Here is a 57,278-nt window from a genome sequence, read left to right on the forward strand (position 1 = left end):
TTAAATTACCTAAATCGTCAGATTTATCGCGCTCACCCGTACTAATAATTTGTTCAGTAACAAAAATACCGTTTGTTAATTGATCAGCAAAATCTTGGCTTAATTGACCATTACCACCAGAGTAATGTTGCTCTACCGACATCATACGCGCCGACGCTTTTACATTTTCAGTGGTTGCACGCATTAATAAATTAGATATTAATGTTTCTTGTGAACCAAACTCTTCGTGTATTTTAAGTAAACCACGTAAAGCACCCGATTCAGCTGCTGGTACATTGCCTGGCAATCTAAAACGAGAAACACCTCGTGCGCCACCTGTTGTCGTATCTAAAAATCGAATTGGTATTAGCGGTACAATTGCGCTTGCTGTTGCACCGGCATCGCCCGTAAAGTTAATCGAAATTACTTTTTTATAAGCCGATGTAGTACCAAACGCTTTTAAATAAGGGCCGGCTTGATTTATTACTGTCAAGTTACCTGTAAAAGCCGATTGATGTACTAAACGCTCATCTGCTTCATTCCACGAAACAACTTGCGATGTAAGGGTTGCAATTACGGCTAATACAACAACAATTGATGAAACAACAATTACATTACGACGACCAAATCGACTCATAAATGAGTCACTTTTTACTGCTGGGACTGCTTTTTCGCTATCCATTTTTATTACTCTCCATGTTTAATTTCTTTTTAACAAAGTAAATAATTTCCTGTTCACTCAAATGTGCACAAAAGCTACCAGAGCGATGTAACTCAACAAATGTTGCAAGGATTTCTTCTTTACCTTTAGCTGTTTTATCTTGGTTTTCTTGTGTTTGATTTTTTTCTGTTAGTTGAGTGATTAAATCATCCACTATTGTGTCTTTATCAAATAGTACGTTGTATTCTTTGGATTTTCTTACCCGACTTTTATGTACGTTGCTGTAAATTACATAAAGTGCAACGCATAAAATAATAACAAGTAAACTTAACCCACTAATATAAAAAATCATAAGCTCTACTTAAATTAGTTTAAATACTTAATGAGCAATAACAATTGTAAGCATTGCTTAACAAATGTTAACCCAGTAATTTTACAGTAAACCCGAGTAAAAAACAGATTAAAAATAGAGTTCATCAAGTATATAGTTATAACCGTACGTAAAAGTAAGCTTTTTTAAACAAAAAAATGCCAGTCAGTTATTAACTGACTGGCACTAAGCTAAATATTTATTAAAGTGCTTTTTACATTATTCGCATGGAGCCCAATCAACACCATTTTCACCGCACTCATGCAGCATTGTTCCATCTTCTCGGCGGGTATCTCTAAACCATTGCCCTTCAATTGTCTTTGTAATACGTACGTTGTCTGTGGTTTTGTATTTACGCCAAAAGCTAGCATCAATAGATGTTTCGTCATCAAACTTATAAGGCATAGCAGCGAGTACAGTAACTAAATCTTGAGTTTCTAGATCAGCAGCTTTGTCTTTAACATTTACCCAATCAGATAATGTTTGAAAGTCGGCATTTTCCTCTCTAAAGGCAAAGTCAGTTTGGTAATACGATCCCGACTCAGTATAGCTAATGCTAAAACCTCGCTCGAACGGTGTATCTAAATTATCACTAACGCATTCATCAGCTGTTGGAAAGTTAACCGATGGGCTTGTATTATCAACGCCATAAAGCACATTGCTTTGCTCAAAACTAACGCTCTCAATGCTAGAGCATCGGTAAGTACGATCGGCGTTAATGTAAACATCGTCTCTAACTGTTAATTTTCCATTTAACGACTCTTCGCCCCAAGGCGTATCTGTTGAATCCAATCGAGACAAAATAACGTCAATTTTGTCGAGTTCGTCTGTATTTTGAAGCTTTACTTGCTCATAAATAAGCTCAGCGCCCGCAAAAATAACTTTATCGCGGTACCATGCATTTTCAAATCCATACTCTGCATCTTTTGCTGTGTCTTGGTAAATCACTGCTCTTACTTCTTCTGCATCAGGATACTGAGCATCTAGCTCTTGCTTGAATTTATAGGCAGCTTTTAGTCCCTTAACAATTGCTTGTGCTCTGTCGTAAGCATCACTGTCACTAGTGGCAATAAAATCTGAGTAAATTTGCTCTGTCGACAAATTATAATGCGCAACCAAGTTTTGCATAACATTTGTTATTTCGCTTTGAAGGTTTGCAAGTAGCTCAGTATTTTCTTTAAGTGCATCACAGCTTAAATTATTGTTACCACTTTTTTGTAATTGAAGGCTTAACTGCTCCCAAATAACGGTTGTTAAAGGTGATATATTTCGAATATCTTCATCAGTCAAAGCCTCAATTGAGGGCGGAAATGACATTTGATACGCTTGTGTTACCTCTCCTAAGTCCTCGTCAATTGCGCCAACAGGTACATCAACATACATAGTTGAATACGGCACACACAGCGCCTGCTCTTCTGTAAAATTAAAACTATAATTACCCGATTCTTCAGAGACTACAGAAGGTTCTGTTTGCTCATCAAAAGTACCATCGCCATCAATATCTAGCCATACTATTGCACCAGATACATAGCCATCAATAACCTTTCCAGTAAGAGAGATAGTGTTAACTTCTACGGGGTCTACTTTTATAGGGTCAGGCTTAGCTACAACTGGCTCTACAACGACCACTTTATCATCGCCACCGCCGCCACATCCAACAAGGCCTAGCGTAAACGCTAATGAAATAGCTAACTGACTTTTTTTAAAAAACATACAAATACTTCCTTTTTTGCACTTTAATTATTATTAAAAATCATATTGTTATAAATTGAATTGGTTACTTTAATAAATAACAAGTAAATTTAAACAACAGAAATTTATTGAATATTTATGGGGGGATGGCAACAAGTTAACATGCCCTGTACCTATATAGTTACACGCCATGTTAAATTTTGCTCTTACATTTGTTAATTAAATATAACTAAGACCAGCTATTGTTGACTAATATGGACTACAGGTACCTAAAATAAAGGGCTTGAGTGATAGGCAGTATTTTGTAAATGAATGTGTATTATACATAGGTTGGTTTAGAGCGCTTCGATAACTATAAAACAATTATATAAGCAAACCATCAGCATTTTTGATTCGCTCTTAAAATTAAAAAGCCACCTAATTAAGGTGGCTTATGTTTATTGCATTGTGTTTTTAATGTGCCTGACTATCGTTTTCTTCGCGTTTATAAATATATGTTTGTTGGGTTTTAAAGCCAAAACCAGTTGGTTCAGCGCCATTTACTAGCTTAACTTTTCCACCTTCAACATTTAAATTTGGCCCAAGTATTTCAATAGCTTTTATCGGCTTATCAGAACCTTTAACCCCAGGGCCTATTAAATAAAACTGACTAACTTGCGTTACATCCGTTGCATCATCCCAATCGCACTTACCATCCGCATCATTATCTGCACACGACGGGCCTTCCCCAAAAAATAGTTTCGGTGTATCTGGTACATCATTACTTGTTGCAAATTTCACATCGTCATAAACCTTCGTTCCATAATGCAAATGAAAGGCATAAAGCGAACCACCGCCACCCGTTAACGAACATTGGTTTTGTGTTGATGATGAAGATGCAGGCGTAAAGGAAGTAAAGTAAGCAACCCCACCAACGACCGTTGCTGCAGCAAGGGACTTTTCGCCCGTCCCTAATTCGTATCGCCACCCTTTAAATTCGGCTAACTTAACTTCAAGATTAACAAATTTATCTACGTCATCAAGTGCATTACCAAATGGGTCTTCATTCATTTTCATTAAATCATCTGGCACTATTGGGGCTGGAAATTCAGTAAATATTTTTGTTAGGGTGTTTTCATCGCGGATCATATACAGCTGATCTTGCTCATTAGTAGCAAGTGGGTTTGAACGATTTCCGCTACCTATAACTATTGCGTCATACGGGGTATCTAAACGGGTCGTAATCATTTCACCACCATAATTGGTCTTAGTAACTTTACTAAACAGCGTTCTAGCAACTAACGGTTTATAAAAAAAACGTCTGTCTTGTGACGCTAATGTACTGCCAAGTTCAGCAAGTTTAAAGTGAGTAATCTCATCTTCATCATCGGTGGGAATATCTACACGCCAAATATTACCGCCAGTATCGGTTGCATAAATTCGGTCAATATACCCATCGTAATCTGAGTCAAGCGTAGTTACATCCGCTGCAATACTGTGCTCTCCGGTAAAACCATGTTCATCTGGAGTGAGCGCCCATACCTTTTCGCCAGTTTTAGCATTAACAATGTAAATACCTAGCCCGGTTTCATCTGTTGTTCTAATCGCATTATCTTTGTTTGTATCGTAGCCTGCGCCAAATATCAGCAATGGATCCTCACCAAACGCTTTAATGTAAGCAATTTGAGGTTTAGACCATGTTTGTGCTAAATATTTAAATTCTTCAGAGCCACCAACAATTGGCTTATTCCATAATTTTTTAGGTTTTTTTGGGTCACTTATATCCAGGCCGTAGTAATTTTTACCGCCTCGGCGCATGCCTGTAAATGCCCAAACTTCATCGCCCTCACTTGCTTTAACAACACCATCATTTAAACCATCAGTGTTTAAACTTTTATTATTAAAGAACACACTTATAGGGCCATCCATGCCATACACTTTTGTATTTGCGAGATTACTCCGCAAAGCCGGAATGTTTTTTAATAAGGCAGCAGGTGTAAAAGCCCACCTTTCTTCAACAGTATCGCCTTTGTCTTCGAACATATGTAAAAAGCCGGCATTGGTACCAACAAGTATATGAATACTTCCATCGCCGTAATCTATAGATACCGGTTTTGAATGCAAAGGATCGCCAAAAATATTGATTCGCTGATCTACTGATGAGTCATCACCATCTTCATTATCAACATCAACCCCTCGTGCCCAGTTAATATCATCTTCCTCTAAAGTTAACCCAATATTAGGAATCAAATCAGGGGCAAGATCGGTAACTGTACTTGTCGCTAAATTTAAAATGGTTTGTACTTTATCAAAAGTAAAATCAATAATACTGCCCGTTTTATCTATGTAGATTTTACGGCTATCAGGGTCTAAAGTTGATAAAAGTAAATTTACGCCACCCTGAGCTACTAAATTCCCATCTGCAGGCTTATTAGTTGGCAGCCAAAATGTTCGCGCTTTCTCATCAATTAACCCATTTTCATCAAGAGCTATTTTATCAGTTGAATCGACTATATTTGCACCAGACACTTTAAGCTTTTTTAAATTCCCGCTCCAGCGTGCGCCTGTTTCTGGGTAAAACATCGCAAAGTAAATTGACTCTCGGCTACGTGTTTGGTCAACATTATTACTTGCTACCGTAGGAGATGAAAAACTATCGTTAACTTCGCGTATTTTCGATATTGTATTATTAAGCGCTTCAGAAAGTTCAGTCGATGTATCTGCATGTAAGTACTCGCCTCCTCCCAATAAAGCGGTTTTTTCTAATAACTTTTTACCATTTGTACTCATGCCACTACCAAAACCGATAGTAAAAACGCGTCCGGTATCAGCAACCTCTGGCGTGGTCTCGTACAAGTCAACTTCAACATCTCTTGTGCCATGTATTATTTGAGCTAAAGCAGCCAAATAGCTATTACTTGTAGTACTAGGATATGAACCAAAAGTAGATTTGTATAATGATTTGATATCATTGTTTCGGTTAGTATCATTTTGAGGATCACCGTCAGTCATCAAAATTAAATTGATTGAGTTATCACAACGTACGTCGGCACCAACTGCTTGGGTAAATGGTGATATGTATCGAGAGTTATTGTCGTAGTATAGAGAACCAGTTTCAGCAGAAAAATCGCGCTCATTTGAGTTTTGGCCGTAGTACACTTTCTGACCTGTTAGATACAAGTAGGCTTCCCATAGGGTTTCTGTAACTGGGGTACTACCAGCTGCTGGTAAATTGTGAATTTGGCTTAGAATTGTAGAATGGGGAGATCCAAGGCCAGCCATAATATAGCCGCCATTATCATTTTTAAAACGCATCAAACCAAAATCGATAGAGCTATTATCGGTAACTAACTGACTCATTGCACTGATACCGGCATCTACTTTTCTTATACCGTTGGGTAAAAAGTTTCTCATACTTCCAGATGTATCAAAAACAATGATTACACGTGGTTTTTCGTCGGTTTCAACATTATGGTTTACGTATAGTTCTATATCTTCGGCAAATACAGAAAGGCTTATACCTACCCCGAATAACAAGGCAGCTATTTTTTTTAGTTTGAATTGCATTTTTAAATCCCTTTATTTGCGCTTTTTATTTTTATTGCACAAGTTAATAACTACTCTATTCCCTGTTTAATTTTTAGTAATATTGAGGTGGGACTAAAAATAAAACAAAAGCCATATCTAGCTATTCATCACAAAACAGTGATTAGCATCCACGTGGCGTCAATGCTATAAAATATATATTACTTCGATTTTCAAATAAAAACAGACTAAAGTCAAAGACATTAGGTTTTATTATCAATTAAAAACAACAACTTAAATAAAACAATCCCGTTTTACTGCACAGTTTAGTCACGTCAAAAAATAATATTTTTACCTATGTTTCTATATTTATAGATCTATGTTTTAGGTAACAAGTACTTACCAATATAAATTAGTAACGTAAGGCTATAAAAATCACTCTTAAGAGTACTATTATTCAGTAAAGCTGTTTTATTAAAAGGAGTGTATTTAATAGGTAACTACGGTTATGCAAACATACAAAAAAGCCCATATTAGGTGCTACCTAATATGGGCTTTTATACTCTCGCTAAATTATAAGCGCTTTATGCAAGCATTCTTATAAAGATAACTCTTTTTTAGCGCGAGTTAAGTTATGCGTTACAAGTGAGTTTTTAGAAATTTGAACCGCTTCATATAAATCAGAAATACCCGCAGTGTCTTTTTGAGCCTTAATACGCGCTACACCACGGTTACTTAATGCAAACGATGTAAGTTCACGTACTTTTAAACGCGGACCATGGCTTTGCTTAAGTAAAGCAATTGCTTGTGTACAAATAGCTTCTGCTTCTTCGTAGTTTTTTGATTCAACAGTTAAAGCACAGCTATTAAATGATTTTTCAAATGCAGGTGCTGCAGTTACAGAGTCTTCAATAACCATTAATTTATAATCACCTTGATTAGCCATTGCAGCAGCTGAGCAAGTTAATAATGAGCCAAGAGCGATGGTTTTTAAAAGTGTAAATTTCATGATTATATTCCTAATTAGTTAAGTCGTACTTGTTGCCGACAAATAAACTTTAGAGTGTTAGCTCAATTACCACAAACGATAAAAACAAACCTAATAAGTGAATAAATCTAACCTATAGACTTTAGTCTAACATCTATAAAAATACTTAGTAATTACAATTAGTTAAAAACCATGCAAATCACTAAACAATAAATAGCAGAATACAGTTTTTTTATTTTTTAATAACACAATACAAAGTTAATAAACACGAAAAAGCCGATGTTGGGGTTTAACCCAACATCGGCTTTTTTACTCTCGCTATTTTATATCATGCTTTAGTAAGCACTTTATAAAACACGTTATAAACGTTTTTTATAACGATAACTCTTCTTTAGCGCGAGTTAAATTGTGCGATACCATTGTGCTGTTAGACAATTTTGATGCTTCGTATAAATCAGCAAGTGCAGCAGTATCGTTATGCGCTTTTAAACGTGCAACACCACGGTTGCTTAATGCGAATGACGTAAGTTGGCGTACTTTAAATTTAGGGCCATCTGCGTCTTTTAAAAGTGCGATTGCTTTAGTACAAATTTCTTCCGCTTGTGCATAATTTTTTGACTTAACATTCAGTGCGCAGCTATTAAATGATTGCTCAAGTGGCTGTGGCGCTGTTGCAGTTTCAATAACCATTAATTTGTAGTCACTTTGATCAGCCATTGCAGCAGCTGAACATGTTAATAGTGAGCTAAGAGCGATAGTTTTGATAAGTGTTTTCATGATTATATTCCTGATTAGTTAAGCCGTGCTTGTTGCCGACAACTGAACTTTAGTGAATTAACACAACCCCGACAAACGATTAAAACAAACCTAATAAGTGAGAAAAATTAACCTATAGACCTTAGTCTAATGCGTTTGAACTTTTTCTATATATTTAAATAACTTACGCACTATCTTACGTGCCTAAAATCGCTACTTTGCATTTCAAAATACATATAATTATTTATGCTTTTATTTAGTCGGTTTTATTTTAAGCACCTTGCTTTGGCATAGCTGAATAACAATCAAACAAATTTACACATTTAATTACATGCAATACTAAGTCATGTATTTATAATTACGGCTCTGGTAACTTTTCATCATTAATGGGTTCACTTTTTTGAAACACACACTCCCCCTTTTTGTTTTATTAAGCACGCTTTTAGCATTTAGCCAAAATGCTGATGCAAGGCTTTTACTTGGTAATAATACGCCTAACACCGGTATGTTTATAAAATCAGAATTTAATGGCGATAGCAGCATTACATCTGTTGGTGTCGAAATGATGGTCAAACAAAATAACAGTCACTTTGGTGTTATTTTTACAAGCGCAATTGGCGCGGCAGTAGTCGATAATAAACAAGGCGAGCAAGAAGAGTTTATTACCTGGGATAATGGAATGAAGCTTGGCTATTTTAATGACTTTTTTATATACGCCGAGCTTGGCTTAGATCTGTTCGAACTCGCCTTTAAAAACGACAGAGGCGATAACATCTATCAAATAGATAAATCGGACAACGATATAGACGGCTATGCAGGTATAGGCGCGGGTTATCACTTTAAGCCATTTAAAATAGAAGTATTTACTCGAGCACGCCAAATAGATGGCGACTACTGGGAAGCACAAGAACATATTTACAGCGGTGTTCAGTTGTCACTTACTTTTTAATGGTACTTGTAATCTTCGCTCATCTTTATTATTGATTGCTCAGAACAGTAAAAGCCCGTGAAATAGAACTATTTCACGGGCTTTTTAAATGAATTATATTTAACTCAATTTATAGTTAATCTATTTATATTTAGCGAATGCTTTTAGCAACCTTACCAATACTTAAACCTTGCACCAAAATAGAAAACACCACTACAGCATAAGTCAGTGCCAATAGAATATCGCGTTCAGTGCCATCGGGTAATTGCAGCACTAGCGCTACCGAAATACCACCGCGCAAACCGCCCCAGGTTAATACTTTCCACGCGCCTAAAGGTAGCTCAAGCTGTTTACCAAAAGTAGTTGTAGTTATACCAACAACCATAAGACGTGCTAGCAACGCAATAATAATAGTTAAACCGGCCGCTATAAATAAGTTACCTGAGTAGGCAATCATCACAACTTCAAGCCCGATTAAAACAAACAAAATAGCATTTAAAATTTCGTCAATCAGTTCCCAAAACAAATCAACATACTGACGTGTTTTGTCGCTCATGGCCCAGCTTCGGCCGTGGTTACCCACCATTAAGCCCATCATTACCATGGCAAGTGGGCCCGACAAATGCCAATGGCTTGCAAGTGCATAACCACCAATAACGCCCGCTAAAGTAAGTAGTACTTCTTCTTGGTAACTATCAATACTTTTAAGTAAGTAATATAAAATACCCCCCAGCACCAAACCAAAAACAATACCACCACCGGCTTCAACCGCCAGTGTATGCGCCACATAATACGTGGTAGGAATATCGCCACTAGATAAAATACCCAGTAAAAGCACAAAAATCACCACGCCAATACCATCGTTAAATAACGACTCACCCGCTATAACAGTTTCAATACTTTTTGGTGCACCCGCTGATTGTAAAATCCCCATTACCGCAATAGGATCGGTTGGCGAAATTAATGCGCCAAACAGTAAACACCAAATAAACGACAAGTTAAACCCAAGTAAAGGCATTACAAAATAAAGCGCGCCTGCAATAATAACCGTAGATAACAACGTACCAACACAGGCCAAAATACCTATTGGCAATTTATAGCGCCTTAAATCGCTAACATTTACATGCAGCGCCCCAGCAAAAAGCAGCATAGAGAGCATGCCATCGAGCAAAACCTCGGTAAAATCTAACTGATCGAGCAAGCTCACTTCGTAATCTATAAGATCATCAAACCCTAAAAAGCCCAAAAATATAGCGCCGATAGATAAAAGCATCGAAATAACCATAACGCCAATGGTTGTTGGCAAGCCAATAAAGCGATGGTTTACATAGGTGAGTAACGCGGTAATTGATAAAAATATCGCACTTATTTCAAGTACGCTTAGGCTGGTTCCTGGTGCCATGGTTTAAATCTCAATATTTATTTAATGATACCTTGCTCAAAACAAGCAAAGCAGAAGGGTTATTATTTTTTATACGGTTATCTCGCATTATATTCGCGTAGCCTAAACAAGCATACCCAAAATATTAATTATAAATACACACCCTACTCTATTAACATATTTAAGGTATTAACTTACGCATTAAATAAAACAAAAAAGCCCATGTTAGGAATTAACCTAACATGGGCTTTTTTACTCTCGCTATTTTATAACATGCTTTTGGTAAGCACTTTATAAAAGCATTTATAAAATACTTATAAAGAAAGCTCTTCTTTAGCGCGAGTTAAGTTATGCGATACCATTGTACTTGTAGACATTTGGTTTGCTTCGTATAAATCAGCAAGGCCAGCCGTGTCGTTATTCGCTTTTAAACGTGCAACACCACGGTTGCTTAAAGCAAATGACGTAAGTTGGCGTACTTTAAATTTAGGGCCATCTGCATCTTTTAAAAGTGCGATTGCTTGTGTACAAATTGCTTCAGCTTGTGCGTAATTTTTCGACTTAACATTCAGTGCGCAGCTATTAAATGATTGCTCAAGTGGCTGTGGCGCTGTTGCAGTTTCAATAACCATTAATTTGTAATCACTTTGCTCAGCCATTGCAGCAGCTGAACATGTAAGTAGTGAGCTAAGAGCGATAGTTTTGATAAGAGTAAGTTTCATGGTCGTAGTCCTGTTGGTTAAGCCGTGCTTGTTGCCGACAACTGAACTTTAGAGAATTAACACAAAACCGACAAACGATTAAAACAAACCTAATAAGTGAATAAATCTAACCTATAGACTTTAGTCTAATGCCAAATTACTAATTTACAGCAATTGATATTTATATAATTAGCAACCAAACCCACACCTTATTGAGTGCGGTCAAGTAACTTAATTACTTGGGCTACAACCATTTCTGGCTCATCATTTTGCGGGTAGTGATAGCTCTTATTTGTTATTACTATTTCACCTCGAGGAAAGGCATTAGCCCACTTTGAATGTAAGTCGCCCCACATTTCACGCGCTTTGTCGGTAAAAAATAATACAGATGGCTTTTTATACTTTTTAACTGAGGCGATAACAGTCACGGGTATATCAGAAATTTATGGATAATCTGGTAGCGGGCGTTTTGCCCAAAAATCTAAATACTGATTCGACATTCCATTTTTCATGTCATCAAGCTTTATGGCAGCAATTTCTTTTTCAGCACGAGGTAAATCAATCGCGCGCATAATATCTACATCGTGCTCTGATCCAGGCTCAATTAGCATTAGTGCTTTAATATGATTAGGGTATGTTGCAGCAAATACACGCGCAATATAAGCACCATAAGAATGCGCAACATACACAACAGGCTCTTCTACTTTAAGTGCTTTAAGCAATTGCAAAGCCTCTGCTGCATATTCTTCTGAGCTATAGTTTTTCTTTATTTGTGCAGAGCCGCCATTACCAATACGAGAATACCGTATAACTTTAGCGTGCTGAGTAAGTGATTCAAAAACCGGATCCCAATCACTTAAACCAGCAGAACCACCCGCTTCAAGCAAAATAGTATGTTTACCTTTACCGGCTAGCTCGTATTCAACGTCAAAGCCATTTACTTGAACTTTAGCCAGTTCAGCTAAAGCACTATGTGAGATGAAAACTGAGCAATAAATAATAACTTTTATTAATGATTTCATTGTTATAAATGAGTAGTGTTATTGAAATAATCTTACAATATTAAGCACTTTTATGTATAGTTTCTAGTAATATTAGGTACAAATGAGATTAGAGCCTTTAGAGTTTAAAGGCGTGAGCATGAAGCCGAAGTTTGATGTGGGTTTTGTAGACCTTGAAGCAAAGTACTATCTCGGTTCGTATGTACTAACCCACCTAAACGATAATTAAACCACATTTAAACAACTAATTATCGAAAACGTTCACAAGTTCCTAAAAGCCGCTAACCCCAACTGGCCTGGGCAATTAATACCGATTAATGGTAATTGTACATTGGTTGGAAAAATTATTTTTACGAGTAAGTAGCTTTAGTTTTACTAAATTATAGGCACAAAAAAGCCCGCGTTTGCAGGCTTAGTCTTTTAATGTTGGTATTTTACTATAAGCTCTGTTGATATATTTTTGAGCTTATCAACATTGCTCTTAACTTTACCCATTGCCTCTTCAAATGGCAAAGTCTCAAGTGATTTATGTTTATCTCGCAGCTCATCTATTTGCATCTTTACTTCTGAAAAATAAAGGTTTGAGAGCATTTCCATTTTATCAATAGAGTCTATAACTTTATTGTTACTTAATGATTTCGTTTGAAGTTGATTTTTACACTCAAAAACATAGTTAAAGCTATACTGTTGATACTCCATAATTACATTATAGAACTCTTCTATTTTTTTTATATATATTTCTTTTTTTGCTCGCTTTGATAAAAAGCACTGATTGAGCAAAACAACTAATATCGCGATAACTGCAGAAACAAGAATTGCGATTAATTGCGCTTGTTGAGCTTTATCTGCAAAAATTAAGAACAACCAATCCATAATTGAGTATAGCCAAGCCATATTAAGTACCTTAAATTAAAAGTAATATAAAAACACACTAGAGGCTGTTGTTCTTTGTAGTACGTATATTGAACAGTTCTCATTGCAAGCCACATCATAGCGAATGCTAAAGCGAGCATTGAATGATAATTTCATTCAAGCTTTTCATGCCTTATGCCGAACCCTCATATTGTTTGAACCGACCAAATGCACTCTCAACTAAGTGCCTATATCTTGTACATACACCAATTAATATATTCATTACCCACTAAACTGTTGTCCTTCTGTGCAATAACGGGTGTAGCGCTATTATCACGAATAAACTGTCTTAGTTTTTCAGTATCGTAGCCTTTGTCTGCAACAACCACATTACTCGTTGGGCAATTAGTTTCGAGTTACTCTGATTGCGAAGGCAAGCCATAATATCAAATTGAGTCTTCTAAAGCCTGAATACAAATAGAAATACTGCGTATATCTACATTAACCATGAAATTGAACCTTCGTACAAATTTTGTATTATAAATGAGTATATCTAATGCCTCAAAAAATATCACTGAGATCAAATATTGTGCTCATACTTAATAACTATCCAATAACGCCTCATTTATCACCCAAACCTATAAACTCCTTCGCCCATATGCCATAATCTAAATAATTCATTATTTTAGTAACTTGGCGCGTATTTAGGCGCTTTTAAGTTAACTACTCAGGGTTTTCAGCATGGCATATCAAGAGCAAAATCAAGCAACAATCTATTGGCACGACTATGAGATAGCAACATTAAGTATATGTTTTTTAAAACGTAAAAATAATATTTAAAATATTTTATACACATATATATACACAACTCTTATTCTCCGCTCTAATATGAGATTGCACGATTATGGATCTAATTCTAAAGTTCGCCTTACCCTTAATTTCAACACTTATAGCGACAATTGCGATCTACTTTACTTGGCAGCAATCAAAGTCAAATAAACGGCACAATGAGCTATCTGTAAGACCTGCAATATGCAGTAATATTAACCTTCATGTAGAAGCTTTTACATTTTCAATAACCAACAAAGGTTTAGGTCCAGCAAAAGTAGATGAATTTAAGTTTTTTTATGATGATGAACTCATCGGATACGAAAACTTCGAAAAAATAATTAATGAAAAATTTCAGGCTTATTGTGCATACAAAAAACCACCAATTACCTCTACACAAAAACAAAATAGTTATATAGCTCAAGGCGAAACTATAATTATATTGGAATTACAGTTTGATGACAGAACAAGTCAACAAAGTAAAAACGAGATTGAGAACGAAATAACATCCAAATTGACTCTAGAGTTTGAATACACATCACTCTATGATGAAACAGTTAAAGAAAAATTTAAATTCAGCACCAAAAATTAATTAGACACGATAGGCTTTAATATACTTTTCAAATCACTTGCTGTTGATTTATGCCCTGTAAATTCTGCTGATGTAATTGGTGGCCCTGCTCCCTGATCTTTATGACCGTGAGTTTCTAAGCTTTGATTTATGTCTTTTACTAGGCTTATTAAATCAAGGAGTACTTTAGCCACGTTTACTGAGCTATCACCCAACCAAACAGTTTTTCCTTCGACCTTTGCTAGTTCGGTAGCTTTAGCGTGTAGAGTTTTGAGTGTGGCTAGGTTCATGTTTCCGATTGCTTCAATGTCTACCTGTTTTTTACTGCCAAGTAACAGCCCTTCTAAAGCTACAATTAATGCTTTTTCACCTACTACTGTTTTTAGGGCGCCCATGACTTCGGTTATTTGGTTGCCGTCTATTTTTAATATGTCGTGCGTGGCTATATTGGTATTGCGTTCATGATGATTTTCTAAACAGTTACGCGATTTTCTTTTTGTGGTATCGCTGGTTTGGGTTATATCGCCGTCGGTTGTGGTGTGCCAGTTACCGTCGCGGCCTTGTATTTTACTGCGGCTGTTTTGCTGTAGCGTAACATCGGTACGTTTGTGCTCTGGCACTAAACTTTGCCATGGTAATAAACTGGTGATGACAGGATGGCTGTTTAAGCCATCGATGTATTGTATTAAGCACTGCATGCCTGGCATAGGTTCATTCAACAAACCGTGATCGGATGCTTGCCCTGTGCCGAGTGTTACTTGCTCAAATACAGGCACGAGTAATGGCTCATTTGTGAGCGGGTTTAATAGCTGTACGTCGGCCGCTTTTAGTGGCCTAAATACGGTGCTAATTGCTGCGCCTCCACTTGGTAGGTCATATATTTTTTCGATACGTGCAAGTTGCGGCAGGTGTTTACGCTCGTTTAACTCTGGAAAGTAGCGCTGTATTAGGCGTTTAATGGCTTGTTTGACCATCGTATGTGCATCCTGTTATTGATTAAAGTTACTTCGGTAATATGACGCCCGTTTAGCTTTATGCCTGGTCTTAATTTTGGAATGGCTATTAGCTCGCCGGTTGTTGAGCTTTTGGCTGTTATTGTGTGCTCTGGAAAATCGTTTATTGCTGCAAGCGGCCAGCGGGAGTCGTGCCAACTGCCGACAAATATTTTGCCATCGGGGCGTTGTTGAAATATAAAATCACTAATGCCCCATGCTTTGCCTATTTGCTTTAGCGCTTCAATACCTGTGCCGCTATGGTAAAACGCGGGTATCGTTTTATTTAAATAGCCGGCGTTATTTGGAGTGTTAAATTCAACGCCAACGTGCGCTAACTCATCGAGCACAGCTTTAATTGTTGCATGACGAACTGCAAGGGGGGCAGTGAAACTTAATGCGCCGAGTAATTCGCGACAAGTTAAATACCAACGGCCATTTGCTTGGTGTTTTGATTCGATAACGCCGAGAAAATACGGGACCATATTATCTAGCGTGTAACCTAAATGTAGCTCGACTAATCCGCTTGGCACTTGCTCTGTCACTATTTCAAACTTTGCGCGACCAGTGCTGGCTATATCAAGTTGTACACTTTTAGTAACGACGCTCGTTACTGGTTTACCCCCAATTGTTAGCGTATCGGATAAGCGGGTACTCATGGCCCCTCCACCGCTGCAAATTTACTTTGTACATCGTTATTTGAAGTGACCGCTTGCGACTGTGCATTTTGGTTTGCTGTACCATCTAGCTGTTGTTGCTCACGCTCTGATACGGACTGTACTTCAATAAGTTTAAAGGTGATTTGCCATGCGCGCTTTTCTTCAAGTTCTACAGCTTTTATCTCGCCATCAAATTTGGCTTTACGTATTTTATAAGCCTCTGCCAATGCATTATTAATTGTGTAAATAATACGGGCGCCGTTTTCATCAAGTGATTTCGCTTTGCTAATAAGCAATGCTAAAGCCCCCTCTTCATTAAGCGGTATTTTAGTGCTCACAGTTAACATGCCAGGCTTAACACCTTGATCGCTAATGAGCGCAAAACTTCCCATGCCTGACATATCGCCGCCGGCTAATTTAATACCAGCATTAACCCGCGTTTCATACCCAGGGATATTCCAGCCATCTAACGATATGCTCATAACACCTCTTTAATATGATTAAGCTCGCTTGGTTCACCTACAAACAAACACAATGCCCAATAGTGATGCTCATTGCCTTTGTTAGCAACTGAGTCGGCTAGCTGCTTTGCTGTGACGGCTGACATTAATTGCATATCAACCCCGCTACTTTGGGCAGTAAATTGCGCCTGATTTAGTCGCTCGTCGCGTGCTTTTTTTAGCTCAACGGTTTGGGTTAATGCGTCGTCAATGGTGGTGATTAACTGCTGGCCACTGCTATTTACTGTGGCGAGTTCATCAGCTATTAGCTGCTCACGTATTGGCGCTAAGTATTGCAATGTATTTATTTGCCATTCGATACTTTGGCCGTCATAGGTTACGAGCTGAGTTTGCTCTAATGCGCTTTGGCTTTGTGCGTATTGAGCACAGCTAATAAACTCAGGTATTGGGCAATATTCGTTTATTGTTTTTAATTTGCTAGCTAATGCTGCGGGGTCATTTGCGCTCACTGATAGCAGCAAACTATTAAAGCGTGTGGGTTTATCGGTTCGCGACGCGTCCTTGATCGCTAATGCAAGTAACTGCGAGCCCGCTTGCATTGAGCAAGGGGCGGCTGTTTGATGATAACAAAGGGCTATGCTATGCATTATTAAGTAATGGATAACGCGCTTTGATTTCAGTTACTTTTTGAAGTGCACTTTTCCTCGCGATCTCAGCTCCCTCTAAATCGCCGGAGGCATCCTTGCGAAAAGCTTCCATAAAGTATGGATCAGATTCGGAAAAATAAGCCTTTTTCCGTTCTTCCATTATTAAATTTAATACAATTTTAGGGTGTAAATCTTCTGGTAAGTTTTTCATTTTAAATCCTTGACTGATATTTGTGGGAACCAATGATTAGCACTTTCTATATGCCCAGTGGTTGCAAAAGGCAGCGCTAATAAGATTTCACCTGCATCAGATTTTCGTGATGGATGAGCATGAGTGTAACGGCCAAAAGCATCGCTAGGATTAATCGAACTTCTACCAAAGTGCCATATTCCTCGATCAGCCCCAGTCCCCCAATAACCTGTAATTTCTCCAGAAAGAACTTTAACGAATGCACCAATAGTAAATTTATTTTGAGTGGGTAACGAGCTTGCGTATTCACCAATAAAACTTGGAAATGCTAACCAATCCGAGCTCCCTAAACTATTCCACGATAATTTAACGATATTAAAACCTCGATGATAATACTCATTTTTTCTAATATCGATCCCCATATCACCTTCGATATCATCCAATATATTAAGTTGCTCTTGCGTTCTTAATGAAGGTGAACCGGAGATTGTTTCATAAAGTTCAACTGTTACATCAGAATGAATATATAGGCCAATAGGTAACTGTGTTTCCGAGTCAAAGTCTAAGAATGGATTATTTGTAATGCATATCCTTGGTAAATAACTCTCGAACTTGTCAGTCTTAGAATTTAATGCTGTAATTGCAGCTTCTAATGTCTGATTGATTTTTCCGGTATGACCTTCTACTGTATCTGTTAATGCTTCACAAGCATCTATGGCTCTACCGAGTAATGCTTCACTCATAACTGGTTTTCCTTATATATTTTCTTAATATGGCGCGTCATAGTATTAATTTGACTTACCGCTAAACTAACTAATGTACTTTTTATTTGGTCTATTTGTGGGCTGTAATCAAACATCCACGATTGTGCAGGGATGGTGATCCGCGCTAATGCCGCAGCCGCTGCAAACTTCAATACAAACGAGCGGTTGTGTACATTGTTTACGCCCTGGCGCTTGCGTTGTAATGGCAAGTAATCAATCGCTAGCAAAGTACCGTCTTGTGTTACTAATCCAATCCAGTTGTAGTCGAAGTCGCCAACGTCCTGCTCAAGTATGACAGCCCATGCCACGGTATTTGAATCAACATAGCCTGACGTATCAATATTGCGCCTATACACAATTTGCAGTGTGCTAGGCATGCTTTCATTGGGGTTACGCTCTGCGCTTTCATTTAAATTAGGAATGTTTGCTAACACTAATTCTTTAACATCGAGCCCTGAGTTTTGCAGCGCGCGGGTTGTGATGTAACTTTTGCCGGCGTTGGTCATAATGCCGGTGATCGCTTGGGTCATAGTGGCTCCTTGGCGATACTTACACCGCCCTCTTTACTTAAAAATCCATAGTGATGATGTGCGGCAATAACATGCTGTACATCGGTGGTGATTGCTTGGGGATGTGTATTACTTACAAGGTTGTCACACCCTAGAAATTGATATAACTGCTCGAATGGCAATACGTGTTTTACATCGTGCGTAACTGCATACAGTGGCGCTTCGCTACTTTCATTTTGCAAATCAGTAAAACCATAACTGTATTGTTGCTGCGCTTTATTTTGTGCCGCTAAATGCAGTGGGTGATCAATGTGACAGCTATCCCACTGTACGTGCGTTAATCCTAAGATCAGTGATACATCAGCTTTGTTATGCACGGTTAGTTCATAGCGCCTACACGTTCGCCCATACAGCTGAATAAGTTCGGGTAATAAATCGTTGTTGCCTGCAAGCGTTGAGTCAGACATATCAATGGCAATAATGTCCCAATCTCGCCCATCAATACGCTCACGTACATTGAGTACTTCTAACCCTAAGCGGTCGAAAATACTTCTTACGGATGCCATTTCGCCAGCGTCAATAGTATTAACTAATGCATGCTGTACGCGTTTTCTGTATAGCTCTATGGGTTCATCATCTAGTCGGGTAGTTAGCCGCTCCCATGCCAGGAACCCTAGTACGGGCTCTTCATTTTTTAACTCATCTTTTTGGTTCACAGCCCACATAACATAGTCGCGCGATTGCTCCCAATAGCCTGTGGCCGCTTTTACAAGTTTTTCGGCGTAGCCTTTGTTTAACCAAGTGGAGATTTCTTCAGCCATTTGCCACCTCGTTAACGGTTAATGATGTAAGTACCGGTAACCAGTTGGCGGCGGTTATGTCGTCAATATCAAACTTGATTGACTGCAGCTCACTAAATTGTTCATGGCACTGTGTTATTAATTGACTAATGCTAAACACAGTTTGATGCGTTACGCGTGTGGGTGCATACGCTGCATTTTGACGAAATGCGGCTTGTATAAACGTGGTTAAGTCGTCTTGAATAGCGTGGCTGTTGTCATGTAACTTATAGGTTGCGGTGATATCAAACCCGTTGGTTGCCATAGCGTAAACCATAAAGTCATCCCCTAAACCATGGTGGCCTGCGGTACGAATATGTTGGTTAATGGCACTCAATAGTGCTGTTGGTACAGGGCCAACATCTAAGTAAATATACGCATTAGCCGTGCCCGGTCCACGTGGTGCATTGGTTAGTATTTCAATGTTATCTATTGGTACAGCAAAGCTGGCAATAATTTGTTTGTAAACAGCATTGATATGCCAGCGGGAAGCAGTACCAAATACGTTACGAATGCGTAGGCGATAATGCTCAGTGTCTTCGTCATCAGAGCCTGGCTTAATTAACCAATCATCATTGTTGGTTACGGTGATCCCTTCTTGTTGCTCAGTAAAGTATCGGTAAGCCTCTGCGGGTAAGTTATAAGCTGCACCGGTTTCATGGGTTTCAGCCAATGCATACGCAGTACGTTGCCCTTGTTCAAAATACACATCCTGTAAAAGTATAAGCTTATACACTTTATCGCCTAGCACATCGGTTACCACGGCGGTTCCTGCCACAATAGCGCTTTCGCCCTCGTCGCTTTCGCGTGTAAACGTTAATAATCCTTGTGCTTTTACGCCCGCTTGAATAAACACATTACGCGCAGGGCCATGGCGTTCAATCAGTGCAGCTCGGCTTGCTGTCATAATGAATAAGTCAGGCATTAGCTGCGTTGCTAGCCAATTAAACAGCTGCACGACTGGCTTTGTTAGCAACGCTTCAACGGTTCGCCAAAATGGGCCAAAGGGTGAATTATTGGCAACTTGTATGTTTTGCTCTTTTAACTGTGCTTGCCACTGCGCTTGCGCTGTTTGCTCATCCATTGGCAAACCTGCATTTTGCATTAGGGTTTTAAAGTCCACTTTGTAGGCTCCCGTATTGGCGCGTTTGCGCGGTGATACTTAATGTGCCGTCGTCATTTCGGTACACTTTTATAGTGCCAGGCTTAATCCGATTGTCTTGCTCGGTTAGTAATTCGAGCTCGGTTAAAATGGGCGCTATGCCGTTTTTATTGCGTAGACCAATCAGCTTTATGAGTAAACCGCTTTCTAAAATTCGATGCTTTATATCTTGCGCCACCACATTCGATTTACTTAATGTACTGGGTGTCAGCGAGTCATTAAGTACAAAATCATTATCCTCAACGGCTAAATCTATGTGCAGTGCAATATCAAAGTCCATCAGCTTGCTAGCTCCATCATTTGTTCAAAGCTTTGCGCTAAGTCGTCAGATTTAATCGTTAAGTTGTCTATGTGCACACGCTTGCTGTTATCGCTCTCGCTTGAACTGCTCTGGCTGGTGCTGCTCGTTAGGCTTTGTAAAAACGCTGACTTTTGTACTTTGGCTTTATAGCTATTCGTGTGTTGTTGCTCAGTATTTAACTGCTCAACGCTATACGCGTTCGCTGTGTTAGTAATTGCCTGATCTGTTTTGACCATTGGCAATCGTTGTAATGGCGCTGCACCTTGATTAAAGCGGGCGAGTTGTTCATATTTTTGACTATAAACAGGTGAATTGGCCGCGTTAGTAAAATAATTAGCTGTGCGTGCATTGCCATTTTCTATCGCTGATTGTGTTACGAACTGTGTTGATTGTGCATTGTGACCAACATCGTTATGTGTAGATGGGCTGCTTTGTAATACTGAGTTAGTAGCGCTGTTATTAATGTTGCCCGTTGTTGAATAAGCAGCATCGCTTGCAACCATGGTTACTGCGCTGGTTTGTGCCAAAACCTTATTTGTTTGGTTTGTAGCAATACTACTTTGTAATGCTGGGTTAACTACACTATGCGTTGTTGCGCTTGCAAAATAAGCAGCATCGTTTGCTGAAGCATTGTTATTAATAGCGGTGTTTACAGGCGCGATATTGGTTAATCTATTCGCCACAGTTGAACTTACATTGCGGTTATTTAATGTGTTCGTTTGTGCCAACGCACTATTTGTTTGCTCAATGGCATTACTGCTCTGTAATGTTGAGTTAATAGCGTTATTAGTTTGACCTTTGTCTAACTGCGTTCGATTCAAATACGTAACATCATTCACGGCAGCATAGTGGGTGCTGGCTTTATTACCGGGTACTTGGGCAGCTTTGTTGATCACAGCTTGGCCGTAGTCGCGGCTGAACGCTTGATCTGCATTTTGCATGACTAAATTGCTAGGCTGAGCACGGTTAATGTTTTCGTGTGTTGAGGTCGCTTCTGTTTTTATTTTTGCCTCGGTATCGTCAATCAGACCGAGCTTTTCGAGCACCCATTTTACGCTATCAATCACCCCATTAAAGGCCGCTTTCACACTATCAAACACCGCCATTAATACTTTTCCCCATGCGGTATTTTGAAACGCAGCCACTAAGTCATCCCAGTAATAGATAAGCGCACCAACCGCCGCGATGAGCGCAATAACACCCGCTACTACCCACGTAATTGGGTTTGCCCAAAGCGCTGCATTAAACAACCATGTAGCCGCTTGGCCTGCGAGCATAACTGCTTTAAATGTACCCATGGCAATGGCCGCCGCGCCCATCGTTGCAATGAGTGATAAAAAACCCAATACACGCAACGCAATAAGTGCGCCTTGCCATAATTTAGTTATCACTGTTAAACCCATAGTGAGCGCACCACTTGTTATCAGCGCCATTTTGTAAAGGCCCATCATGAACATGACCACGCCATAAATAGAGATAAGCGCCACAATACCCACTACAAGTGTTGCAATCACACTGGATAAAATCGGAAAGCGCTCAGTTAACGAGACAATACCCGCAAAGCCTGCCGAGAGTAATTCTATAAAGGGTTCCACAACGGGTAGTAAACGACTGCCCATTGCCGTAGCGGCCGCATTAAACGAACCGCCTAATCTATCCCAAGGGCTGGCAATAATATTGGCCATTTCGATTGCTTTGGAGCTGTCTTGCACGTTTTCAAAGACGGTGATGCCGTCTTTTAGTTTATCGACTTTGGTACTCAATACATCAACGGCTTTTGCACCTTGCTTACCAAATATTTGAGTGAGTACATCGCCACGCGCTACAGAACCCAGTGAGGATAAGCGGTTATTAATACGCCCCAGCACTACGTCTATTGCTAGCATGTCGCCGTTATCTGTGGTTAATTTTATGCCTAATGCATCTTGTGCTTTACCAATGCCTTGTAATAATGAGGCCGCTTGCGTGCCAGCCACAGAGCCTGATTTAGCAACCAGTTGTAGTTCACCCACTAACGCGAATTGTTGAGCTGAACTTAAGCCAATGTTTGTCGCGGTCGCCCCAAGGTTTGAAAACGCGGCTTGCATTTCTGCACCGGTGGTTTTGTAAAGCTGTACGGCGGTGGCGGTTTGCCCTGCGATTTGATTTACCCAATTCGCTTTGCCCATTTTATTGGCGGTCTTTTCGAAGATGCCATACATGGTGCCCATATAGCTGGTAATAGTGGCTGCGTCGGCTTTGGTTGCTACCGCTAGTATGTTTGACGTTTTGGTAAATTCAGATAGCTCAAACCCATTTAAGCCGGCAATAGCTGATTGAATATCGTAAGCACTGCGGACGAACTCGGCCGAGTTACCTCCAAATTGAAAACCAAACTTATAGGCTGTTTTAGTCAGTTGTTGCAAGGCGTCGTCGGTAACGCCCAGTGATTGCACCTCGCCCAAAGCAGCAACGTGGTCAATTGCAGGCGCGAGCGATTTAGCAAGGGCGTAACCGCCACCCACGGCCGTGGTTGCGCCGCGCATCATTTGATCTTGTGCAGCGGCGGTTTGCTGACTCAGCTGATTAATTTTAGCCATCACTTTATTAACCGGACCCGTCACCTTATCGATGATCCCGATTGAATAAGTAAGCTTGTCTAATTTGCTGAGTGTTGCCATTAATTACTCGCCGCCTAATGCTGTGCAAATACCGTTATTTACGGCGGTTACAAAGTTTTCTTGCTGTGATGTTTCAAGGTAAAGCGCCTGCGCCAAGCTCTCGTCAGTTACTGGTTGGTTGCCAAAATACTTAGCGTGATATGCCAGTAACTGATCGAGCCTGCTTTTGCCTATTTGCTTGGCTCGGCTTTCGATTTTTTTACCGTAAAATTAAACTCAGGTTGGTATTCTTCAACAATTGCACCCACTAAAAATAACGCTGCACCCGGTTGCTGTACCAGCTCTTTGAGCTTTTTAGCGTCGGCTTCAACCACTGTGTTTAATAAAAAATTAGTTGCTGGCTGCACCTTATTATTTGGCTGAGTCGAGTTAATGTATTTGTTGTAGTCGGCGCCATTTACATTAAATGTGATTTCGCCAACGGGGGTTTCTAATGTGATTTTTTTCTCAAACGCCATGATCAATACTCTCTTTAATATCTGCTTGTTCTAGCAGTGTGTAGGTAAAATAAGGGCCGTACTTAGCTGCTGATTGCTCGCACAAAGCAATAAATTCATCAAAGTCATTGGGATTTGCAAACACCTGGCAACCGGCTGACCACTTATCAACTTGGGTTGATGTGGTTTTGCTGTTTGCACGGTGGCAATTAATACCAAAGTAACCTTGCTGTAGCTCTGCTTGGGGTGTGACGTCCGTGTCTAACTCGGTGTCTTTGTTGTTGTCACGTAGAACAACAACCGGTTTATGCTGTACAAGGGCGCGATACTTGCCCTGGTGATAACCCAACGTCCATAAGCTTTTATGCTGCCCTGCAACTAGCACCGCTGTGCCGTCTATGTTCATTGGGTTTTTACGCCAGTAAATACCGGCATCTGTTGTGGCTTTATACTGCTTTAACTGCCATTCGCTGTTTTGCTGATACAACACGCAAATTGCATCGTTAAACGTGTTGGCGCGGGTGTTTGTATGACGAATGCCTATAATGTTTAGGTTTAATTCACCCTCAAATACTTTATGCCCACATGCTTGCAGGGTGCTTAGTAATGTTGTGGCAGTTAGTGTGCGAATGGCTTTAGTCATTACAAATCTCTCACTTCATCGTCAGTTAGGTATGGCACACCGTTAATTTTGACAAAATCAGGGCTAGTAATTGGACACTTGATTGATGTGGTGTCTTCTTCGCCACCATCGGCTTTAATGTTTAAAATTTCGTCCAGCTGCGGCAGGCAACCAAACGCTTCAACGTTCTTTTTACCTGCAGCTACTTCTGCATTAAACGCAATATCGAACGGTTCAATACCTTTCCAACTGCCTGCTTTTTCAGCTTGCGCTTGCACGATTAACCAATTTTCATGATCAAGCTTTAGTGTTACTTCGCCTTCAACATCGCCATCAATAAAGCCCTTTGGAATACCGCGCACTTTTTTAACGGTGCGCCCATCCGTAATTTTGCAAGTCGCTTCCATAACATGAACCATCGAATCACCAATGAAGATATCGAAGTCTTTACCGCCTAGTACTTTTTGCATGTTTGCGCTCCTACTCTGCGTTATCTAACATGATCCCAACAATGATGGTGTTGGGTGAATCGATTGGTTTAACTTTAAGTACGACTTGTAAGGTGGTCGCATTCATAAACGTTAGGTTGATACTGTCGTCTTTTGGTGCGCGAATTAAACCAGGGAACTTATCGGCACCAATATTGATAGAGCGTGCCATGTCGCGCAGCGGTTTACCCATAATGCGTTTACCAAATTCAATCCCGGTGCTGCTGTTGTTTAAGCGACGATTTTTAACGTTTTGAATTCCAATAATGCGCACAGCACGTGCAGCCATATCAACAATGCGGCCAATTTCAATTTTTTGAAAATCACCGCCTTCAGCGTCCAGCATGTTTACATCGCCAAAATACGTACCATCAAAATCAGCATAAAACTGTGTACAACTAAAACGCAGCGCATCAAGTGCCGCCGTGGTTGAATTGGTTAAGGGGTTGCCGGCGGCATCTTCTGGGTGTGGCATCAATGACATTGCCCCCGTAAGCACACGCATTGGGCTATCAGCAATAGTGACTGCGCTTTTACATAAACGCCCTGTTACTGCGCCTAGTTCGTCACCGAATAAAAGCGGGATAACAGCCACACGATCGCCTACTACGCCATCGGTTAACGGTTGCAATGAAGTCACTAAATCAGGCCAACTTTGCTCAGCCGTTAAGCCAGGTGCCGCAAGTAAAAAGCGAACACGACGAGCAAGGCTCGATAAAATCTCAAGCGCTTTCCCTTGGTAGCTTTCAATGTCGGCTTTGCCTGTAACTGGCGTACAAATAACAATAATTTCAGGGCTAACATCCTGATCCATTGCTTTATCAATAAGGGCCATTACGTTATCGCCTGCGCCATGCGGGATGGCATAACCACTCACTAAGTCATCACCGTTGCGTTGCCATGCTTTTACTTGTGTTTTTAGTGGGGAGTCGGCGGCGCCGAACTCAACATCAAAATCACTTTGTGCATTAATAGATAAAATTTTGCCGTTGTTCTCACTCGCTTGACCGATAAACAACACACTGCGTTCAATCTGTTTCGTAGCGCCACTGCCTGTTTGTATGGCGGCAACGGTTACTTTACCTTGTGCCATGATCGTTCCTTTTGCTTTGCGCTACGCAACGTGCATAGCCTGGTTTAAAATAAAATTCATTTGCTGCTTTTCTTCGCCCTGCGTTTGCCCTAAAAATGAGCGGGCCGGCAAGTCAATTTGCCATGTACTCTTACTTGAGCTGCCCTTTAAATCGCGAAGTAAAAACCCTGCTTGGTTAATGCTTAAGTTCTCTGTTATCCATTTAATGCTTGGGCGTTTACTGCCCTTGCCTTTACGACGCGGTATTTTGTAACCCTCGGCTATTAATGCCCTGGCTAAATTTCGCGTGGCTGGCCCTTCTTTATTTTGAGCCGCTTTACCTTTTGGCTTGCCTGCATCTAGGCTTATTCCCTCTTGGTGGGCGCGGGCTATTTTTCCGCTGTTGCCCCCTGAAAAATAAACACTGGCGTCGTTTGCACTGTGGCGAACCTTCATAAACTTTTTAAGCTTAGTGAGCATTTTCTTTTTTTTACCACTTGCTCTGCCTTGCCATGTTTTGCCTGCTAAATCCGTTTGCTTGGTGATCCGCTCTTTACTGCTTTTATTCGTTGTTCGAATAACACGACGTAATATATTGCGCCGCTTATTAGGCTTAAGTTGTAAAAACGCTAATTGGTCTTTGCTGCGCCCTTCGTCAAATTTAACGTTAAGCACGGCTTACAGTGCCTTGCAGTAAAAATGATTCAGCAACCCATAGGCTTTGCTCGCCAAAGTCGTAACGGTTACCGTTTAATTCAAAGGGGCCATTGTCTGTTTGTATTAGCTCTATGTCTTCGCAAAGCTGGTTAATAGTCAGCTCGACTTCATTGCTGTTGTCGTCATTTACATCGGCGCTAAATTCAATATCGGTGCTGTCATAACGCCCGCCGTTGTTTTGCAACCAAAACGATGCAAAGGCACAAATTAACGCAGCCGGCGCAAAGCATGGATTAATGCTTATAACCCCTGAGTAATAAAACCGCGCTGCCAATAACCCGTTACCATTCATTGTTTTACTACTTGGCTCTATGCGCCCGCCTTCTATCCAGCTGTCAAACTGGGTATTAAGCGCCAGCTTACGGCCTTGGTATTCAACACTCACTAAATGCTGTTTAAGCTTTTCAATTTTGCTTTTGCTCATAACAGCTCTACCGATAAATTAGGGCTTAGTGCTTGCAGTAAGCGCATGGCGTTTATGCTTTCGCGTTGCCAGTGTTCAAAGTTATCAATGGCTGATTGCGACTGTGCTGTTGCGTTTTCACGGTGTGTACTGCCAAGCTTGGATACCAATAAATTAGCTTTGGCTTTGCTATACACTGCATCGTTATAAAAAATTATTTGTTGTCCGTTTAATGGTGTGCCGTTAGTAAGCACAGCGCTTACTAGTTCTTGGTTTACCTCGGTCTGTGCGCGCTTTAGCTTTTCAACAAGCAGCTCACTTTTGCTGGCGTATTCTTGGGCAACGGCGTAGTGCTCTATAAAATAAGCCGTGCTTAATGTCGGGTAATAGCCATTGCCTGGCACATCAACATTAATGCTTTGTAAATCTGCTTGTGGCATACCGCTTAAATTCATATTGCACCTGTAAAAACACACACATTAAATTGGGTGCGGACGCCACTTAGTCACACTGGCGACATAATTAATACTCGCACTGTGCTAAGTTGCCCGCTGGCGTTGGAGCTGTTACTCGTTAACCGTTGCTTTTAATTGCTTTGTTAACTTATCGACTAAACCTTTAACTCCTGCTTTGTCGTTAATGGCTTGGGCATGCTCTGCAAATATCAGAGCATTACCGTAGTTGTGCTGGGCTGCATCAACCTTGGCAGCAATGGCGTACAATTTACCGCCCACCACTTCAAGGCCGTTCCAGTCTTGGTTTTTTACGGTATTGATTAAGCCACGCAGTACATAGCTAATATCAAATAAGCCTTGCTGCTTTGATTCTGTTAGGTAGTAATTTGCATCGTCATAGAGTTGGTCGATAACGAATGCAGGCCAATGTTTGGTATTAAATACCGTTGGTAGTGGTTGTTTTTGCTCAACCATAAACGGCAGGAGTTCTAGCGCTGCATCCCAGCGTTTTAAGTCAACCAACCAAATAAACACCCATGCTAAAACCGTGTTCGGGTGGCACTGGCCGCTTAATCGATATTGATTGATATACCCTAAATAGTCTTGGCGTTCTAACGCTTCAGACTTGTAAGTCGCTTTGTCTGCAATATCAGTAAATGTTTTTAGTTGAGCTAAGTCAGATTCGATGGCTGCTGCATAAAGCTGGTACTCGGTTTGCGTAGTGATAGGGGTTGGCGCATGGGTACTCGTGGCTGTTGCCGCGACCGTTGGCGCTTTTTTGTCAGTGCTTGTTGGTACGCTGCTTGCTGCTTTGGCTAATGATTTTTTGACTAAGCTCATTTAAAAACACTCTTTAATGTGGTTAAAAAGACCGGCTCGAAAATTGGATTAAACAAGCCGGCCAAATGGGAATTTACCGAATATTTAAATCCAGGCGCTACCGTCTGAATTTGGTAACTTGATACTGGTTGATTCGAAGTACATGACTTTTTCAAGGTCTTCTACGTAGTAGCAATCGTTTCGTGATAGGTAGTCTTCAACGCGTTTTTTCTTAGCGTTGTTTTCTACACTGGTACGCGTTGATCCCGTTTGTACGTAGTGACTTAAGTTGTCAAAGCTAGTGACTAAAATGCCACGAGCGGGGAAAAACGGAATTTTGTATGTCATTAAACCGCCATAGGTATCAATCACCTGTTGCAGCTCAATCTTGGTTTTTTCACTTGGGGTATGTGCTTGCTTGGCGTACAGCTTGTTTTTGTCTTGCGCTAAAAGCTCGTCGCCAATAATAGCCACCATGTTTGCACGTTTGTGCTCTGGAATACCTTGCAATGCATCGTGCACCGCTTGGTCTAGGTTTTCGTAATCGCCGCCAGCACCAATACGAATTTCGCCAGCGGTTGCGCCTTCACTAATTGCGCGCTCGGGTGCATCGCGGCGAATTAGTTGTAGCCAGCCAATGTTTACATCGTTCATCATTGGATAGGCTGTAATATCTGTGGTATCAGCTACGTGCGTACCATTCCAACCAATTTTAATAATGTCGAGCGCAATAGCCTGGCGTACGTGATTACGATATCGATTATGAAAATCAGGGAACTTAGACCACTGATCCATTTTTACCCATGTGATATGAATGTCGCATTCTGTTGGATAACAACGGTATTCACGTTTATCGAGCTTTGATACATCACGGGTTTTACGCTCTTTGGTGTCGTCAGTTTCAACGCCTGCACGACCTGTAACGCCACCGTCTACACTCATGATCACTGACTGACCAACTAAGTCGTCTACCGGTACGGTGTTGATCATCTGTAAAAATTCAGCCGATTCATAAACAGCATCATATAAGCGCTGCTCGGTTGTAGGCTCAACGTTGAACTGCTCACTCATTGATGTAACGCCGTAATTAACGGCCATGCCTGCCATAATGGCGACAAATAATTCTCTAGTTCTGGTTTTCATATTCTTTCCTGCGTTTAGCTAAGTTAAGTTGGTGATGTAATTACAAGCAGTTGCTGTATTTACCCTCATCGCCTTCGGGTTCTTCGTCGGCGTCAGTGGTATCACCCGCAGGTGTTTTCAACGCTTTGGTAAACTTGTCGTTAAGTTCGTCCAATGCTGTTTTTGTTTTTGATAGCTCTTCTTTTACTTGAGCTAATTCAGTGTTTTCATCATCAGCTGACGGCGTTTCTTCACCTTCCACTTTTGTGGTTGAAAACGAATCAAGCTTTGTGGCTAAGCCGTCTAGTTTTTTAGCAAACTCACTAAGCGGTGTGCCCAGCGCATCTTTTAATGCAGTGGCTAATTGTGTTTCGTTCATGTCGGGTTCTTCCTTTGCGAATAGTCGTTTAAAAAATGGTTTTTTAGGTGCGGCGTCGATAGGCTCACATGATCCTAAATCAACTTTTAATAAAGAGACGTCCGTGTCATCTGGCTTACTCTTACTACTGAAATGGATACGGTCGGTATAGCAACTGGCTGGGTAGTCGGTTACTGCTAAACCGGTTAGGTAGGTTTTGCCTGTGCCCATAAAATCGCGGCTAATTTCGATACTAAAATAAACAGCTTGATCTGCTTTGTTCAGCTCTACAAACCCTTGATTGGGCGCAAGCACTGCGTATAAGCACACAACGCCCTCTTCGTTTTCATAGGCTGCAACGCTTTCTACATCTCCCAACATGCCGGGAATGTCCACGTTATGCAGGTTTTTAGCGGCCCAACCTGACCAGTTAAACTCGTGATCAACATTAATGCGTGCACCGTATTTACGCGGGTTATAGGTTTCTACAATGTCGGCTACGTCTTGCTCTGATATTTCGCGGCCATCAACGGTCATACCTACAGCGGCAATCGATAACGGTTTAGTACGTAGTTGACCTGGCATAAACAACCCTTTTTAAATATGTGCAAATTAAGCGTATTGCTTTAAAGTGATTGCAGTTTGCACCCTCTTTTTATTCCTTTCCAACGGTTTAACTTTTTGAAATTCCTATATTTAACTTTTAGGAATGGCTAGGTTTTTGACTGACAGATTAAGCGTTTTATAACGAATACACTGCCGTTATGGATTAATAAAAGCGGCGCAATAGATGGCGAACTACGGACCAGAGATACGCAAAAAAGCACAAGATTTGTATGTTGTTGAGGGCTACACGGTGGACGAAATAGCCGAGCTTGACGACATGCCCAGTGCGCGTAGCATTCGCCGTTGGTCGGAGGCTGGCAAGTGGGAGGACATGTGCCCAAGCTATAACGCCGAAATGGCTTTTAGCAAACGCATTAATGTACTGGCCGATAAAGACGATAAAACCGATGCTGACTATAAAGAGCTCGACTTTTGCACGCGCCAGTTGTGCGCACTTAATAAAAGTAAATTAGCCCCAGCCCCAAAACAGCGCGCAAGTAATGACGACCCCGCCAACAATAACAGCGGTAGTCATAACAATAATGATAAAAAATCGAAGAAGAAAAAGAAAAACGATTGCTCTGGCATTATCCTTGAAATGCTCAACGAGCTTAAAGACACATTACTTTACCCTCACCAAAAACATTGGTTTGATAACCAAGACCACCGCGCCCGCTTTATATTAAAACCACGTCAAATTGGCGCTACATTTTATTTTGCATTCGAAGCGTTTTACGATGCAGTTGTAAATGGTCGTAATAAAATATTTATATCAGCGAGCCGCGACCAAGCCGAAGTATTTAAAGCCAATATTGTGGCGTTGGTGCGTGAGCATTTTAATGTTGAGCTTAGCGGCTCACCCATGGTGCTTAATTTAGCCGGCGGTAAAACGGTTAAACTAATATTTAAATCAACCAATGCCCGTACTGCACAATCAGAATCAGGCGATTTATATATTGATGAAGTGTTTTGGATACCAAAATATAAGTCGTTGCGCGGTTTGGCGCAGGCCATGGCAACCCACAAAAATTTACGAATAACGTATTTTAGTACGCCATCGGTTACCAGCCACGAAGCCTACGACCATTGGAACGGTAAATGGTACCGTAAAACAAAGGCGTGTAACGATCCTGAATTTGCTATTGATGTAAGCCATAAAAACCTAAAGAACGGCCAGTTATGTGACGACGGTATTTGGCGTCAAATGCTCACGGTTTACGATGTAGTAACCAGTGGTTTTGACCGTATAGATATTGGCGTACTTGAAAACGAATACAGCGTAGATGAGTTTAATAACTTGTTTATGTGTAAATTTATTGATGATGCCCACAGCGCGTTTAATCTTAAACAGCTTATGAACTGCGTGGGCGACTCGACTAAGTGGAGCGACTTTGATTTAGCTTACGAGCGCCCGTTTGGCCTGCGCCCTGTTGTGATTGGTTTTGACCCTGCTCGCTTTGGTGATAAAGCAAGTGTTGCCATTTTAAGTGCGCCAATGAAGCCAGGCGAAAAGTTTTTACTGCTAGAAGCACTTGATTTAAGCGGCAACGACTTTGAAGCAATGGCAAACGAGATAAAACACCTCACCGAAAAATACAACGTTGTGCATATTGGCGTAGACACTACCGGCATTGGCTATGGTGTGTGGGAGCTTATTACTAAGTTTTACCCTAATGCTGAGCCGATTCATTACAACCCCATTATTAAAAACCGCATGGTAATTAAAGCCATTAACGTTATTCAAAACCGCCGCTTTGAGTTTGACCAGGACGCGGTAAATATTGCCAGCTCGTTCATTAATATTCGCCGTAAAGTGGTGGGTGACCAAATTACCTATGCCACAAACCGCACCGCGACAACAGGCCATGCCGATATTGCGTGGGCAATTATGCACGCCATGTTATTTGAACCACTCGACGGTAACGCCCATAGCCGTCAAACATCTGTAGGAATTGCAGCTTAATGAGTAAACCACGATTACAAGTAAGTAATGGCCAAGCGCCTAACTACAACCAACGCACAGCGGTAACTGATACGTTTAGCTTTGGCGATCCTGAGCCATGTTTAGACAACCGGCTAACCGATTACGTTGGGGTGTTTAGTGACAGTAACGGCATTTACGCCCCGCCCATTAATTTGCAAGGCTTGGTTAAACTGCTGCGTGTAAATGCCCAGCATGGGCCAATTCTCTACTTTAAACGCAACATGATTTTAAAGTGGTATAAGCCTAACCCGCTTTTAAGCCACCAAGCGCTTAGCAAATTTGCGTTTGATTTGCTGTGGAGCGGTAACGCCTATTTGCAGGTTATTAAAAATTCATTTGGGCAAGTTATTAAACTGCGCCACTTGCCTGCACTGACTATGCGTTATACCGATAAACGCGGTGTGTACGCGCAATTAAGTAATCGCAGTCATGAGCCTATTTACTTTAATGAAGGCGAAATAATACACGTAAAGGAATACGACCCCGGGCAAGGCATTTATGGCATACCGCAATATTACGGCGGTATTCAGTCGGCGTTGCTTAATGAAGATGCCACGTTATTTCGTCGCCGTTATTACAAGAACGGTGCGCACATGGGCTTTATATTCTCAATGGCTGACCCTAATTTAAGCGCTGACGATGAAACCGCTCTTAAAAATGCCATACGCGACAGCAAAGGCGTGGGTAACTTTAGAAGTTTGTTTTTTAATTTTCGCAGTAATAAAGCCGATGCTGAAAAAGCGATAAACATTACACCGGTGGGCGACATATCAACAAAAGACGAATTTGAGCGCATTAAAAAAATTACCCTTAACGACATGCTCAGCATGCACCGTGCGCAAGAAGCACTGAGCGGCCAATCATCTGGCGACAGCCCTGGCTTTGGTGATTTAGACAAAATTACCCGTGCCTATTACAACAATGAAGTTGTGCCCTTGCAGCAAGACGTATTAGGCATTAATAACTACTTACCTGCCGCGCAGCATATTGAATTTAAAGAGCCTGAGTATTCAGACTTAAACCCAACTACCAAGGAAGCCGCATGAGCTGGATAGATGTAACAGAGTTTATTAAACAATGGGGACGTTTATTTATGTTGAGCTTTTTAGCAGCCGCTATTCAAATGTATTTAAGCAAAAAGCAATTTACGTTTTTTCATTATTGTATGAACGTGCTCGTTGCTATTTTTGCAGCATACTTAGCGGCTATGTTTTGTGAATGGCGCGGCTTTGACGAAAGCCTAAAAACGGGTGTGATTGGCGTAACAGCGTATGCGGCCCCACACATTTTAGAAGGGTTCGATAAGCTAATTAAATCGTTTAGCAAAGACCCAAAAGGCTTTATTAAATTTATCAGAGGGATTAAATAATGGGATGGCTAAAAACACTGGTTTCATTCATCACAGACCCAATAGCTGATTTAACCGGCGGCTATGTTGAGCGTAAACGCATCGCGGCAGAAATGGCCGCCGATGTAGCTCGCGCTGAAAACAACTTTAAAATTGCGCAGTTTAATGCCAAAGCAAAACGCTGTATGCAGGCCGAACAAAACGACGCTGATTATGACTTACTGGTTTTAAAAAACCGCGACAAAACCATTATGGATGAAGTGATCATTCTATTCTTTTTGGGGTTGTTTGTGTGCCATTTTATCCCCGATATGCAACCTTATATGAGCAAGGGCTGGCAAGCAATGGGCTATAAAGGCGCGCCCTGGTACTTTGAATTTGTGATTGTAGGTATTGCCGTTTCAACGCTTGGACTAATGCGATTGTTTAGAGCTTTTTGGGGGAGTAAGAGCAAAGATAATAAAAGCGCTAGTTAGGAACTAGCGCTTTGGTTTTATAAATTAGCTAATCGAGATTGCCAGTCTTCAACTCTTTGAATGCTGGTTTCTATCCTATCAGTCACATGCTCATTTGGATTAAAAACTAATGGGGTTACTGCTTCATCATAAATTTCAGCCATATAACAATGCTCATTTTCAGTACTGCGTTTACTGGTACCGATATGATCAATCTCTAATTCAAGCCTGTTAATTATTCTACTCGTATGCTTTTCTAAATCATCATCTGAATATTCAAGGCTAGTTAGTAACGAGTTTAACTCAACCAATAAAGCATCAACTCTTTCTTTTATTAATTCTAATTTCATATCTTGCCTTTTTGAGTACCATTCAATTTCTAATGCGTTTTCAAATTTACCGGCAACAACTTCAAGCCGGTTAAGTGCCCTTGTGAAATTTGGCCCCTTCACACCATTAAGCGTTGCTGCATTGGTCTTGCTAATACCGCGAACTAAGTAATCACTGAGTGCTGCTTTTATATCTTCACTGGTGCTTTTACCAAACGACAATAGTGCATTTAACCGCTCTTGGCTTTGAGAGCCTTTGTATAAATAGTTCATAATTTATTTATCACTTAACTGATAATAAATTGATAATATTTCAATATTAGGTAAATCACCAGCTATTTGATCTTTTTGCTGTCACTTTATTGTCAAAGGTTGTCACTTTTTGACAATGCGATCTTTTTAAAGTTGTTTACAGATCCCTTCACTGCGCTGACTGGCGATTAATGGTGTGTCATTGGGGTTGTCAATTTGACGCGTTTTTTGCACGAAAGCGGAAGGCGAGGAGGAGTGAATTTTGGAGCCTTTGGGTTCTCAGCTAATAGTTAAATGGTTGTTTGGCATACACGCAACCACTGTATATAATAACAGTGTATTTTTATTAACGATTGGTGAATATTATGGCGCGGGTTACTTGTCCAAATTGCGAAGCTAAAGCAACAATTACGTCACGCGAAAAGCAAAGCGCCCATGTTGTTAATTTATATTGCTCGTGTACCAATACTAAAGAGTGCGGGGCTACGTTCCGTATTACCCAATCGTTTGATCACTTTTTAAATCCTCCGTGTAAAACCACTGCGCAATTAGCCGCATCGCTTATTAAAAACCTACCGCGTGAAGAACAATTAGAGTTAATTGGGCTACAAAGTATGTAAGTAAGCAATTACCTTACTTTTTCTTGAGGTAATATCATACAAGAATTTTAATTTTGATTTATATACGAAATTTCTTTTCTCTAAATGAATTGAGCTTTTAATGTATTCTTGATATATGTGATTTCTTATAGACTTTATAAATTCATATCTTACATTTATCAGCTCTCCCTCTACTTCTATAGGTTCAGAACTTAATTTTTCTAATAAGTAATTAAATGAATTTATAAAATTAGTAAAATCAGATTCCCATATAATCTTATCAATATTAGTACCTATGTTTCTTTCTAGATATTTCAATTTTATTTCATACTGATTAATTAGGTTTTTTAAATTTTCATGTCTATTTAATATTTCTTGTTCTTCATCTGCATTCAACTCAACTTTAAGGGTCTTTAATTGATATATTTTATCTTTTATAAAAATAAGATTATCTATCATTGTATTTACTATATTGGGGATTATTTCAATTTCTAATTGATTTATAGTGTCAAACTTTAGCCTTTCCTTATTTTCACTTTGCATTTTTTTAAATGTAATAATAGCTATTACCACAGCTGCGATGGTAAATAATCCACCCAAAAAACTACCAGCGTTTCCTAACTTGCTCGCTAATCCCATAGGATCAATAAAAATTACAGCCGTGCCAGCAATGCCGATAGCTATGACGATGATCAAAAAATAAACTTCCCAGTAAGGGGATTTTAAATTATCCATGTATTTATCTAACTTTTTCAGCATTCCATTGAACCCTTCTTTGAATTATTTTAGGTGTATAACATTCAGCTCTATATAAAGTCTATGGAAATTAGATATAGAAAAGGCCTGCACCGCATATCATCCTTTTTTATCTGTTTTTATTCACACCAATTTTTAGTTTTTTTATTACCGCTGTAAGGAGCCCCTAAACCACTACTTAGTAATGCCTTGGTTAGACTTTTATTATCTCCATATACATCAGCCACAATTCTAAAATACTTACCACGTTTAACGTTTCTTAACTCAATATCACTTGAAGACCTTAAAAAGTTCACTGTAAATTGTTTCGCTTCTCGTGCTAGTTTCTTCTCTTTATTGCATTTTCCTCTCATTTCAGGTGTATCTATGCCTGAGACTCTAATACCAATACGTTTAGATATTAGTGGATGAAGATCACTTAAATTTGCTCTAAATGTATCTCCATCATAAATAGAGGTAACTTCACTCACCTTTAATGTGCCAAACGTCATGTCTTTAATGCTTTCAGCACTGACATTACAATTTATGAGTAACGCAAATACACAGTATTTCATTTGATTTATCCTACTATTCATTAAGTTTGATTTGTACATAACGATGTATAACTAATAATGCTCTTTTTTCATAGTTACATCTGTTGTTTTGGTTGTGGTCTGTTGATTACTGTAAATACATCGGCGTTAAGTTCTTGCTGATAGCCGGTGCAAATTTCAGTGGCAAATACGCTGTTTTTAGTTTTATCGCACTGGCCGTATTGGGTTTTAGGCGCGGGCTTATCGAATTTAGTAATAAACGGGCTGTGCTGATCCTCTGCATACCCTTTTGGGCAAAACGCCTGGCAACTAATGCATGCCTTTGGCATGAGTACTTTTGAAATTTGAATAGTCATTTTTTTCTCCTACGCCATTAAGTCTAGTGACCACCAATCGTTATCGCTGATTGCAGATGCGCTGTTGTTGTTTACTAAAATTGCTAAGTCCCAATCGCCAATGGTGATAAGACCGTTTTTAGGCTCGCCATAATGAAATTCGCCTTGTTCATTGCGTGTTGCACTGAGGGTTTCGCGCTCGTCTAGCTGGGCATATTGGTAAGCTAGGTCTACTAATTGGCGAGCTTGCTGCCAGTGATCCTCTGTTACATGCCAGCTAGCCGATTTTTGGGCGAGTGTTTTTGCTCGGTATTCAATAGCGAGGTGCTTGTTGTGCTTTATTTGTGCGGTTTCGTCTAAAACATGAAGTTGGCCGTTTTTAATTTGGTAAATTTGGCCGTCTCTGGCGATCCTCTTACCGCTATTTAGATCCTTTTTAACCTCTGTGATCTGTTTTTCATCACACCCCACCATATTGAATATTAACTCTGCGCTAGAGCCCACGGCTATAGGCGTACAGTTATTACCACTAGACCAAGATAGGTCGGCTGCGCCGACGTTGGTGTTATCCTTAGCATTGAGTTTTTCGGCTGTGCCTTTGAGCTGCCTGGTCCATTCGATTAAACGAGTTTTTAAGCTGGTATCTGTAATTACGTTGTGCACGTCATTAAACAAGCGTGTAAGCGTTGCTTTGTAATCAGTATTAGTAATAACGCCTTTTATACGGCGTACTACTTCGGCGTAGTCGTTACCCATTGGGGTGGCTTCATACATTGATTTAAAGTTAGCGGCGCGGCCAATACACATACCACCCTGCAGTTTTACGTAGTCTTTCCAGTTGGCAGTATCTGCAGCGTAGCGAATAGGCTCTATTACTTCGTCTTTTACAGCGGTACGCATGCGGCGCAGTTCTCGATACACGGTTACACTTGGCGAACCCTGAAATTGAAACTGGCGAATGTTCCATGTGCTAGCCCAGGCTAAAACGGGGTTAGCTTGCTCTTGCAGGTTTTCGCCTGTGTCAGCGTCAACGTGGTCATTAAGCATATAGCCATCAATGTTTTTACTGATGTATTTAGCAATATAGCTGGCTGCACTGCCCTTGCTTTTATCCAGCTTTACAGCGTCAAAGCGTGGGCTGAATGTGCGGTAAAATTTGGTAGGCGCTTTGTGGTTTTTAGCCTTAAATTTTTTAGGTTCTCTTTTTTCAGCCTTGGCTTTCTCGGCCTCTTCTTTATTGCGCTGTATGGCTACTTCATTGGCTTTCTTTTTTGCAAAGCCCCATTTGGTACGCTTTTGTTTGTAAAGCTTAAATAAATGACTTTTTTCTGTACCCGCACGGTATTTAACACAGGCTTCAACCGTTTTTATGTGTGTGCCGTGGGTGTTTATATCTACAAATTTATTAAATACTTTTGCTCGAGTAAGCTCAGGGCCGTAACGATTGTAAAGCTCGGTTTTATCTTCTTGAATAAAGTACCAACGCAAAATAGCGTTGATTTCTTGAAGCTTATTTTTTGGCATGAATAACATCATGTGCCAATGCGGGCAACCGTCGGCATGTGGCTCAACTACGCGCACGCCAAAGTATTTAAGGTCGCGGCGGTTTAGCTTTGAACGTGCACGTGCCCACGTAGTAGTTAAATAATTTTGGGCATCTTTAGGGGTTGAACCATCCCACGTATTTGCATTGGCATGAAAACGCGCAGGGCAAGTAATGGTGTAAAACATGGCAACATAGCCCATTTCATCGGCCAGCTCTTCGGTTTCACGTATTCTTAGCATTAACTCATTACGGCGGTTAGCGGGGTTTGCCATGCCGCTTTTTACTGCTTCAATTAAGTCAATTACATCGCCGTCGCTGCTTTGTAGTTCCATCATTTCTAAGAACTGGCGGCCACTGGCTTGAGCAAAGCTAAATTCTCGCTGTGCTTGTTTTGATGAATACGGGCTAATACCACGGCGTTTAGGCTTCTTGCTTTTTTTGTCGTGGTATAAGTCTTTGCCTACTTGGCCTGTAGCAATTTCTAGCAATTCTAAAAACTGCTTTCGCAGCGTTTTTAACTGACGAGCCCACCATTTATCACACTGCATTTTAAGCAATGCAATTTCGTAACATTCGGTTGGCAAGTTGTCATCACACATGGCGTAAAATGGCACATTAGCGCCTACTGCTTTGGCATGCGTGGCTATTGCATCGTAGGTTAACGATATTATTTTTTCATACGGTAGGTGTTGGTTTTCTTCGCTTACATCAAGCGTTATTTGCACGCACTCCAAAGCGAGTGTGCCTGCGTGTTTTTTGGTTTTTTCAATACTGCTTAAAATATGCCATGGCAATGGCATATTTTGAGTAATACTAAACAGTACGCCAAAGCGCGGTTTTAAACGGGCAATGGTGCGGCGTAACCATGTATTAGCACGGTATTGGCTACCCGCCTTTTTTTGGTTATAGCGGTCCATGTATTTACGGGCCATACGACTTTGTAAAGGTACTGGCACATTTTGCAGGCCACGCGCTAAAAAGTTGCGGTCGTCAATATCGCTAATAGACGAAATTAAGCCCTTAGCTATACCAGATACTCTAAGGGTTTCAAGGTCGATTAGTTTAGGGTTAGCCACGGCGTTACAGCTCTATTTCCATTGGTTCGCCACCAATTTGCACAGCGTTTAATGCAATGCTCATTTGGCTATAAACTTGTTCAAAGTTAACATCGTCATCAGCAATCAGTTTTACGATTGGTAGCAAGTCGGTTAGCGTGTCTTCGCACTGCATTAACATGTGCACAGTGCTGCGCTTGTTTAAAAGACGAATAGTAAAATTTGCTTGCTCAATAGTGTGTAAAACAATATTGAGTATTAAATGTTTTTTAGATAGATCTTGGTCTTTGATTGTGTTCATTTTTAGTATTCCTTTGAGGTTAAATTACAAACAGATTTGGTGTGAGGTTTTCTTTTGCAGTTTTGCAAAATACAAAATGGGCGTATTCTATTGAGTCGGTTTTACTTGGCTTTTCAGGATTAAAGCCTGGGCGTTTGTGGTGAACAAAAACAGAATGCAGCGGCATGGTTTGCCACATTTCAAAACGCTTTTGTGTGCCTAACCAATTCACACGTTGCAGCATAATCACTAAACCGTGTGGTTTAACATACGTAAGCGCGTTATTTAAAAATTCTTCAGAGATACTAAACGGGGGATTAGTGATTACAGTATCGTATTGCTCTTTACCTTTAACACTTAAAAAGTCGTGCCCTTTTTTACTGGCGCGGCTATCCATGCGTATATCCCAACTTTCAACATTAAAATAACCATGTGTGTTTAATACCGCTGGGTAACTCATTGGGTATTTATCACACCCGCCGGCGCTTGGGTCGAGTATGTCGTTACCTAAATCAAGTGGCGTTTTAGCGTGTGGGCTTGCCGGGTTTACTGCGTCTAAAAACTCACTAACTAACCAATGAGGTGTAACGTAGTAATCGTCTTTGTTGCTAACCGTACCGCGATTTCGTGAACTCATGATCAGCCCCTAATGTGCTTGTTCTGTTTTTTGAGTGTTTTTAGCAATGCTAAAATCTCGTTTTTGTAAAAAACGGCTTGGTGTCATGGCATTAGCATCAACAAAGGCGGTTACTATTTCTTGAAGCTGTAAAATTGCTTGATGTATTTTAAGGCGCTTTTCACGGTCAAATTGGTGATAGCTCCTTTCCAAATCACTTTTAGATAGACCTGCCGAATAACACACAATTACTTGTTGCGGCTTACTCAAGTGCGTATACACATATTCAGCGGTATGACGATCGATGTTAAATAGCCCTCTAATTTCAGTAAGCCCCTTTGGTGTTGGTTTTACATCAACAACTTTTAACTGAGTTTTTTCAGGCTGTTCATTTACGCCTGTAACACCGCGCTTTTTTGCAATTTCTAATGCTGCATTTGTCATGATTATGATCCTAGCTATCTTGGCTTTGTTGGTGCTGCGTTCTAAATTTAATTAGCTCGTTTAAGCGATAATGATTAGTTTTGCCAAATTGAATCGATTTAGGAAAATCAGACAACTTTGACAAAATCCAAAACTTTTTACGGGCACAGCCTAGTACCTCACATGCTTCAACAGTGCTAACTAAGCGGTCTTTTTGCTCTTCAAGCTCAGTGCGTAATTGGTTGTTTTCTTGTAGTAGTGCAAACAACACCGCTTTTGCGTCTGGGTGAATATCTAATAAAATGATTTGTTGTTCATTACTCATGCTGCATCTTCCTTTTTGCTTTTTTGATGATCGGCTAGTAAATCGTTTACCGATACTTCACCGTTAGTTAGTTCTGAAATACGCGGAATGTATTTCGCTGGGGCTTGGCAATGACGGTTAATCCAGTACCAAATAATGTTTTGCTTTGTGCTTAACAACTTGGCGGCTTTAGTTTGCCCACCAATTATTTCTATTGCTTTTGCTACGGCACTCATATTTCCTCCAAGCAGTGTTTATCAATTAAACCGATAATAGATATCAATTAAACCGATGTCAATATCGATTTAACTGATTAGACAAAATAAAATAAAAAGGCAATAATCAGTAAATATCACTTTAAGCGATTTTAATATTAGGGATTTAAAAAATGGATTTAGGAAAAAGAGTAGAAAAAAGACGTGTTCAGTTGGGAATGACTCAAGCACAGCTAGGCTTAATTGCGGGTTTAGCACAAAACTCTATTCATAATATTGAATCAGGCGAAACTAAACGCCCTCGTAAGATTGATGCTCTCGCCCAAGCACTAAATTGCACTCCAGAGTATTTACTATTTGGAATTGGCGAAATCCAGAGTGATGCAAAAAATATAAATAACAACGTTGCACCAGGGCCAACAATCAAAGCCACCGCCCCACTTATCAGCTGGGTACAAGCTGGCGCTTGGTCAGAAATAAGTGAAATTAAAGCGTATGACGCAGAACGTTTTATGTGCCCTGTTAATTGCAGCGACCTAACTTTTGTTTTAAAGGTGCAAGGTATTAGCATGGAGCCAAAGTTTGATGAGGGTGATTTAATTTTTGTAGACCCTGAAGCCGAATGCATCCACGGTTCGTACGTAGTAGCACGCCTAGACGACGACAACCAAGCCACATTTAAACAGCTCATTATTGAAGGTGGCCACAAATTTTTAAAAGCCGCCAACCCCAACTGGCCAGAGCAACTAATACCCATCAATGGTAATTGCACATTGGTTGGAAAAGTAATATTTACAGGTAAGTCACTTTAGTTTTACTAAATTGCAGGCACAAAAAAGCCCGTAATTAGCGGGCTTAAAATAAACTTTGAAAGTTTATATCTACAGGTTACTTAGCATTTGATAATTTACTAACTTCTTTGAATGTTATATCTGGCTTATAATTACAGGCGTTTATCGATGGCTTAAGAATCATAACCTCTGTACCCTTTCTTTTTAGCTGCGCGGAGTAAGTCAAGCCAAAAGGTTTTGGTGAAAACTCACTATATATATCATTTATTTCCGGTGCGTCGTCATAAGTCACTATCCAAGGCTGCTTAATTCTTTTAACGCTTTCAAACAATCTATAATGATCATCATGTTCAAAAAAGTTTTGGTATAGCCCCTTACCCTTTACATAATATGGAGGATCTATATTAACAAGGCACTTATTCTCTACATGAGGAAGCACTTCATCCAAAAACTCAGCTGCATCAAGATTTGTTAAGCAAATGCTATTTTTATACTCTGCAATTTTTTTAATTTGCTCAATAAGTCGTAATTTATTGAAACGGCAATCTATTTTATAATTTCCATCTTGATTCAACCCACCAATAACACCTGCTTTTATTATCCCAGATCGGTTAGTTCGGTTAAGAAAAAATGTCGAAAAGCCTCGCTGCAATAATGTTGACTTTTCATCATGCTGTATTGCTTTTTGTAAATGCCATTGTTCTATATCAACCTGTGTATTGCTTATGAGTTCACATAACGCATCTGTTTCATTAAGCACGCTATGCCAGAATGCATGAATTGAAGGATTTAAATCATTAATATAAACATGTTTTACATGTTTATTAATGAGCAAATACCAAGCAATCGCTGCACCGCCAGCAAAAGGTTCAACATAAGTCCCAGACTCTAAGTTATTTAATTTTAAAGTCTCTAGTACGTAGGCTGTTAGCTTTGCTTTACCGCCAGGGTAACGTAAAGGTGAATAAGTCTTCATACCTCTTTAATATCCACTAAAAATGTAAGTAAAGGAAATAAGGCATCCCAAAATCTATTTAGAAACTTCTTGTCGACATGATGAACTTGTATGCCATGAATATAGCTATTAAGAGTATCCAAACTGAAATCATTTGAGGGATTTAGGAGTTTACCAACTAGCTTATACTCTAAAGTTTTGGCTTCCATAACTTTAGATTTCAAATACTCTAACCTATATTTTAACACAACTTCTTGAAAATCTCTTCGATATTGCTGACCTATTTTTTTATCTAAGTTCGATTTGATAATATAATCTCTTACGGCCAAATCTAGAAAAACTCTTAACGAAGACGCTAAACAGTTTTTATATCTATCCATTGGTATTATTTTTAGTTCTTTAAATAAAGCATTTAATTTATGGTTATCACTTCGCAACTGACAAGATTCAACAATAAGTTTAGGCCTATCTGGATTCTTATACAATGTAGGTATATTTGCATCAGGGTATGAAGAGGGTAAAGGTGAAACCGTATCTTCGTGATCAGTTTCATTCTCACCAACATTAGCCGTATTAGAGTTCGTATTATTGCCCAAAGGTGTCATTGGGTTGGGATCTGTAGCTTGAGGTTCATTTTTATCAAAAGAAACTGTTGGTAATGCTTCTAACAAAGAATCGAGGTTATTATCAATTGTCCGGGTATTAATTTTAACCTCAACGTCATCTTCATCTTTTCTAATTACATACTTTAGCCACTGCGCATAAGCGGCATAAAAGCTATTTTTATTTGATGTGATGACAACACCTTCAACTTCAGTCGAAAAGCCCCACGCTTCTTTTACTTTGGTGTTTAAAAACCACCTCTCAAAGATTGTCATCGGCACTCTATGAGACTGCACATATTTTTGCTCGTCTTCTGTAAGTTGGCTTAAAATTTTATTATTTGTAGCCAAATCTCTGATTTTCAAAACTCGTAGAGTGTGATCTAATTCGCCCTTCGAATATTTAGTTACAGCAATTAATTTATCAATATCCCCTTTATATTTATCATATAAATTGGCAATCCAACGTTGCTGCTGTAACCTCGACCACTTACGCTGTAGTGAGCTTCCCGCATGCCTTTGATTTACATACCACTCACAATCGTCAAATGTTGGCGCAACATTGACATTTATTTTTTCTATAGTTGTTCGATCAATTTGTCGAGATAGTTTTTCAACAAAAGAGCGTATAGATAGCGGTGCCCTTTCAGGGTTACGTAATAGCTTGAGAGCTAAAACCCTTCGATTCCCTTCTGCTACGTAATACTTTTCATTATCAGGGTTTTTCCAAACAACTATGGGGTCAGCTGGAATAAAACCATCAGTAGCAATAGCTTGAATTAGTTTATATAAATGGTCTTTTTCACTAGAATCAGCAAGTAGTTCTTGTACATAATCTGCCATATGAACATAATTTTCTTCTGGTGATAATCGAGGATTCTCAGACCATAACCTTAGTTGATCAACTGCTCGAGGTGTCCTTTTCTCTAACCAATCAAAATTACTCATCTACCATTCCTTTCACAAGTTTAAATAAATCTAATAATCAATAATATACCAGCAATTCAGGTCCAGTTCACCTAAAAGCTAGTTGGTTTTTTGATAGCCAGCCTTCAATCATTATTATAAGTGTTTGTTTATATGGATTACGCTTTTGATCAAATCTTTTAATTCATTGAGTTCTTTTTCAATACTTTTAATATCAGCCGTGATATCACCTTTATTAATGGTATCATCGCTTGGTTTGCTCAAAATTGACTCCCTCAATTCTAAATAATTCTCCTTAATTTTTTTTGCACTTGAAGCATTATCAGTAAAATAAAGCTCAAAATACGTTTCAACTTTGTTCATAATGCCTATCAATTCATTATGCTCATTATTTCCCATTTTTGACTTTCTCACATGTAAATTAGCTATATAAGCGCACATTTTAAATCTTAAATCGGGAAGTAACAGAAAAGCCTCTTCAGCTTTTTTTATATAAATTTCTTTTTGAGCCCGTCGAGAGAGATAGTACTGATTTAAAAATACTGCAAATATAGCAACAGCCACCGAGATTAAAATAGTAACTAATTGTGCTTGCTGAGCTTTTTCAGAGAAAATTGAAGAAAACCAACTTATCATTTTAATCCTTTATGTTTAAAATTATCTAACGAACCTATACATAGTAATCAAGCGTTCCGCTGGATTATCTATCAGAATATTAAACTCAGCATTTTGGTATAACGATACTAATTTATCTACTTTTTCACATTCAAGTATGATTACTCTACCACCAACAAGTTGATTTGCTTTATCTATAATTGTGTAGGCTTCTTCGAGAATTAGATCCAGATTAATTGGGTTATCTTTGATTGAGTCATTCTTACCTACTTGGCCAATTAGGTAAGCATTTACACGGTCGCTATTTTTGCAAATACCATCAAGCCTTTTGCGTAAATTTTTACTTATCGGCTTTTCATTATCTTGATTAAGGTGGATTTCTTTTAGAGATAGAGAGAAATAAGCGAGTATTTGCCCTCCATCATCGAGGATCAAAGATGTGCGTGATTTAGATGTATTTTCAAGACGGATTGATTTATTGGGATCTGTTAAAAAGGACTGAACATCTGTGTTTTTATTACTACGAAAACTAGAAAGGAGTTGATGTAATTCTTTTTCATCAAACTCCTCTATTAGATCTGAGAGTGGGACAACCGTTGTCTTAATAACGCAATTCCTTTTACTCTATCTGCCTCATGGTTACGATTATTTGTTGTAACTTTATGGGCTTTTTTGCAGTTTTCTCTGAACGCTTGAATAGCTCTTTGATCGGTTACTACAAAGTTTTTTTCAAATGACGTGGTAGCCATAATAAGCTCCTTAATGCCGTTGTATCATTAGATTATTATAAAAATAATCCTATAAAGAATTTTAAACCTATTGACGGTTATGTCAACTTTTATGTATCTACGTGTGTATTCATGTCTTGTTGCACATCATTGGCTATATAATTCAGCTTTAAGCGCATTTTCTATTAATACACAATAAAGCTCATACCCTGTGGTCTGCTCTTTTATCCAATCGTGTTTATTATATACCGCCATTACACCACGCATTGTATGGCCTAACATTTTTTCGGTTACATGCGGCGCTACACCATTTTCGCTGAGCAATGTTGATAATGAACGGCGGGAATCGTGCGGTAGAAACTTGGGCATTTTATATTTTTCAAACAAGTGATCCCACATCCGACAGCAATAGCGATTAATACTGTGGGTGGTCATTGGTTTGTGTGGATTACCACCTGGTATTAAGTAACCTTTTCGCCCATAAACCATTGCTAGTGTGTCTAGTATACTTTTCATCTTCGCTGAAATTGGCCTGCGGATAGCTTTATTTGTTTTCGAGTTTTCTGATGGTACTGTCCAAATATTGTTGTCAAAGTCAAAATGCTCCCACTTAGCTAAACGAACCTCTGATTGCCTTGCCCCTGTTATATAAATTAGCTGAAGGCATGCTTTAGTTGCTGGTGTGGCTTTTGAGCTTTCTATTTGTATCCATAGTTTTGCAATTTCATCAAAGCGCATAACTCGCTGGCCAACTGATGCTTGTTCACCGATATCATTTACATTTAATGTAAGCACAGGGTTAAATGGTTTTACTTCCCCTCGCTTTTCAGCCCAACCAATAATCGACTTAATACGTACTAGTATAGTACCGGCTGTTTTAGCACTGCCTTGTGCTTTCACTTCATCAAAGTAAGTTATCCAATCTTTAATGGTCATTAAATCAAGCGGCGTATTTTTATCATTAAGTATTGGTACAATCCATTTACTGACTTGGTTTGCGTATAAAATTTGTGTTTTTTCTTTTAGGTCGGGTACTTTTTTATCTAGCCACGTTGCAGCAACTTCTGCCATTGTGGGCAGGCCCTTGGCATTGTTACGCATAAGCTTAAGCTCTAGGCGTGGGTCTTTATCTTGGCTTAACCAATTTTGAAACAGCGGTATATAGTCTTGTGCTTCTTTGATGCTAAGCCCTGGATAACGCCCTAGCGTGATAATTACCTGCTTAGCATCAACACGGCAGCGGTATTGCCAAGTGATAGTCCCCTTAGCAGATACCCTTACACTTAAACTATCTCTATGCGATAATACGCACGGTGTTTGATTTTTACCTAGCAGCTTTCTTAATTTGGTGTCACTGATCGCCATTTAATTTTTTATACACAGTTAGCAAAAAATTTATACACGATACTATACACACCATGCGCCAATTACAAGAAACTCGAAAATACAAAAAGAAACTGAGCAGCGCTAATAACCCGTAAAAATAAAGGGCTAAGACATAGAATGAATAATGAAAGCTATCAAGAGAATCAAGCAACAATCTATTGGCACGACTACGAGACTTGGGGGGCAAGCCCACAAAAGGATAAGCCGAGCCAATTTGCAGGTGTTCGTACCGATCTTGATTTAAATATTATTGGCGAGCCGCTTATTGAATATTGTAAGCCGCAAGCGGATTACTTGCCTCACCCTGAGGCGTGTTTAATTACGGGTATTACGCCACAAGTGGCGATGAAAAAAGGCTTGGTTGAAGCGGAATTTATAGCAAAAATTCATGCCGAATTTAGTGTGCCAAATACTTGTGTTGCCGGTTATAACAGTATTCGGTTTGATGACGAAGTAAGCCGCTATAGTTTTTACCGTAATTTTTACGACCCCTACGAGCGCGAATATAAAAACAATAATAGCCGATGGGATATTATTGATTTAGTACGAGCTTGTTACGCGCTGCGTCCTGAAGGCATTGAATGGCCATTAAAAGAAGACGGCAGCCCAAGCTTTAAGCTAGAGCATTTAACCGTAGCTAATGGTATTGAACACGCCGCAGCACACGATGCGCTAAGCGATGTAACCGCCACTATTGCACTGGCTAAACTAATAAAAGAAAAACAGCCAAAGCTGTATAACTTCTTTTTTGGTTTGCGTGGTAAAAAAGCGCTTGCTGAGTTAGTTGATGTATTTAACATGACGCCGCTGGTGCATACCACGTCGCGCATACCAGCAACGCAAGGCTGTACAAGCTGGGTTGCACCAATGAGCTTTCATCCGGTTAATAAAAACGCGGTTATTTGTTTTGATTTAACTCAAAGCCCGCAAGTACTTATTGATTTAAATGTTGAAGAGTTACGTAAACGTTTATACACCAAACGCTTAGATTTAGCCGAGGGCGATTTACCTGTTGGCTTAAAACTGGTGCATTTAAACAAGTGCCCTATTTTAGCGCCTGCTAAAACGTTATTGCCTGAAAACGCCGCCCGTTTAGGAATTGACCGTGAGCAGTGCTTAGCTAACTTAGCTATTTTAAAAGCCAATACCGACCTTCGCGATAAAGTAACCGAGGTGTTTAACGAGCAAGGCGATTACAGCGCAACTACTAACGTTGACTACTTACTTTACGATGGGTTTACAAGCCATGCCGACAAAGCTAAATTTGCGATTATTCGTGATGCAAAACCAGATGATTTGGCTGGATTGAATTTAGATTTTGAAGATAAAAAGTTTAATACGTTATTGTTTAGATACCGCGCCCGTAACTGGCCAGAAACGCTAAACCAGCAAGAGCTTGACCAATGGCGCCAGTATTGCCAAAACAAGTTAATGCACGGGGAAGATCAACCATCGATTAATGCGCAAGATTTTATGATCACCCTTGAAAACCTAGCGCATGAACATGACGACAGCGAAAAAAATCTTACAATTTTAAAGGCGCTATATAACTACGCACAAAGCATGTAATTTGCTTTAAGTTTGTGTGTATAACGCATTAAAAACGCGACACTTTAGCAATAAAATGTCGCGTTTTTTTGTTTATAAATATTTGTACCACTACACGCAAAGTAAAATCTATTTCACAAAGAGAAGCGAATGAGAAGTAAATGAGAAGACATAAGCCAAGAATAGCTTTAAATTAATCACTTACTCTAAAAGCGCAGCGCCTCATAACCTCTTTGTGAATAAGTCACTTTACGGGCTTTGCCCATCACGCAAGCAAGCTTCGCGTCTCCAAAAACAATCATAAATCTACACTTTGGGGTAAACGTAGAGCTTGCTCACGTGAAAAGCACAGCTTTTAATTACTTAAATAAAATACTATTTCACAAAGAGAAGCGAATGAGAAGTAAATAAGTACACATAAAAGCAACAACCGTTTTAGACTTATTACTTCATCTAAAAGCGCAGCGCCTCATAACCTCTTTGTGAATAAATCACTTTACGGGCTTTGCCCGTCACGCAAGCAAGCTTCGCGTCTACAAGTAAAACTCATATCTACACTTTGGCGGTAGACGTCGAGCTTGCTCACGTGAAAAGCGCAGCTTTTAATTGCTTAAATAAAACTCTATTCACAAAGAGAAGCGAATGAGGAGTAAATGAGAAGACATAAAAACAATAATCTTTTGATCTATCACTGCCTCTAAAAGCGCAGCGCCTCATAACCTCATTGTGAATAAATCACTTTACGGGCTTTGCCCGTCACGCAAGCAAGCTTCGCGTCTACAAAAACAACCACAAATCTATACTTTGGGGTAAACGTTGAGCTTGCTCACGTGAAAAGCACAGCTTTTAATTACTTAAATAAAACTCTATTCATAAAGAGAAGCGAATGAGGAGTAAATGAGAAGACATAAAAACAATAATCTTTTGATCTATCACTGCCTCTAAAAGCACAGCGCCTCATAACCTCATTGTGAATAAGTCACTTTACAGGCTTTGCCCGTCACGCAAGCAAGTTTAGCGTCTACGAAGCAACCACAAATCTATAGCGTCTACATCGACATACTCAACGTAAACGTTACTTTTTATGCAGTGCTTCTATACGTGCTAGTAAACTTGAGGTATCGTATCTGCCGCCGCCAAGTGCTTGTACATCGGCGTAGTATTGATCGACCGTTGCGGTCATTGGTAAAGTAGCGCCGTTGTTTTTAGCTTCATCGAGTGCTATGCCTAAATCTTTACGCATCCAATCTACGGCAAAACCAAACTCATATTCACCCGCCCACATTGTTTTGTAGCGGTTTTCCATTTGCCACGAACCGGCTGCACCTTTAGAAATGGTTTCTATAACTTTTTCACCATCAAGCCCAGCTTGCTTGGCAAAATGTAAGCCTTCGGCTAAACCTTGCACTGCGCCAGCAATACAAATTTGATTAACCATTTTACAAAGTTGTCCCGAGCCAACGCCGCCTAACAGTTGGCTAAAACGACTAAACGCCGCCATAACTGGCTGCACTTTAGCAAATACGGCTTCACTACTACCCGCCATAACCGTTAATACGCCGTTTTCGGCGCCAGCTTGTCCGCCCGATACAGGCGCATCTATAAAGTCGATATTTTGCAGAGCCGCTTTTGCAGCCACTTCGCGTGCTACTTCAGCTGAGGTTGTGGTGTGATCAACCAAAACAGTGTGCGGCAGCATGCCCGCTAACACGCCGTCGTCGCCATACACTACTGAGCGTAAGTCGTCATCGTTACCAACACACATAAATACGATGTCGGCATTGTTGGCAGCTTCGCGCGGGGTTGATGCAAGGCTTCCTGAATGTTCTGCAGTCCACGCGTGTGCTTTAGCTTGAGTGCGGTTATAAACGCATACGCTATGCCCTGCTTTTGCTAAATGCCCCGCCATTGGGTAACCCATTACGCCTAAACCTATAAATGCGACTTTCATTGACATAAAAATGACCTATTAAACTGATAACTTAGAAACTAGACCTCGATTATGTCAACCGGTCGATAAAAAAGCGAATGAAAATCTTTATAAAATTTCCTTAAGCGGGAAAGGTAAGTAGGTAACCTATGGACAGTATTTATCAATTTAATGCACCACTTTTTAACAGCGAAAATTTTTCTCTTAGCCAGTTACAGGGCAAAACCGTACTTATTGTTAATACAGCGTGTAAGTGTAATTTTTCGGTGCAATTAAACGCGCTCGAAAAGCTCTATCAGCAATACAAAGGCCATGGTTTTACTGTACTTGCGTTTCCTTGTAACCAGTTTGGCCAAAATGAGCCGCTTGATAATTTAGCCATTAAAGACTTTTACCAAGAGCAATTTAATACCTCGTTTGAGGTATTTGGTAAGGTAATGGTAAACGGGCCAGAAACACATCCGTTGTTTAATTATTTAAAATCGCATACGCGGGGTATTTCGCAAAACCGTGCTATTAAGTGGAATTTCACTAAGTTTTTAATTAACTCACAAGGGCAACTTGTTGCACGTTATGCACCGCGCACTAAACCCGAAACACTTAAACAAGTAATCGAAAGTAACTTACTGCAAGCCGTAAAGTTAAGCGCAGCTAAAGATGGTAAAAAGGTATCTTCAAAAATACCTTTGTTTACCTCAAGTAAGGCTCCGCTTAAGGCTTAATTTAAATCAATAAAATGCGCACTACTAAAGCACAGGTTTATAAAGTAGTTTATTGTATTAGTAATAAATAATACTCCTTAAGCGTCGAGGCTATTACCATGAACATTGCTTTTTTTAGTACTCAAAAGTACGAACTGCCTTTTTTTGAACAAAGTACACGCGATCAGCGTGATATAAAAATAACGTATTTTGAGCAAGCCCTGAGCGAACAAACCGCTATTTTAGCAAGCGGGTTTGATGCCATATGCGTGTTCGTTAACGACACTGTAAACGCCACTGTTATTGAACAATTGGCAAGCCAAGGCATAAACACTATTTTGCTACGTTGTGCAGGGTTTAATAACGTTGATTTACCTGCAGCAAAAGCACATAAATTAAAGGTATTACGCGTCCCTGCTTACAGCCCAGAAGCCGTAGCTGAGCACTGTATAGCGCTTATGCTAACGCTTAGCCGTAAAACGCATAAAGCATATAACCGCGTACGCGAAGACAATTTTGATTTAAACGGATTACTCGGTTTTAACTTGCACAATAAAACCGTGGGTATTGTGGGCTGCGGTAAAATTGGCCTTGCGCTGTGTAACATTTTAAATGGCTTTGGCGCTAATGTATTAGTGTGCGACCCCTACGCGCAACCTGGCAATTATACAATTACCGATATAAACACCTTACTTAGCCAAAGCGATGTGATTTCTTTGCATTGCCCACTTACCGAGCAAACTCATCATTTAATAAATGACGAGGCGTTTAGTAAAATGAAAACCGGCGTTATGCTTATTAACACCTCACGAGGTGCATTGCTTGATAGTAACGCGTGTATTAGCGCGCTTAAAACTAAAAAGCTAGGTTACCTGGGGCTTGACGTTTACGAGCAAGAGTCGGAGCTATTTTTTAAAAACCACAGCGACGAAATAAATCAAGACGATATATTCTCGCGCTTAGTGAGCTTTAAAAATGTTTTAGTAACAGGCCATCAGGGCTTTTTTACACAAGAAGCACTTACCGAAATAGCAAACACAACCGTACTTAATGCCCTTGAAGTAAGTGAAGGTAAATCTTTAACTAATGAGGTTTTATAAAGACCTAGGCTTTAGCTAAATAACCGGTACAAAAAAAGCGAATAAGGTGAGCCCTATTCGCTTTTTTGTTTAAAAATTTACTTTAAATAGAGCTTAGCCAAACGCGACGTTTGCAAATACCAAGGTCATTAATATTGGGCATACAAAACGAATGTACTGAGCAAACCAGTAATGCAAACCGGTTGTTGCTTGGTGTAATTTGTTACCACGTTTCCACATCCAGCCTACAGTAATAAAGTAAAACAAGCCCATAAGCGGTAATTGGTATTGGGTAAATAGCATAATGACTAAGCCAAATAACCAATCAAAATTTAGTATAATTGCGCTTGCACATACAAGTACAACGGCGCTCACTGCCCATGTTGCTTTGGTACGGCTAACGTTATGGTTTTCGACTAAAAACGCTACCGGAATTTCGGTGGTCGATATAGTTGACGTAACCGATGCGATAGACATTAATACAAAAAACAATAAGCCGACTAATAAACCAATTTCGCCCATAGTGCTAAATAGCGCAGGTAAAATAGCAAAAATAAGTTGCCCTTCGCCAATAAGCTTTCCGCCACTAAATACTTCAACGCCGTTGTGCTGCGCCACATAAATAGCAGGAATAATAAGTAATCCTGCTAAAAACGCCACACTGGTATCAAGTAAAGCAACACCTGCGGTGAGCTTTGGTAAATTAGCATCTGGCTGTAAATATGAGCCGTAAATCATCATGCAACCCACACCTAACGAGAGCGAAAAGAACGCTTGCCCCATTGCAGCAATAATTAAGTTAGGGTCGAGTATTTGGCTAAAATCAGGAATTAAATACGCGGCAAAGCCTTCGCTTGCGCCATCAAGTGTAGCAATGTAGGCAATTAAACCAACAAGCAATATGAGTAACAGTGGCATTAAACGGCGCGACCAAGTTTCGATTCCCGATTTAACCCCTTTTAAAATAATACTGGCGGTTAAAATAAGCATAAGCGGTGTAAACACAAAATTACGCAGCACTGAGTCGCTATGTAAAAACTCGCTTGCGCCTGTAAATCCAAAAAAGGTTGTTATAGGTTCAATAGCGTACGAGAGCATCCACCCTGCTACTATTGAGTAAAAACTTAGCATAACAACTGCGCCCGCAAGGCCTATGTAACCTGCTGCTGCACCAACTTTACGATTAGTGTTTTGCCATGCATCGCCCAATGCTTTTACAGGATTAGCTTGTGCTTTGTGACCTAAATAAAGTTCGGTATACAGCGCAGGGAGCGCAAGTAAAAATATAACAATAAAGTAAACCAGTAAAAATGCACCGCCGCCATGGTTGGCCGCTTGCGTAGGAAAACCCCAAATATTACCCAAACCCACTGCTGCGCCAGCAGCGGCTAAAACAAAACCAAGTCGGCTTTGAAACCCATCACGCACTTGTGCCATACATCTACAAATCTGTTATTATTTTGATTATTGTGAATTAAACCATATTTCATGCCAGCTGAGTAATAAAATTGTACCCAGCCTTTGTTAGTGGCGTTAACCGCTCACAATATCAGCGACTTCTTTTGCTTTAGGGCTTTTATGACTGAACACTATTTTAAAAACGCCTTGAGTATTACTTCAACTCAATTGGCAAATTTGTCTTTAGCAAGTAACAGTATTTTATTATTTAATGCTAAAACACTTGATCTTAGTGACTTTAATTTACCCGATTGCTTAAGCCCATTTGAGTTAACCATTATAAACCGTCGCAAAAGCCCTCAAGCTAAGCAAGAGTATTTAGCGACGCGGTTATTGTTAAAACACCTTATTAAAATAACGCAGCCGCAACATGCGCACGTAGCGCTTAATAAAATGAGTACAGAATTTGATGAGGCAAGCTCAAAGCTGCAAATACATGTAAGTGGTGATGTTATAAATACCTGTATTTCGCATTCGCATGGTTTGGTTGGGGTCGCGCTTAATTTTGATAAAAGTGAGTTTGGTTTTGATATTGAAAAAGTAAGCCTAAAGCGCCCGTTTGAAAAGCTCGCTAAACATTTTTATCATCAAGATGAAATTTCACTTATTACCGAGCCTACTAATACCCAAACCCAAGCAGATACTTTTTTTAGAATTTGGACATTAAAAGAGTCGCTTGCTAAAGCCACCAGCCGCCCTATTGCAAAATTACTTAGCCCCAATGTGTTTGACGAATTACATTGTGCAAAGCTGAGTGCTAGCAGCAATCGCGTTACTGTAGTTGATAGTAGTAACAGCAATGTTTGTTTTGATGTGAGTGTGGTGCATAAAAAAAGCATCGACTGGCGATGCTTTTTATTAACTGATTTTGTTAAGTAACTTTACTAGTTAATTTTACTAGGTAACTTTAATAAATCGCTTTCCTGAATAACCGCTTCTTAATAGTAAAATTACTTACGCAGCAAAATCATTTTCTAATAAACGGCTATGAATAGACTGCACTACGTTATCTGACTCAGTTTGCTCTACTAAAAAGCACAAGTTGTGCTTACTTGCACCGTGACAAATTAGTCGAATGTTAAAGTCTTTTAATACACTCATTAAGTTCATTTCGTGTTGGCGTAATTGAATCTCAGAGCCAATAAGTGCCACCAATGTTAGGTTGTTTTCTACCGACACATGGCAAAACTCTGCAAGCTTATCTAGGCATTCTTGATCAAGCTCTGGGCGCGAGGCGTTTTGCGCGTTATCAAGCGTTATAGCTACGCTGATTTCTGATGTGGTTACCAAATCGACCGATATATTGTATTCACTTAATAGTGTAAATACGCGTGCTAAAAAGCCGCTTGCTAGGAGCATTTCTGGGCTTTTAAGCGTAAGCAATATTTGGTTTTTACGTTGCGTTACTGCGCGTATACCTGGTTGCTGCGATTTTTCGCGCTCAATCCATGTACCACCACGTTCTGGCTCTCGGCTAGAACCTACAAATACATTAATGTGGCTACGGCTCGCTGGTAATATAGTTGCTGGGTGCAATACTTTTGCGCCGAAGGTCGCCATTTCGGCGGCTTCGTCAAAACTTAAACGTGCAATGGGCGTCGCTTTTGCGCACAAACGCGGGTCGGTGCTAAAAATGCCCACTACGTCGGTCCAAATATGCACACTTTTAGCGTTAATTGCTTCAGCTAGTAATGCAGCGCTATAGTCAGAACCACCACGTCCAAGCGTTGTGGTTTGACCGTATTCGTCACTACCAATAAATCCCTGCGTCACAATTACTTGAGTGTCTAATAACGGGATTAAATGCTCTTTAGCAGCTTGCGCTGTGGCTGCAACATTAGGCGTTGCTTTACCAAATTGGCTATCGGTTTTAAGCACTTTACGCACATCAAAGCGATCGGCGTTTAAACCTTGTAAACGCAGCACCTGAGCAAACAAATACGACGATAAACGCTCACCAAAGCTCAATAGCTCATCGTGTTGCTGATCGGTTGTTAGTGACTCTTGAGCCAATATTTGAAATGCTTTTAGGGTTTCGTTAAAGCCAACCGCTAAATCGGCATCTAGCGATAACTTATCTAAAATAGTTTGTTGAATAGCAAGCACGCCGTTTATGTGTTCTTGGCGCTCACTTGAGGTAATACTTGGTTTGCACAGTGCAACTAAGTGGTTAGTTACGCCGGCACTGGCGCTCACGGCAACAATACGTACGCTTTTATCTGCAACAATAATTTCGCTACAGCGACTCATCGCTTCAAAGTTTGCAACACTTGTTCCGCCAAACTTGGCAACGATGTAATCTGATTTTGCGCTTAACTCTGTTTGAGGCACTGTTTGTGGCGCTGATTGGGTAGTCATTTAGTCTCCTTTCGCGGTATCCAAACCGCAATAAAACAAGAAGAACTTGGCAAAGGAATGCTTGAAGATAAGTCCACTGCCAGAAGCTCTCCACCTATATTGGTGACAGTTTTGAGGATTCAGCCCCATAAACCGAAAAACAATGACGACGTACCATTATTTTCCTCGGCGAGTACTTCCCTCCTTAATGATCATCGGCTTTCGTCGCCTAACATTAAGTACCTAAGTATCGCACCTCTTCTGAATGCTTTATTAACCAGTGGCTAATAAAACAAAACCCCACTAAGTAGCGGGGCTTTGAAAGTTATCGTTTAGACGTCTAGCTGTCAAGCATTTAATAATTTATGCATCAAATAAAACTGCCCATGTAATACGAGCCTGCATAACCTACGGTGTAGCAAATTAATAAATGCAGCGATAAACGCAAGTAGCTCATAAAGGTAAGCGCTTTAACTTTGCTCATGGCAATAATGCCCGCAGCCGACCCAATGATCAGCATTGAACCGCCCACGCCCGTTGCATACGTAAACGACAACCAGTGTTGTTGGCTCATTACTATATCGGCTTTTAATAAAGCAGCAGTAAGCGGTACGTTATCGACCCCTGCTGATAATATGCCCATTAAGTAGTTTGCGTACTCGGGTGCCATTACCGTATATAGGTCGGTAAATTTAC

Annotated in this window: 63 protein-coding genes, 1 pseudogene and 1 riboswitch (2 of these 65 only partly in view); of the genes and pseudogenes, 12 read left to right on the top strand and 52 right to left on the bottom strand. The window is 40.0% G+C overall.

Annotated elements, in window-relative coordinates; all coding sequences use genetic code 11:
• The 6 genes from I6F48_RS03445 to I6F48_RS03470 form a co-directional block, all read right to left on the bottom strand.
• Positions 1–661, bottom strand: the beginning of a protein-coding gene (locus I6F48_RS03445; RefSeq protein WP_010553499.1) for an SPFH domain-containing protein. It extends 680 nt beyond the left edge of the window; only the first 661 of its 1,341 coding nucleotides appear in the window; it begins with the start codon at positions 659–661; its stop codon lies off the left edge, out of view.
• Positions 654–992: a methanolan biosynthesis protein EpsI gene (locus I6F48_RS03450; protein WP_197118811.1), complete on the bottom strand. Its 339-nt coding sequence runs from the start codon at positions 990–992 to the stop codon at positions 654–656. Before I6F48_RS03450 ends, I6F48_RS03445 begins: the two co-directional genes overlap by 8 nt.
• Positions 993–1,229: 237 nt before the next feature.
• Positions 1,230–2,723, bottom strand: a complete 1,494-nt coding sequence (locus tag I6F48_RS03455) for a hypothetical protein (protein ID WP_197118812.1) — start codon at positions 2,721–2,723, stop codon at positions 1,230–1,232.
• A gap of 432 nt (positions 2,724–3,155) precedes the next feature.
• Positions 3,156–6,248: a pilus assembly protein gene (locus I6F48_RS03460; RefSeq protein WP_197118813.1), complete on the bottom strand. Its 3,093-nt coding sequence runs from the start codon at positions 6,246–6,248 to the stop codon at positions 3,156–3,158.
• Between the two features lie 556 nt (positions 6,249–6,804).
• Positions 6,805–7,215: a hypothetical protein gene (locus I6F48_RS03465; RefSeq protein ID WP_010553497.1), complete on the bottom strand. Its 411-nt coding sequence runs from the start codon at positions 7,213–7,215 to the stop codon at positions 6,805–6,807.
• Between the two features lie 351 nt (positions 7,216–7,566).
• A complete protein-coding gene (locus tag I6F48_RS03470) occupies positions 7,567–7,971 on the bottom strand; it encodes a hypothetical protein (protein ID WP_165741922.1) in 405 nt (134 codons plus the stop codon).
• Between the two features lie 379 nt (positions 7,972–8,350).
• Between I6F48_RS03470 and I6F48_RS03475 the strand changes: the two genes are divergently transcribed.
• Positions 8,351–8,899 (top strand): hypothetical protein, encoded by a 549-nt coding sequence (locus I6F48_RS03475; protein WP_197118814.1) that lies wholly within the window; start codon positions 8,351–8,353, stop codon positions 8,897–8,899.
• A gap of 130 nt (positions 8,900–9,029) precedes the next feature.
• On the opposite strand, the gene I6F48_RS03480 is transcribed toward I6F48_RS03475, so the two are convergent.
• The 4 genes and pseudogenes from I6F48_RS03480 to I6F48_RS03500 all read right to left on the bottom strand — a co-directional run bounded on the left by I6F48_RS03480 (position 9,030) and on the right by I6F48_RS03500 (position 12,855).
• Complete coding sequence (locus I6F48_RS03480; RefSeq protein ID WP_197118815.1) at positions 9,030–10,280, bottom strand: cation:proton antiporter; 1,251 nt, start codon at positions 10,278–10,280, stop codon at positions 9,030–9,032.
• Between the two features lie 293 nt (positions 10,281–10,573).
• Positions 10,574–10,981 carry a hypothetical protein gene (locus I6F48_RS03485; protein WP_197118816.1) on the bottom strand — a complete coding sequence of 136 codons (408 nt, stop codon included), beginning with the start codon at positions 10,979–10,981 and terminating at the stop codon, positions 10,574–10,576.
• Positions 10,982–11,169: 188 nt separating this feature from the next.
• A pseudogene (locus I6F48_RS03490) lies at positions 11,170–11,982 on the bottom strand (alpha/beta fold hydrolase).
• A 399-nt stretch (positions 11,983–12,381) separates the two neighbouring features.
• Positions 12,382–12,855 carry a hypothetical protein gene (locus I6F48_RS03500; RefSeq protein ID WP_197118817.1) on the bottom strand — a complete coding sequence of 158 codons (474 nt, stop codon included), beginning with the start codon at positions 12,853–12,855 and terminating at the stop codon, positions 12,382–12,384.
• A gap of 862 nt (positions 12,856–13,717) precedes the next feature.
• On the opposite strand from I6F48_RS03500, the gene I6F48_RS03505 reads away from it, so the two are divergent.
• On the top strand, positions 13,718–14,233 hold the full coding sequence (locus I6F48_RS03505; protein WP_197118818.1) for a hypothetical protein: 516 nt from the start codon (positions 13,718–13,720) through the stop codon (positions 14,231–14,233).
• Here I6F48_RS03505 and I6F48_RS03510 read toward each other — a convergent pair.
• From I6F48_RS03510 to I6F48_RS03610, 22 genes are all read right to left on the bottom strand, one after another.
• Positions 14,230–15,186, bottom strand: coding sequence for a hypothetical protein (locus tag I6F48_RS03510; RefSeq protein WP_197118819.1), 957 nt, complete (start codon positions 15,184–15,186; stop codon positions 14,230–14,232). The genes I6F48_RS03505 and I6F48_RS03510 overlap by 4 nt on opposite strands.
• A complete protein-coding gene (locus tag I6F48_RS03515; RefSeq protein ID WP_197118820.1) occupies positions 15,159–15,863 on the bottom strand; it encodes a hypothetical protein in 705 nt (234 codons plus the stop codon). The genes I6F48_RS03510 and I6F48_RS03515 overlap by 28 nt, the downstream gene beginning before the upstream one ends.
• Positions 15,860–16,345, bottom strand: a complete 486-nt coding sequence (locus tag I6F48_RS03520; protein WP_197118821.1) for a baseplate complex protein — start codon at positions 16,343–16,345, stop codon at positions 15,860–15,862. Before I6F48_RS03520 ends, I6F48_RS03515 begins: the two co-directional genes overlap by 4 nt.
• Complete coding sequence (locus I6F48_RS03525) at positions 16,342–16,971, bottom strand: hypothetical protein (protein ID WP_197118822.1); 630 nt, start codon at positions 16,969–16,971, stop codon at positions 16,342–16,344. The genes I6F48_RS03520 and I6F48_RS03525 overlap by 4 nt, the downstream gene beginning before the upstream one ends.
• A complete protein-coding gene (locus I6F48_RS03530) occupies positions 16,964–17,182 on the bottom strand; it encodes a hypothetical protein (protein WP_197118823.1) in 219 nt (72 codons plus the stop codon). Before I6F48_RS03530 ends, I6F48_RS03525 begins: the two co-directional genes overlap by 8 nt.
• Positions 17,179–17,904, bottom strand: a complete 726-nt coding sequence (locus tag I6F48_RS03535) for a hypothetical protein (protein ID WP_197118824.1) — start codon at positions 17,902–17,904, stop codon at positions 17,179–17,181. Before I6F48_RS03535 ends, I6F48_RS03530 begins: the two co-directional genes overlap by 4 nt.
• Positions 17,901–18,455, bottom strand: a complete 555-nt coding sequence (locus I6F48_RS03540; protein WP_197118825.1) for a phage tail-collar fiber domain-containing protein — start codon at positions 18,453–18,455, stop codon at positions 17,901–17,903. Before I6F48_RS03540 ends, I6F48_RS03535 begins: the two co-directional genes overlap by 4 nt.
• Positions 18,452–19,255, bottom strand: coding sequence for a hypothetical protein (locus I6F48_RS03545; protein WP_197118826.1), 804 nt, complete (start codon positions 19,253–19,255; stop codon positions 18,452–18,454). The genes I6F48_RS03540 and I6F48_RS03545 overlap by 4 nt, the downstream gene beginning before the upstream one ends.
• Positions 19,248–20,396: a baseplate J/gp47 family protein gene (locus I6F48_RS03550; protein WP_197118827.1), complete on the bottom strand. Its 1,149-nt coding sequence runs from the start codon at positions 20,394–20,396 to the stop codon at positions 19,248–19,250. The genes I6F48_RS03545 and I6F48_RS03550 overlap by 8 nt, the downstream gene beginning before the upstream one ends.
• Positions 20,386–20,715, bottom strand: a complete 330-nt coding sequence (locus I6F48_RS03555) for a DUF2590 family protein (RefSeq protein ID WP_197118828.1) — start codon at positions 20,713–20,715, stop codon at positions 20,386–20,388. Before I6F48_RS03555 ends, I6F48_RS03550 begins: the two co-directional genes overlap by 11 nt.
• Complete coding sequence (locus I6F48_RS03560) at positions 20,715–23,396, bottom strand: phage tail tape measure protein (RefSeq protein ID WP_197118829.1); 2,682 nt, start codon at positions 23,394–23,396, stop codon at positions 20,715–20,717. Before I6F48_RS03560 ends, I6F48_RS03555 begins: the two co-directional genes overlap by 1 nt.
• 3 nt (positions 23,397–23,399) lie before the next feature.
• On the bottom strand, positions 23,400–23,591 hold the full coding sequence (locus I6F48_RS21530; protein WP_374700022.1) for a DUF6890 family protein: 192 nt from the start codon (positions 23,589–23,591) through the stop codon (positions 23,400–23,402).
• A complete protein-coding gene (locus I6F48_RS03565) occupies positions 23,567–23,854 on the bottom strand; it encodes a putative phage tail assembly chaperone (RefSeq protein WP_007378140.1) in 288 nt (95 codons plus the stop codon). The genes I6F48_RS21530 and I6F48_RS03565 overlap by 25 nt, the downstream gene beginning before the upstream one ends.
• Entirely contained in the window at positions 23,844–24,476 is a 633-nt protein-coding gene (locus I6F48_RS03570) for a hypothetical protein (protein ID WP_008135628.1), read from the bottom strand. Before I6F48_RS03570 ends, I6F48_RS03565 begins: the two co-directional genes overlap by 11 nt.
• On the bottom strand, positions 24,476–24,925 hold the full coding sequence (locus tag I6F48_RS03575) for a phage protein (protein ID WP_007378142.1): 450 nt from the start codon (positions 24,923–24,925) through the stop codon (positions 24,476–24,478). Before I6F48_RS03575 ends, I6F48_RS03570 begins: the two co-directional genes overlap by 1 nt.
• 10 nt (positions 24,926–24,935) lie before the next feature.
• Positions 24,936–26,036 (bottom strand): DUF2586 domain-containing protein, encoded by a 1,101-nt coding sequence (locus tag I6F48_RS03580; RefSeq protein WP_197118830.1) that lies wholly within the window; start codon positions 26,034–26,036, stop codon positions 24,936–24,938.
• Between the two features lie 21 nt (positions 26,037–26,057).
• Positions 26,058–26,690 carry a phage virion morphogenesis protein gene (locus I6F48_RS03585; RefSeq protein ID WP_197118831.1) on the bottom strand — a complete coding sequence of 211 codons (633 nt, stop codon included), beginning with the start codon at positions 26,688–26,690 and terminating at the stop codon, positions 26,058–26,060.
• Entirely contained in the window at positions 26,683–27,156 is a 474-nt protein-coding gene (locus I6F48_RS03590) for a phage tail protein (protein ID WP_197118832.1), read from the bottom strand. Before I6F48_RS03590 ends, I6F48_RS03585 begins: the two co-directional genes overlap by 8 nt.
• On the bottom strand, positions 27,153–27,590 hold the full coding sequence (locus I6F48_RS03595) for a head completion/stabilization protein (protein WP_197118833.1): 438 nt from the start codon (positions 27,588–27,590) through the stop codon (positions 27,153–27,155). Before I6F48_RS03595 ends, I6F48_RS03590 begins: the two co-directional genes overlap by 4 nt.
• 111 nt (positions 27,591–27,701) lie before the next feature.
• The gene (gpM, locus tag I6F48_RS03600) at positions 27,702–28,430 is read right to left on the bottom strand and encodes a phage terminase small subunit (RefSeq protein ID WP_197118834.1); all 729 of its coding nucleotides are present in this window, start codon (positions 28,428–28,430) and stop codon (positions 27,702–27,704) included.
• An 84-nt stretch (positions 28,431–28,514) separates the two neighbouring features.
• Entirely contained in the window at positions 28,515–29,552 is a 1,038-nt protein-coding gene (locus I6F48_RS03605) for a phage major capsid protein, P2 family (protein ID WP_182755111.1), read from the bottom strand.
• 40 nt (positions 29,553–29,592) lie between these two features.
• Positions 29,593–30,474, bottom strand: coding sequence for a GPO family capsid scaffolding protein (locus tag I6F48_RS03610; RefSeq protein ID WP_197118835.1), 882 nt, complete (start codon positions 30,472–30,474; stop codon positions 29,593–29,595).
• 205 nt (positions 30,475–30,679) lie between these two features.
• Between I6F48_RS03610 and I6F48_RS03615 the strand changes: the two genes are divergently transcribed.
• From I6F48_RS03615 to I6F48_RS03630, 4 genes are read left to right on the top strand one after another with little or no spacing between them, the layout of a single operon-like run.
• Positions 30,680–32,458, top strand: coding sequence for a terminase large subunit domain-containing protein (locus I6F48_RS03615; protein ID WP_197118836.1), 1,779 nt, complete (start codon positions 30,680–30,682; stop codon positions 32,456–32,458).
• Positions 32,458–33,525 (top strand): phage portal protein, encoded by a 1,068-nt coding sequence (locus I6F48_RS03620; protein WP_197118837.1) that lies wholly within the window; start codon positions 32,458–32,460, stop codon positions 33,523–33,525. Before I6F48_RS03615 ends, I6F48_RS03620 begins: the two co-directional genes overlap by 1 nt.
• A complete protein-coding gene (locus tag I6F48_RS03625; protein WP_033040784.1) occupies positions 33,522–33,848 on the top strand; it encodes a phage holin family protein in 327 nt (108 codons plus the stop codon). The genes I6F48_RS03620 and I6F48_RS03625 overlap by 4 nt, the downstream gene beginning before the upstream one ends.
• Entirely contained in the window at positions 33,848–34,303 is a 456-nt protein-coding gene (locus tag I6F48_RS03630; protein ID WP_197118838.1) for a hypothetical protein, read from the top strand. Before I6F48_RS03625 ends, I6F48_RS03630 begins: the two co-directional genes overlap by 1 nt.
• A gap of 17 nt (positions 34,304–34,320) precedes the next feature.
• Here I6F48_RS03630 and I6F48_RS21270 read toward each other — a convergent pair whose 3' ends face one another.
• Positions 34,321–34,884, bottom strand: coding sequence for a hypothetical protein (locus tag I6F48_RS21270; RefSeq protein ID WP_231615176.1), 564 nt, complete (start codon positions 34,882–34,884; stop codon positions 34,321–34,323).
• A gap of 344 nt (positions 34,885–35,228) precedes the next feature.
• On the opposite strand from I6F48_RS21270, the gene I6F48_RS03640 reads away from it, so the two are divergent.
• A complete protein-coding gene (locus I6F48_RS03640) occupies positions 35,229–35,483 on the top strand; it encodes an ogr/Delta-like zinc finger family protein (RefSeq protein ID WP_197118839.1) in 255 nt (84 codons plus the stop codon).
• Here the strand turns inward: I6F48_RS03640 and I6F48_RS03645 are convergent.
• The 9 genes from I6F48_RS03645 to I6F48_RS03685 form a co-directional block, all read right to left on the bottom strand.
• Positions 35,469–36,221, bottom strand: a complete 753-nt coding sequence (locus tag I6F48_RS03645) for a hypothetical protein (RefSeq protein ID WP_197118840.1) — start codon at positions 36,219–36,221, stop codon at positions 35,469–35,471. The genes I6F48_RS03640 and I6F48_RS03645 overlap by 15 nt on opposite strands.
• A 116-nt stretch (positions 36,222–36,337) precedes the next feature.
• Positions 36,338–36,772 (bottom strand): thermonuclease family protein, encoded by a 435-nt coding sequence (locus tag I6F48_RS03650; RefSeq protein ID WP_231615177.1) that lies wholly within the window; start codon positions 36,770–36,772, stop codon positions 36,338–36,340.
• A gap of 74 nt (positions 36,773–36,846) precedes the next feature.
• Positions 36,847–37,107: a hypothetical protein gene (locus I6F48_RS03655; RefSeq protein WP_197118841.1), complete on the bottom strand. Its 261-nt coding sequence runs from the start codon at positions 37,105–37,107 to the stop codon at positions 36,847–36,849.
• 9 nt (positions 37,108–37,116) lie between these two features.
• Positions 37,117–39,708: a replication endonuclease gene (locus I6F48_RS03660; RefSeq protein ID WP_197118842.1), complete on the bottom strand. Its 2,592-nt coding sequence runs from the start codon at positions 39,706–39,708 to the stop codon at positions 37,117–37,119.
• A gap of 4 nt (positions 39,709–39,712) precedes the next feature.
• The gene (locus I6F48_RS03665) at positions 39,713–39,988 is read right to left on the bottom strand and encodes a hypothetical protein (RefSeq protein ID WP_165741250.1); all 276 of its coding nucleotides are present in this window, start codon (positions 39,986–39,988) and stop codon (positions 39,713–39,715) included.
• A 19-nt stretch (positions 39,989–40,007) separates the two neighbouring features.
• Positions 40,008–40,604 (bottom strand): SAM-dependent DNA methyltransferase, encoded by a 597-nt coding sequence (locus tag I6F48_RS03670; protein ID WP_165741251.1) that lies wholly within the window; start codon positions 40,602–40,604, stop codon positions 40,008–40,010.
• Between the two features lie 9 nt (positions 40,605–40,613).
• Positions 40,614–41,027 carry a hypothetical protein gene (locus I6F48_RS03675; protein ID WP_165741252.1) on the bottom strand — a complete coding sequence of 138 codons (414 nt, stop codon included), beginning with the start codon at positions 41,025–41,027 and terminating at the stop codon, positions 40,614–40,616.
• A gap of 10 nt (positions 41,028–41,037) precedes the next feature.
• Positions 41,038–41,331: a helix-turn-helix transcriptional regulator gene (locus tag I6F48_RS03680; protein ID WP_197118843.1), complete on the bottom strand. Its 294-nt coding sequence runs from the start codon at positions 41,329–41,331 to the stop codon at positions 41,038–41,040.
• Positions 41,328–41,546 (bottom strand): YdaS family helix-turn-helix protein, encoded by a 219-nt coding sequence (locus tag I6F48_RS03685; RefSeq protein WP_165741253.1) that lies wholly within the window; start codon positions 41,544–41,546, stop codon positions 41,328–41,330. The genes I6F48_RS03680 and I6F48_RS03685 overlap by 4 nt, the downstream gene beginning before the upstream one ends.
• 152 nt (positions 41,547–41,698) lie before the next feature.
• Here I6F48_RS03685 and I6F48_RS03690 point away from each other — a divergent pair, with 152 nt between their 5' ends.
• Positions 41,699–42,337, top strand: coding sequence for a LexA family protein (locus I6F48_RS03690; protein ID WP_165741254.1), 639 nt, complete (start codon positions 41,699–41,701; stop codon positions 42,335–42,337).
• Between the two features lie 76 nt (positions 42,338–42,413).
• On the opposite strand, the gene I6F48_RS03695 is transcribed toward I6F48_RS03690, so the two are convergent.
• The 6 genes from I6F48_RS03695 to I6F48_RS03720 form a co-directional block, all read right to left on the bottom strand.
• Complete coding sequence (locus tag I6F48_RS03695; RefSeq protein ID WP_165741255.1) at positions 42,414–43,292, bottom strand: DNA adenine methylase; 879 nt, start codon at positions 43,290–43,292, stop codon at positions 42,414–42,416.
• A complete protein-coding gene (locus I6F48_RS03700; protein ID WP_165741256.1) occupies positions 43,289–44,821 on the bottom strand; it encodes a ParB/Srx family N-terminal domain-containing protein in 1,533 nt (510 codons plus the stop codon). Before I6F48_RS03700 ends, I6F48_RS03695 begins: the two co-directional genes overlap by 4 nt.
• A 114-nt stretch (positions 44,822–44,935) precedes the next feature.
• Complete coding sequence (locus tag I6F48_RS03705) at positions 44,936–45,436, bottom strand: hypothetical protein (protein ID WP_197118844.1); 501 nt, start codon at positions 45,434–45,436, stop codon at positions 44,936–44,938.
• Between the two features lie 21 nt (positions 45,437–45,457).
• The gene (locus tag I6F48_RS03710; protein ID WP_197118845.1) at positions 45,458–45,850 is read right to left on the bottom strand and encodes an acetyltransferase; all 393 of its coding nucleotides are present in this window, start codon (positions 45,848–45,850) and stop codon (positions 45,458–45,460) included.
• A gap of 137 nt (positions 45,851–45,987) precedes the next feature.
• Complete coding sequence (locus I6F48_RS03715; protein ID WP_165739903.1) at positions 45,988–46,164, bottom strand: hypothetical protein; 177 nt, start codon at positions 46,162–46,164, stop codon at positions 45,988–45,990.
• 126 nt (positions 46,165–46,290) lie between these two features.
• A complete protein-coding gene (locus I6F48_RS03720; RefSeq protein ID WP_197118846.1) occupies positions 46,291–47,508 on the bottom strand; it encodes a tyrosine-type recombinase/integrase in 1,218 nt (405 codons plus the stop codon).
• 138 nt (positions 47,509–47,646) lie between these two features.
• Here I6F48_RS03720 and sbcB point away from each other — a divergent pair, with 138 nt between their 5' ends.
• Positions 47,647–49,098, top strand: coding sequence for an exodeoxyribonuclease I (gene sbcB / locus I6F48_RS03725; RefSeq protein WP_197118847.1), 1,452 nt, complete (start codon positions 47,647–47,649; stop codon positions 49,096–49,098).
• Positions 49,099–50,152: 1,054 nt separating this feature from the next.
• On the opposite strand, the gene I6F48_RS03730 is transcribed toward sbcB, so the two are convergent.
• Entirely contained in the window at positions 50,153–51,034 is an 882-nt protein-coding gene (locus I6F48_RS03730; RefSeq protein WP_197118848.1) for an NAD(P)-dependent oxidoreductase, read from the bottom strand.
• A 122-nt stretch (positions 51,035–51,156) separates the two neighbouring features.
• Here I6F48_RS03730 and I6F48_RS03735 point away from each other — a divergent pair, with 122 nt between their 5' ends.
• Together I6F48_RS03735 and I6F48_RS03740 are read left to right on the top strand one after the other, a co-directional pair.
• The gene (locus I6F48_RS03735) at positions 51,157–51,729 is read left to right on the top strand and encodes a glutathione peroxidase (protein WP_197118849.1); all 573 of its coding nucleotides are present in this window, start codon (positions 51,157–51,159) and stop codon (positions 51,727–51,729) included.
• Between the two features lie 98 nt (positions 51,730–51,827).
• On the top strand, positions 51,828–52,808 hold the full coding sequence (locus I6F48_RS03740) for a 2-hydroxyacid dehydrogenase (protein WP_197118850.1): 981 nt from the start codon (positions 51,828–51,830) through the stop codon (positions 52,806–52,808).
• A 93-nt stretch (positions 52,809–52,901) separates the two neighbouring features.
• Here I6F48_RS03740 and I6F48_RS03745 read toward each other — a convergent pair whose 3' ends face one another.
• Entirely contained in the window at positions 52,902–54,224 is a 1,323-nt protein-coding gene (locus I6F48_RS03745; RefSeq protein WP_197118851.1) for a sodium-dependent transporter, read from the bottom strand.
• 141 nt (positions 54,225–54,365) lie between these two features.
• Here I6F48_RS03745 and I6F48_RS03750 point away from each other — a divergent pair, with 141 nt between their 5' ends.
• A complete protein-coding gene (locus I6F48_RS03750) occupies positions 54,366–55,124 on the top strand; it encodes a 4'-phosphopantetheinyl transferase family protein (RefSeq protein WP_197118852.1) in 759 nt (252 codons plus the stop codon).
• 75 nt (positions 55,125–55,199) lie between these two features.
• Here I6F48_RS03750 and lysC read toward each other — a convergent pair whose 3' ends face one another.
• Both lysC and nhaD read right to left on the bottom strand, forming a co-directional pair.
• A complete protein-coding gene (gene lysC, locus I6F48_RS03755; protein WP_197118853.1) occupies positions 55,200–56,603 on the bottom strand; it encodes a lysine-sensitive aspartokinase 3 in 1,404 nt (467 codons plus the stop codon).
• A gap of 75 nt (positions 56,604–56,678) precedes the next feature.
• A riboswitch (Lysine riboswitch) is annotated at positions 56,679–56,851 on the bottom strand.
• A gap of 101 nt (positions 56,852–56,952) precedes the next feature.
• Positions 56,953–57,278, bottom strand: the final stretch of a protein-coding gene (gene nhaD / locus I6F48_RS03760; protein ID WP_197118854.1) for a sodium:proton antiporter NhaD. Its footprint extends 922 nt past the window's final position; 326 of the gene's 1,248 nt are visible here — the last part of the coding sequence; the start codon falls outside the window, past its right edge; the stop codon is at positions 56,953–56,955.

This window comes from Pseudoalteromonas sp. SWYJ118 (genome assembly GCF_015864505.1).
In the GTDB taxonomy this organism is placed as follows: Bacteria; Pseudomonadota; Gammaproteobacteria; order Enterobacterales; family Alteromonadaceae; genus Pseudoalteromonas; species Pseudoalteromonas arctica.

Bases quoted from the DNA above. Each gene is read 5' to 3' on its own strand.
- I6F48_RS03640 (WP_197118839.1), top strand. From the start codon at position 35,229: ATGGCGCGGGTTACTTGTCCAAATTGCGAAGCTAAAGCAACAATTACG.
- I6F48_RS03720 (WP_197118846.1), bottom strand. From the start codon at position 47,508: ATGGCGATCAGTGACACCAAATTAAGAAAGCTGCTAGGTAAAAATCAA.
- I6F48_RS03555 (WP_197118828.1), bottom strand. From the start codon at position 20,715: ATGGACTTTGATATTGCACTGCACATAGATTTAGCCGTTGAGGATAAT.
- I6F48_RS03455 (WP_197118812.1), bottom strand. From the start codon at position 2,723: ATGTTTTTTAAAAAAAGTCAGTTAGCTATTTCATTAGCGTTTACGCTA.
- I6F48_RS03515 (WP_197118820.1), bottom strand. From the start codon at position 15,863: ATGAGTACCCGCTTATCCGATACGCTAACAATTGGGGGTAAACCAGTA.
- I6F48_RS03470 (WP_165741922.1), bottom strand. From the start codon at position 7,971: ATGAAAACACTTATCAAAACTATCGCTCTTAGCTCACTATTAACATGT.
- I6F48_RS03705 (WP_197118844.1), bottom strand. From the start codon at position 45,436: ATGATAAGTTGGTTTTCTTCAATTTTCTCTGAAAAAGCTCAGCAAGCA.
- I6F48_RS03655 (WP_197118841.1), bottom strand. From the start codon at position 37,107: ATGACTATTCAAATTTCAAAAGTACTCATGCCAAAGGCATGCATTAGT.
- I6F48_RS03715 (WP_165739903.1), bottom strand. From the start codon at position 46,164: ATGGCTACCACGTCATTTGAAAAAAACTTTGTAGTAACCGATCAAAGA.
- I6F48_RS03630 (WP_197118838.1), top strand. From the start codon at position 33,848: ATGGGATGGCTAAAAACACTGGTTTCATTCATCACAGACCCAATAGCT.
- I6F48_RS03735 (WP_197118849.1), top strand. From the start codon at position 51,157: ATGGACAGTATTTATCAATTTAATGCACCACTTTTTAACAGCGAAAAT.
- I6F48_RS03680 (WP_197118843.1), bottom strand. From the start codon at position 41,331: ATGAGTAATGAACAACAAATCATTTTATTAGATATTCACCCAGACGCA.
- I6F48_RS03540 (WP_197118825.1), bottom strand. From the start codon at position 18,455: ATGACCCAAGCGATCACCGGCATTATGACCAACGCCGGCAAAAGTTAC.
- I6F48_RS03750 (WP_197118852.1), top strand. From the start codon at position 54,366: ATGACTGAACACTATTTTAAAAACGCCTTGAGTATTACTTCAACTCAA.
- I6F48_RS03530 (WP_197118823.1), bottom strand. From the start codon at position 17,182: ATGAAAAACTTACCAGAAGATTTACACCCTAAAATTGTATTAAATTTA.
- I6F48_RS03650 (WP_231615177.1), bottom strand. From the start codon at position 36,772: ATGAAATACTGTGTATTTGCGTTACTCATAAATTGTAATGTCAGTGCT.
- I6F48_RS03690 (WP_165741254.1), top strand. From the start codon at position 41,699: ATGGATTTAGGAAAAAGAGTAGAAAAAAGACGTGTTCAGTTGGGAATG.
- I6F48_RS21270 (WP_231615176.1), bottom strand. From the start codon at position 34,884: ATGAACTATTTATACAAAGGCTCTCAAAGCCAAGAGCGGTTAAATGCA.
- I6F48_RS03700 (WP_165741256.1), bottom strand. From the start codon at position 44,821: ATGAGTAATTTTGATTGGTTAGAGAAAAGGACACCTCGAGCAGTTGAT.
- I6F48_RS03570 (WP_008135628.1), bottom strand. From the start codon at position 24,476: ATGACTAAAGCCATTCGCACACTAACTGCCACAACATTACTAAGCACC.
- I6F48_RS03745 (WP_197118851.1), bottom strand. From the start codon at position 54,224: ATGGCACAAGTGCGTGATGGGTTTCAAAGCCGACTTGGTTTTGTTTTA.
- I6F48_RS03645 (WP_197118840.1), bottom strand. From the start codon at position 36,221: ATGCTGAAAAAGTTAGATAAATACATGGATAATTTAAAATCCCCTTAC.
- I6F48_RS03675 (WP_165741252.1), bottom strand. From the start codon at position 41,027: ATGACAAATGCAGCATTAGAAATTGCAAAAAAGCGCGGTGTTACAGGC.
- I6F48_RS03740 (WP_197118850.1), top strand. From the start codon at position 51,828: ATGAACATTGCTTTTTTTAGTACTCAAAAGTACGAACTGCCTTTTTTT.
- I6F48_RS03590 (WP_197118832.1), bottom strand. From the start codon at position 27,156: ATGAGCAAAAGCAAAATTGAAAAGCTTAAACAGCATTTAGTGAGTGTT.
- I6F48_RS03615 (WP_197118836.1), top strand. From the start codon at position 30,680: ATGGCGAACTACGGACCAGAGATACGCAAAAAAGCACAAGATTTGTAT.
- I6F48_RS03575 (WP_007378142.1), bottom strand. From the start codon at position 24,925: ATGCAAAAAGTACTAGGCGGTAAAGACTTCGATATCTTCATTGGTGAT.
- I6F48_RS03685 (WP_165741253.1), bottom strand. From the start codon at position 41,546: ATGAGTGCCGTAGCAAAAGCAATAGAAATAATTGGTGGGCAAACTAAA.
- I6F48_RS03730 (WP_197118848.1), bottom strand. From the start codon at position 51,034: ATGTCAATGAAAGTCGCATTTATAGGTTTAGGCGTAATGGGTTACCCA.
- I6F48_RS03510 (WP_197118819.1), bottom strand. From the start codon at position 15,186: ATGGTCAAACAAGCCATTAAACGCCTAATACAGCGCTACTTTCCAGAG.
- I6F48_RS03560 (WP_197118829.1), bottom strand. From the start codon at position 23,396: ATGGCAACACTCAGCAAATTAGACAAGCTTACTTATTCAATCGGGATC.
- I6F48_RS03610 (WP_197118835.1), bottom strand. From the start codon at position 30,474: ATGCCAGGTCAACTACGTACTAAACCGTTATCGATTGCCGCTGTAGGT.
- I6F48_RS03520 (WP_197118821.1), bottom strand. From the start codon at position 16,345: ATGAGCATATCGTTAGATGGCTGGAATATCCCTGGGTATGAAACGCGG.
- I6F48_RS03465 (WP_010553497.1), bottom strand. From the start codon at position 7,215: ATGAAATTTACACTTTTAAAAACCATCGCTCTTGGCTCATTATTAACT.
- I6F48_RS03625 (WP_033040784.1), top strand. From the start codon at position 33,522: ATGAGCTGGATAGATGTAACAGAGTTTATTAAACAATGGGGACGTTTA.
- I6F48_RS03665 (WP_165741250.1), bottom strand. From the start codon at position 39,988: ATGAACACAATCAAAGACCAAGATCTATCTAAAAAACATTTAATACTC.
- I6F48_RS03620 (WP_197118837.1), top strand. From the start codon at position 32,458: ATGAGTAAACCACGATTACAAGTAAGTAATGGCCAAGCGCCTAACTAC.
- I6F48_RS03525 (WP_197118822.1), bottom strand. From the start codon at position 16,971: ATGCATAGCATAGCCCTTTGTTATCATCAAACAGCCGCCCCTTGCTCA.
- I6F48_RS03580 (WP_197118830.1), bottom strand. From the start codon at position 26,036: ATGGCACAAGGTAAAGTAACCGTTGCCGCCATACAAACAGGCAGTGGC.
- I6F48_RS03670 (WP_165741251.1), bottom strand. From the start codon at position 40,604: ATGAGTTCACGAAATCGCGGTACGGTTAGCAACAAAGACGATTACTAC.
- gpM (WP_197118834.1), bottom strand. From the start codon at position 28,430: ATGAGCTTAGTCAAAAAATCATTAGCCAAAGCAGCAAGCAGCGTACCA.
- I6F48_RS03460 (WP_197118813.1), bottom strand. From the start codon at position 6,248: ATGCAATTCAAACTAAAAAAAATAGCTGCCTTGTTATTCGGGGTAGGT.
- I6F48_RS03595 (WP_197118833.1), bottom strand. From the start codon at position 27,590: ATGAATTTAAGCGGTATGCCACAAGCAGATTTACAAAGCATTAATGTT.
- I6F48_RS03535 (WP_197118824.1), bottom strand. From the start codon at position 17,904: ATGAGTGAAGCATTACTCGGTAGAGCCATAGATGCTTGTGAAGCATTA.
- sbcB (WP_197118847.1), top strand. From the start codon at position 47,647: ATGAATAATGAAAGCTATCAAGAGAATCAAGCAACAATCTATTGGCAC.
- I6F48_RS03545 (WP_197118826.1), bottom strand. From the start codon at position 19,255: ATGGCTGAAGAAATCTCCACTTGGTTAAACAAAGGCTACGCCGAAAAA.
- I6F48_RS03480 (WP_197118815.1), bottom strand. From the start codon at position 10,280: ATGGCACCAGGAACCAGCCTAAGCGTACTTGAAATAAGTGCGATATTT.
- I6F48_RS03505 (WP_197118818.1), top strand. From the start codon at position 13,718: ATGGATCTAATTCTAAAGTTCGCCTTACCCTTAATTTCAACACTTATA.
- I6F48_RS03565 (WP_007378140.1), bottom strand. From the start codon at position 23,854: ATGGCGTTTGAGAAAAAAATCACATTAGAAACCCCCGTTGGCGAAATC.
- I6F48_RS03605 (WP_182755111.1), bottom strand. From the start codon at position 29,552: ATGAAAACCAGAACTAGAGAATTATTTGTCGCCATTATGGCAGGCATG.
- I6F48_RS03500 (WP_197118817.1), bottom strand. From the start codon at position 12,855: ATGGCTTGGCTATACTCAATTATGGATTGGTTGTTCTTAATTTTTGCA.
- lysC (WP_197118853.1), bottom strand. From the start codon at position 56,603: ATGACTACCCAATCAGCGCCACAAACAGTGCCTCAAACAGAGTTAAGC.
- I6F48_RS03485 (WP_197118816.1), bottom strand. From the start codon at position 10,981: ATGAAACTTACTCTTATCAAAACTATCGCTCTTAGCTCACTACTTACA.
- I6F48_RS03695 (WP_165741255.1), bottom strand. From the start codon at position 43,292: ATGAAGACTTATTCACCTTTACGTTACCCTGGCGGTAAAGCAAAGCTA.
- I6F48_RS03450 (WP_197118811.1), bottom strand. From the start codon at position 992: ATGATTTTTTATATTAGTGGGTTAAGTTTACTTGTTATTATTTTATGC.